The organism is Streptomyces sp. NPDC002018, assembly GCF_042890865.1.
Classification (GTDB): Bacteria; Actinomycetota; Actinomycetes; order Streptomycetales; family Streptomycetaceae; genus Streptomyces.
This window is the reverse complement of the sequence record NZ_JBIASO010000002.1, coordinates 113941-170865: the sequence shown is the minus strand read 5'-3', so window position 1 is coordinate 170865 and position 56925 is coordinate 113941. Positions and strand designations below refer to the sequence as shown.

Annotated in this window: 52 protein-coding genes, 2 tRNA genes and 1 riboswitch (2 of these 55 cut by a window edge); of the genes, 30 read left to right on the top strand and 24 right to left on the bottom strand. The window is 70.4% G+C overall.

Going from position 1 to position 56925, the window contains the following annotated elements:
- On the top strand, positions 1–53 hold the end of the coding sequence (locus ACFYYH_RS04260) for a hypothetical protein (protein ID WP_388545675.1). Its footprint begins 271 nt before the window's first position; only the last 53 of its 324 coding nucleotides appear in the window; the start codon falls outside the window, past its left edge; it ends in the stop codon at positions 51–53.
- 136 nt (positions 54–189) lie between these two features.
- Here the strand turns inward: ACFYYH_RS04260 and ACFYYH_RS04255 are convergent, their stop codons facing one another.
- Both ACFYYH_RS04255 and ACFYYH_RS04250 read right to left on the bottom strand, forming a co-directional pair.
- Positions 190–1626: an ABC1 kinase family protein gene (locus tag ACFYYH_RS04255; protein WP_388545673.1), complete on the bottom strand. Its 1437-nt coding sequence runs from the start codon at positions 1624–1626 to the stop codon at positions 190–192.
- Positions 1619–2818: a TOMM precursor leader peptide-binding protein gene (locus ACFYYH_RS04250; protein ID WP_388545671.1), complete on the bottom strand. Its 1200-nt coding sequence runs from the start codon at positions 2816–2818 to the stop codon at positions 1619–1621. The genes ACFYYH_RS04255 and ACFYYH_RS04250 overlap by 8 nt, the downstream gene beginning before the upstream one ends.
- Positions 2819–3025: 207 nt before the next feature.
- Here ACFYYH_RS04250 and ACFYYH_RS04245 point away from each other — a divergent pair, with 207 nt between their 5' ends.
- From ACFYYH_RS04245 to ACFYYH_RS04230, 4 genes are all read left to right on the top strand, one after another.
- Entirely contained in the window at positions 3026–3613 is a 588-nt protein-coding gene (locus tag ACFYYH_RS04245) for a M48 family metallopeptidase (RefSeq protein ID WP_388545668.1), read from the top strand.
- Between the two features lie 194 nt (positions 3614–3807).
- Positions 3808–5505, top strand: coding sequence for a TerD family protein (locus ACFYYH_RS04240; RefSeq protein WP_388545665.1), 1698 nt, complete (start codon positions 3808–3810; stop codon positions 5503–5505).
- A 13-nt stretch (positions 5506–5518) separates the two neighbouring features.
- The gene (locus tag ACFYYH_RS04235; RefSeq protein ID WP_388545662.1) at positions 5519–6199 is read left to right on the top strand and encodes an AIM24 family protein; all 681 of its coding nucleotides are present in this window, start codon (positions 5519–5521) and stop codon (positions 6197–6199) included.
- Between the two features lie 18 nt (positions 6200–6217).
- On the top strand, positions 6218–6973 hold the full coding sequence (locus tag ACFYYH_RS04230) for an AIM24 family protein (RefSeq protein ID WP_388545659.1): 756 nt from the start codon (positions 6218–6220) through the stop codon (positions 6971–6973).
- A gap of 189 nt (positions 6974–7162) precedes the next feature.
- Here ACFYYH_RS04230 and ACFYYH_RS04225 read toward each other — a convergent pair whose 3' ends face one another.
- Positions 7163–7690: an NUDIX hydrolase gene (locus ACFYYH_RS04225; protein WP_388545657.1), complete on the bottom strand. Its 528-nt coding sequence runs from the start codon at positions 7688–7690 to the stop codon at positions 7163–7165.
- Positions 7687–9171: a zinc-dependent metalloprotease gene (locus ACFYYH_RS04220; protein WP_388545654.1), complete on the bottom strand. Its 1485-nt coding sequence runs from the start codon at positions 9169–9171 to the stop codon at positions 7687–7689. The genes ACFYYH_RS04225 and ACFYYH_RS04220 overlap by 4 nt, the downstream gene beginning before the upstream one ends.
- Positions 9172–9476: 305 nt before the next feature.
- Between ACFYYH_RS04220 and ACFYYH_RS04215 the strand changes: the two genes are divergently transcribed.
- The 4 genes from ACFYYH_RS04215 to ACFYYH_RS04200 all read left to right on the top strand — a co-directional run bounded on the left by ACFYYH_RS04215 (position 9477) and on the right by ACFYYH_RS04200 (position 12847).
- Entirely contained in the window at positions 9477–10589 is a 1113-nt protein-coding gene (locus ACFYYH_RS04215; protein WP_388545651.1) for an SDR family oxidoreductase, read from the top strand.
- 238 nt (positions 10590–10827) lie between these two features.
- Entirely contained in the window at positions 10828–11286 is a 459-nt protein-coding gene (locus tag ACFYYH_RS04210; protein WP_388545649.1) for a molybdenum cofactor biosynthesis protein MoaE, read from the top strand.
- Positions 11287–11418: 132 nt separating this feature from the next.
- Positions 11419–11646 (top strand): hypothetical protein, encoded by a 228-nt coding sequence (locus ACFYYH_RS04205; RefSeq protein WP_388546370.1) that lies wholly within the window; start codon positions 11419–11421, stop codon positions 11644–11646.
- Between the two features lie 112 nt (positions 11647–11758).
- The gene (locus ACFYYH_RS04200) at positions 11759–12847 is read left to right on the top strand and encodes a PDZ domain-containing protein (RefSeq protein ID WP_388545646.1); all 1089 of its coding nucleotides are present in this window, start codon (positions 11759–11761) and stop codon (positions 12845–12847) included.
- A 208-nt stretch (positions 12848–13055) separates the two neighbouring features.
- Here ACFYYH_RS04200 and ACFYYH_RS04195 read toward each other — a convergent pair whose 3' ends face one another.
- Entirely contained in the window at positions 13056–13613 is a 558-nt protein-coding gene (locus ACFYYH_RS04195) for a PPA1309 family protein (protein WP_388545645.1), read from the bottom strand.
- A 147-nt stretch (positions 13614–13760) separates the two neighbouring features.
- Between ACFYYH_RS04195 and ACFYYH_RS04190 the strand changes: the two genes are divergently transcribed.
- The 4 genes from ACFYYH_RS04190 to ACFYYH_RS04175 all read left to right on the top strand — a co-directional run bounded on the left by ACFYYH_RS04190 (position 13761) and on the right by ACFYYH_RS04175 (position 19263).
- A complete protein-coding gene (locus ACFYYH_RS04190) occupies positions 13761–16667 on the top strand; it encodes a UPF0182 family protein (protein WP_388546327.1) in 2907 nt (968 codons plus the stop codon).
- 42 nt (positions 16668–16709) lie between these two features.
- Positions 16710–16783 (top strand) — tRNA-Met (locus tag ACFYYH_RS04185).
- Positions 16784–16975: 192 nt separating this feature from the next.
- Positions 16976–19057, top strand: coding sequence for a tetratricopeptide repeat protein (locus ACFYYH_RS04180; RefSeq protein ID WP_388545642.1), 2082 nt, complete (start codon positions 16976–16978; stop codon positions 19055–19057).
- A 132-nt stretch (positions 19058–19189) separates the two neighbouring features.
- Positions 19190–19263 (top strand) — tRNA-Met (locus ACFYYH_RS04175).
- A gap of 130 nt (positions 19264–19393) precedes the next feature.
- Here ACFYYH_RS04175 and ACFYYH_RS04170 read toward each other — a convergent pair.
- Entirely contained in the window at positions 19394–19810 is a 417-nt protein-coding gene (locus ACFYYH_RS04170; RefSeq protein WP_388545639.1) for a Fur family transcriptional regulator, read from the bottom strand.
- A 144-nt stretch (positions 19811–19954) separates the two neighbouring features.
- Here ACFYYH_RS04170 and ACFYYH_RS04165 point away from each other — a divergent pair, with 144 nt between their 5' ends.
- Positions 19955–21406, top strand: a complete 1452-nt coding sequence (locus tag ACFYYH_RS04165; protein ID WP_388545637.1) for a catalase — start codon at positions 19955–19957, stop codon at positions 21404–21406.
- A gap of 102 nt (positions 21407–21508) precedes the next feature.
- Here ACFYYH_RS04165 and ACFYYH_RS04160 read toward each other — a convergent pair whose 3' ends face one another.
- On the bottom strand, positions 21509–21910 hold the full coding sequence (locus ACFYYH_RS04160) for a cyclic nucleotide-binding/CBS domain-containing protein (RefSeq protein ID WP_388545634.1): 402 nt from the start codon (positions 21908–21910) through the stop codon (positions 21509–21511).
- 731 nt (positions 21911–22641) lie between these two features.
- The gene (gene hisN, locus ACFYYH_RS04155; protein ID WP_388545631.1) at positions 22642–23442 is read right to left on the bottom strand and encodes a histidinol-phosphatase; all 801 of its coding nucleotides are present in this window, start codon (positions 23440–23442) and stop codon (positions 22642–22644) included.
- Positions 23443–23595: 153 nt separating this feature from the next.
- On the opposite strand from hisN, the gene ACFYYH_RS04150 reads away from it, so the two are divergent.
- Complete coding sequence (locus ACFYYH_RS04150) at positions 23596–24351, top strand: TetR family transcriptional regulator (RefSeq protein ID WP_388545628.1); 756 nt, start codon at positions 23596–23598, stop codon at positions 24349–24351.
- Here the strand turns inward: ACFYYH_RS04150 and ACFYYH_RS04145 are convergent.
- The 4 genes from ACFYYH_RS04145 to ACFYYH_RS04130 all read right to left on the bottom strand — a co-directional run bounded on the left by ACFYYH_RS04145 (position 24317) and on the right by ACFYYH_RS04130 (position 27933).
- Positions 24317–24640 (bottom strand): multidrug efflux SMR transporter, encoded by a 324-nt coding sequence (locus tag ACFYYH_RS04145; RefSeq protein WP_066945825.1) that lies wholly within the window; start codon positions 24638–24640, stop codon positions 24317–24319. The two genes, ACFYYH_RS04150 and ACFYYH_RS04145, sit on opposite strands and share 35 nt — an antisense overlap.
- Positions 24641–24731: 91 nt before the next feature.
- The gene (gene rsgA, locus ACFYYH_RS04140; RefSeq protein ID WP_388545625.1) at positions 24732–25742 is read right to left on the bottom strand and encodes a ribosome small subunit-dependent GTPase A; all 1011 of its coding nucleotides are present in this window, start codon (positions 25740–25742) and stop codon (positions 24732–24734) included.
- Positions 25743–25746: 4 nt separating this feature from the next.
- Complete coding sequence (gene aroA / locus ACFYYH_RS04135) at positions 25747–27108, bottom strand: 3-phosphoshikimate 1-carboxyvinyltransferase (protein WP_388545622.1); 1362 nt, start codon at positions 27106–27108, stop codon at positions 25747–25749.
- A gap of 96 nt (positions 27109–27204) precedes the next feature.
- A complete protein-coding gene (locus ACFYYH_RS04130; RefSeq protein ID WP_388545621.1) occupies positions 27205–27933 on the bottom strand; it encodes a M50 family metallopeptidase in 729 nt (242 codons plus the stop codon).
- 49 nt (positions 27934–27982) lie between these two features.
- Between ACFYYH_RS04130 and ACFYYH_RS04125 the strand changes: the two genes are divergently transcribed.
- The 10 genes from ACFYYH_RS04125 (at position 27983) to ACFYYH_RS04080 (ending at position 38917) form a co-directional block, all read left to right on the top strand.
- Entirely contained in the window at positions 27983–28798 is an 816-nt protein-coding gene (locus ACFYYH_RS04125; protein ID WP_388545618.1) for an SOS response-associated peptidase, read from the top strand.
- Positions 28799–29061: 263 nt separating this feature from the next.
- Positions 29062–29682, top strand: coding sequence for an alpha/beta family hydrolase (locus ACFYYH_RS04120; RefSeq protein WP_388546324.1), 621 nt, complete (start codon positions 29062–29064; stop codon positions 29680–29682).
- 421 nt (positions 29683–30103) lie between these two features.
- Positions 30104–30763 carry a sigma-70 family RNA polymerase sigma factor gene (locus tag ACFYYH_RS04115; RefSeq protein ID WP_388545615.1) on the top strand — a complete coding sequence of 220 codons (660 nt, stop codon included), beginning with the start codon at positions 30104–30106 and terminating at the stop codon, positions 30761–30763.
- Entirely contained in the window at positions 30760–31086 is a 327-nt protein-coding gene (rsrA, locus tag ACFYYH_RS04110; RefSeq protein ID WP_388545613.1) for a mycothiol system anti-sigma-R factor, read from the top strand. Before ACFYYH_RS04115 ends, rsrA begins: the two co-directional genes overlap by 4 nt.
- A 326-nt stretch (positions 31087–31412) precedes the next feature.
- Positions 31413–32900: an HD-GYP domain-containing protein gene (locus tag ACFYYH_RS04105; protein WP_388545611.1), complete on the top strand. Its 1488-nt coding sequence runs from the start codon at positions 31413–31415 to the stop codon at positions 32898–32900.
- A 20-nt stretch (positions 32901–32920) separates the two neighbouring features.
- A complete protein-coding gene (locus ACFYYH_RS04100) occupies positions 32921–34186 on the top strand; it encodes an HD-GYP domain-containing protein (RefSeq protein WP_388546321.1) in 1266 nt (421 codons plus the stop codon).
- A gap of 95 nt (positions 34187–34281) precedes the next feature.
- Positions 34282–35286, top strand: a complete 1005-nt coding sequence (locus ACFYYH_RS04095) for a tetratricopeptide repeat domain-containing protein (RefSeq protein WP_046499352.1) — start codon at positions 34282–34284, stop codon at positions 35284–35286.
- A 213-nt stretch (positions 35287–35499) separates the two neighbouring features.
- Positions 35500–36165, top strand: a complete 666-nt coding sequence (gene def, locus ACFYYH_RS04090; protein ID WP_388545608.1) for a peptide deformylase — start codon at positions 35500–35502, stop codon at positions 36163–36165.
- Positions 36166–36547: 382 nt separating this feature from the next.
- Entirely contained in the window at positions 36548–37285 is a 738-nt protein-coding gene (locus ACFYYH_RS04085; RefSeq protein WP_388545605.1) for a D-Ala-D-Ala carboxypeptidase family metallohydrolase, read from the top strand.
- A 420-nt stretch (positions 37286–37705) separates the two neighbouring features.
- Entirely contained in the window at positions 37706–38917 is a 1212-nt protein-coding gene (locus ACFYYH_RS04080; protein ID WP_388545602.1) for an FAD-dependent monooxygenase, read from the top strand.
- Here ACFYYH_RS04080 and ACFYYH_RS04075 read toward each other — a convergent pair.
- From ACFYYH_RS04075 to ACFYYH_RS04025, 11 genes are all read right to left on the bottom strand, one after another.
- Positions 38850–39974 carry a radical SAM protein gene (locus ACFYYH_RS04075; protein ID WP_388545600.1) on the bottom strand — a complete coding sequence of 375 codons (1125 nt, stop codon included), beginning with the start codon at positions 39972–39974 and terminating at the stop codon, positions 38850–38852. The two genes, ACFYYH_RS04080 and ACFYYH_RS04075, sit on opposite strands and share 68 nt — an antisense overlap.
- A gap of 56 nt (positions 39975–40030) precedes the next feature.
- On the bottom strand, positions 40031–40564 hold the full coding sequence (locus tag ACFYYH_RS04070) for a class IV adenylate cyclase (RefSeq protein WP_388545597.1): 534 nt from the start codon (positions 40562–40564) through the stop codon (positions 40031–40033).
- Positions 40565–40659: 95 nt separating this feature from the next.
- Positions 40660–41508, bottom strand: coding sequence for a helix-turn-helix domain-containing protein (locus tag ACFYYH_RS04065; RefSeq protein WP_388545596.1), 849 nt, complete (start codon positions 41506–41508; stop codon positions 40660–40662).
- A gap of 26 nt (positions 41509–41534) precedes the next feature.
- Positions 41535–42056 (bottom strand): DUF6879 family protein, encoded by a 522-nt coding sequence (locus ACFYYH_RS04060; RefSeq protein WP_388545594.1) that lies wholly within the window; start codon positions 42054–42056, stop codon positions 41535–41537.
- Positions 42028–42288 (bottom strand): hypothetical protein, encoded by a 261-nt coding sequence (locus ACFYYH_RS04055; protein WP_388545592.1) that lies wholly within the window; start codon positions 42286–42288, stop codon positions 42028–42030. The genes ACFYYH_RS04060 and ACFYYH_RS04055 overlap by 29 nt, the downstream gene beginning before the upstream one ends.
- A gap of 126 nt (positions 42289–42414) precedes the next feature.
- The gene (locus ACFYYH_RS04050; protein WP_388545589.1) at positions 42415–42939 is read right to left on the bottom strand and encodes a GNAT family N-acetyltransferase; all 525 of its coding nucleotides are present in this window, start codon (positions 42937–42939) and stop codon (positions 42415–42417) included.
- Between the two features lie 162 nt (positions 42940–43101).
- On the bottom strand, positions 43102–44151 hold the full coding sequence (locus ACFYYH_RS04045; RefSeq protein WP_388545586.1) for a ribonucleotide-diphosphate reductase subunit beta: 1050 nt from the start codon (positions 44149–44151) through the stop codon (positions 43102–43104).
- Positions 44151–46580 (bottom strand): ribonucleoside-diphosphate reductase subunit alpha, encoded by a 2430-nt coding sequence (locus ACFYYH_RS04040; RefSeq protein ID WP_388545583.1) that lies wholly within the window; start codon positions 46578–46580, stop codon positions 44151–44153. Before ACFYYH_RS04040 ends, ACFYYH_RS04045 begins: the two co-directional genes overlap by 1 nt.
- A gap of 143 nt (positions 46581–46723) precedes the next feature.
- Positions 46724–46866, bottom strand: a riboswitch (cobalamin riboswitch).
- Between the two features lie 214 nt (positions 46867–47080).
- Positions 47081–48712: a monocarboxylate uptake permease MctP gene (mctP, locus tag ACFYYH_RS04035; RefSeq protein ID WP_388545580.1), complete on the bottom strand. Its 1632-nt coding sequence runs from the start codon at positions 48710–48712 to the stop codon at positions 47081–47083.
- Complete coding sequence (locus tag ACFYYH_RS04030) at positions 48709–48978, bottom strand: DUF3311 domain-containing protein (protein WP_388545578.1); 270 nt, start codon at positions 48976–48978, stop codon at positions 48709–48711. Before ACFYYH_RS04030 ends, mctP begins: the two co-directional genes overlap by 4 nt.
- Before the next feature lie 264 nt (positions 48979–49242).
- Positions 49243–50013: a GntR family transcriptional regulator gene (locus tag ACFYYH_RS04025; RefSeq protein WP_388546318.1), complete on the bottom strand. Its 771-nt coding sequence runs from the start codon at positions 50011–50013 to the stop codon at positions 49243–49245.
- 289 nt (positions 50014–50302) lie between these two features.
- Between ACFYYH_RS04025 and ACFYYH_RS04020 the strand changes: the two genes are divergently transcribed.
- The 4 genes from ACFYYH_RS04020 (at position 50303) to ACFYYH_RS04005 (ending at position 55220) form a co-directional block, all read left to right on the top strand.
- Positions 50303–51601 carry a sugar ABC transporter substrate-binding protein gene (locus ACFYYH_RS04020; protein ID WP_388545576.1) on the top strand — a complete coding sequence of 433 codons (1299 nt, stop codon included), beginning with the start codon at positions 50303–50305 and terminating at the stop codon, positions 51599–51601.
- 196 nt (positions 51602–51797) lie between these two features.
- On the top strand, positions 51798–52793 hold the full coding sequence (locus ACFYYH_RS04015; RefSeq protein ID WP_388545574.1) for a carbohydrate ABC transporter permease: 996 nt from the start codon (positions 51798–51800) through the stop codon (positions 52791–52793).
- A complete protein-coding gene (locus ACFYYH_RS04010) occupies positions 52790–53671 on the top strand; it encodes a carbohydrate ABC transporter permease (RefSeq protein ID WP_388545572.1) in 882 nt (293 codons plus the stop codon). The genes ACFYYH_RS04015 and ACFYYH_RS04010 overlap by 4 nt, the downstream gene beginning before the upstream one ends.
- 7 nt (positions 53672–53678) lie before the next feature.
- Positions 53679–55220 carry a glycoside hydrolase family 3 protein gene (locus tag ACFYYH_RS04005; RefSeq protein ID WP_388545569.1) on the top strand — a complete coding sequence of 514 codons (1542 nt, stop codon included), beginning with the start codon at positions 53679–53681 and terminating at the stop codon, positions 55218–55220.
- Positions 55221–55339: 119 nt separating this feature from the next.
- Here ACFYYH_RS04005 and nagB read toward each other — a convergent pair whose 3' ends face one another.
- Positions 55340–56122, bottom strand: a complete 783-nt coding sequence (nagB, locus tag ACFYYH_RS04000; protein ID WP_388545567.1) for a glucosamine-6-phosphate deaminase — start codon at positions 56120–56122, stop codon at positions 55340–55342.
- Between the two features lie 687 nt (positions 56123–56809).
- Between nagB and ACFYYH_RS03995 the strand changes: the two genes are divergently transcribed.
- On the top strand, positions 56810–56925 hold the 5' end (the start) of the coding sequence (locus ACFYYH_RS03995; RefSeq protein WP_388546315.1) for a PAS domain-containing sensor histidine kinase. 1378 nt of this gene lie beyond the right edge of the window; only the first 116 of its 1494 coding nucleotides appear in the window; the start codon lies at positions 56810–56812; its stop codon lies off the right edge, out of view.

Here is a 56925-nt window from a genome sequence, read left to right as displayed (position 1 = left end):
AGCGCGTATCGATGCGCGCCCGCCGCGCGCTGGCCATGGCCGTCATGCAGTAGGCGACCAGCCGTCGGCGCACATCACCGTCACGGTGCGGGGGCCGGTCCCGAGGGACCGGCCCCCGCACCGCTTTCCCCGGCCGGGGCCAAGGGTTCGCCGGGGCACGCGAGCCCGGCAAGATCCAAACGAGAGGCCCTAGCTCTCGGCCCCTTCCGTCTCCTCCAGCGCGTCCTGCTGTTCCGGTATGAACGGATCCGCCACGAACCCGGGCAGCCAGGCCTCCAGTTCGTCCCTGAGCCGTACGGTCGCGTTGAGCTGGCAGAGCACTCCGATGGTGCTCAGCGTGACGCGGTGTATCAGCAGATACGACGGCGGGAGGTTCAACTGCTTGCCCAACTGGTGGGCCGGTGACCGCGGATCCGCGATCCGCGTGGCCTGATCGCGCATCCAGCTCCGGGTGAAGGTGAACTCGTCCACCGCGGCCGGCTCGATGATCGGCAGCAGATAGTCCAGCACCGCGTCCGGGTCGAGATCGATGGACTCCTTGACGAACCCCTCCTCGCGCAGCAGGTCGTACACCGCCTCGGCGTCGTCCTCCAGCGTCAGCCGCAGCGTCTCCCCGACGATCCCGGGAAGGCCGCCGGGCAGGCGGTCCACCGTGCCGAAGTCCAGCACCCCGAGCCGGAGTTCACCGCCTTCGGCGCTGTCCGCGTCCGCGGTGTCCTCCCCGTCCGTGCCGTCCTCGGCGGGGTTCGCCGGCGGGAGCAGCCGGAAGTTGCCCGGATGCGGATCGGCGTGCAGCAGACCGGTGCGTGCCGGGCCTGAGAAGAGGAACCTGGCCAGGAGCTGTCCCGCCCGGTCGCGCTGCTCCGGTGTGCCGTCGGAGATCACCTCCGACAGCGGAATCCCGTCGATCCACTCCGTCACCAGCACCTGCTCGCCCTGGTGCACCACTTCCGGCACCACCACATCCGGGTCGCCCGCGAACTCCGCCGCGTGCTCGCGCTGGGCCTCGGCCTCCAGTGCGTAGTCCAGCTCCTCGGAGACCCGGTCGCGCAACTCGGTGATCAGCGGCTTGATGTCCATCCCCGGGATCAGCGGCCCCAGCAGCCGGGCGAACCGGCTGAGCTGCGCCAGATCGGAGAGCAGCGCCTCACCGGCCCCCGGATACTGCACCTTGACCGCGACCTGGCGTCCGTCGTGCCACACCGCCCGGTGCACCTGGCCGATCGACGCCGCGGCCGAGGGCTTGTCCTCGAACTCCAGGAAGAGCTCGCGCCACTCCTCGCCGAGGCGCTCCGCCAGCACCGCGTGCACCGCGCGGACCGGCATGGGCGGCGCCGCCTCCTGGAGCTTGGTGAGCGCCGCCCGGTAGGGCCCGGCGATCTCCTCGGGCAGCGCCGACTCGAAGACGGACAGCGCCTGCCCGAACTTCATCGCGCCGCCCTTCAGCTCTCCGAGCACCTTGAAGAGCTGGTCCGCCGTGCGCTGCTGAAGCTCCCGGGCGACGATCTCCGCGGACTTCCCTCCGATCCGCTTGCCGAGGCCCCAGGTGGCCCGTCCGGCGAAGCCCAGTGGCAGCGTGGCCAGCTTGGCGGTCCGGGTGACCGCCTTCCGGGGAAGATCAGACATGAAGCCCCTCCAAGTCCCAGACAGCCGTGCCGCCTGTGGCGGATACTCCGCCATTGTGTCCTGCGGCGCCCCCGTCCCGGCCAGGCGCACCCTCGTCCGTCCGTCCGGCCGCACCACAGGAGCAGTCCGGATGCGGGACGAGCCGCTCCGATCGCCAGTCCAGCAGGGGAAGCGACGCCTCCCATCGTGCACCCGTACTGGCGGGCAGCTCACCGTCCAGGAAGGACAGCGCGTGCGCCGCCGTCAGCCCCGCCACCGTGGTGGCCAGCCCCAGATCACAGGCCGGGGCGCCGGCCGGCCGGCGCCCCGAGCGCCACTGCGCCACCATCCTGGGCCACCCGGGATCGCGGTCCGCCCGTGCCCGCGCCACACAGCCCGCGCAGGCCGTCCCGCCGGGCAGCACCAGCGGTCCGACCACTCCTGTGGCCTCGATCACGCCCGCGTAGAGATGGGGAGTGCCTGTGGCGATCCAGGGCTCGGCCGCCGCCTGGTCGGGGGCATAGGCCGCGAGCCCGTCCCGTGGGGCGACGATCACCAGGGAGAGGCCCGGCTCCCCCTCGCCCCGGGGCTCCCCCCGCTCCCGCGCATCCGGCCCCCGGCCGGGCGCGGACCGCCGGACCAGCTGCCGCGCCGCCGTGTCCCGGCGCTCCCCCACACAGTGGGCGGGCAGGCCGCCGGGCGACACGTCCTCCTCCCGTGCGAACCCGCCGTCCAGCACATCGACCCGCCCCACCCCGGAGGCCGCGAGCACCGCGGCGACAGCCGCTCCCACCCGCCCCGCGCCCCGCACCTGGACCCGCGCCGCCCGCCGCGCCGCCAGCCGCCGCATCCCCGCCCCGGGCTCCCGGTGGACGACGGAGAGGGCCGCGAGATCGGGCCGCATCCGCTCGAAGGCGCCCGTCCGCCGCCGTGAGCCGTCGGCCCCCCGTCCGCCCGCCTCCGCGTCGTCGAGCACGCCCGCCGTGGCCAGCCGCTCCACCAGCGAATCGGCCAGGCCCTCCGGCAGTCCCATCGCGCGTGCCTCCTCCCGCAGCAGCGGCAGCCCGCGTGTGCCGTCGAGCAACTCCAGAAAACTGCCCGTGGCCGTATCGACGGGACCCACCAGCACCGCATGCGCGGGTGTGACCCCGAACTGCACCGTCTGCCGCTCCCGCCACGCACGCCGCAGCGCGGGTTTCACCATCGGATGCATATCGGCCTCCCTCGATTTCCGCCCGCTGATCTTCCGGATTCCTTCAGGAGATCCGGCATCCAGAATGCAAGGCGGCGCGCGGAAGTGCCGAAAGTTATCCACAGGCGGGGGCATTAATCGTTCAAATTCTTCGGGGCAGGGAGTGGATCAAGATCGAACTGTCCCGGAGGCGGGACTTCCCCCACATACAGCGGGTAACGTCGGGGCGTGCCCGCCGATTCTTCCCCTCGCCTCGCGGGGGAGTCCGCAAGCCGCCCGCCACGCGGCTCGGGGACGAGTGCTGTCGAGGTCCGCAGGAGCGCCCGCCGCCGAAGAACCGTCTCGGCGTACCGCGAGGGCGACCGGACCATCGTGCTCATCCCCGCCCGGATGTCGGAGGCGGAGGAGCGGCGCTGGGTCACCGTGATGCTCGACAAACTCGCCGCGCAGGAGAGCAAGCGCGTCCTCGGCGACAGCGAGCTGACGGAGCGGGCCGAGCGGCTCTCCGCCCAGTATTTCAACGGCCGTGCCAGACCGGCGTCCGTGCGCTGGGTGACCAACCAGAACACCCGCTGGGGTTCCTGCACCCCGGCGGAAGGCAGTATCCGGCTGTCGCACCGCTTGCAGGGCATGCCGGAGTACGTCGTCGACTACGTCCTCGTGCACGAGCTGGCCCATCTGCTCGTACCGGGCCACGGGCCACGGTTCTGGCGGCTGCTGGAGGCCTATCCGCGCACCGAGCGGGCCCGCGGCTATCTCGAAGGGGTCGTCGCCGCCGACCGGCTGCCGCATCTGCCCGTCACCCGCGGGGAATGACGGAGCGGTGGCGAAAACAGCGCGCCGGAAGAAACCTTTCAGGGACGCGGAACCCCGCCCCGGGGCCCGCGTCCCGCGCCGGACACAACCTCGTTGATCCTGTACCGAGTCTGTACCGACCCGGCTCAATGTCGGACACAGCCGTTAGCCTGGCGCGACGCATTGACATCCGGGATGGGGGACGGTCGTTACGCATGGCCAGGGAATTCCAGCGCGGCCACAAGGCCAAGATCAGTGATCTCACGCCGGGGACGGATCTGTACGTAGGTGTGCAGATCGCCGCTCCCGGGCTGACCTTCGACATCAGCTGCTTCGGTCTCGACGCCCACGAACAGCTTTCGGACGACCGTTACTTCATCTTCTTCAACCAGCCCAAGTCGCCTGAGGAATCAATCCAGTTGCTGGGCGCCCAGGCCGGCGACACCGAGTCCTTCCGGGTGACGCTGGAGCGAATCCCGGCGCATATCCACAAGCTCTCGTTCACGGCCACCGTCGACGGCGCGGGCCAGATGTCCCAGATCGGTCCCGGATACATCCGGGTGGTCGCGGGCGGTGAGGAAGTCGTCCGATACGCCTTCGACGGCTCGGAGTTCACCACCGAGCGTGCCGTCATGCTCGGCGACTTCTATCTCAAGGACGTGTGGCGGTTCGCCGCCGTCGGCCAGGGCTTCGACGGCGGGCTCGACGCGCTCCTGAAGAACTTCGGCGGCGAGGTCGCCGAGGAGGAGCCGGCCGCGCCCCCGCCGGGGACCGGCGGGCAGGTACCGGGCTTCGCCCCGCCCACGCAGAGTGCCGCCGCGCCCGCCCCGGCGTTCGGTGCCCCGGCCGCCCCGCAGGCGCCCCAGGCCCCGCCCGCTCCCCAGCCCGTGCCGTCGTTCGGCGCTCCGGCCGGGCCCCCGGCCCCCGCTCCCCAGCCGACGCACTCCGCGCCGACCCTCGCCGCGCCCATGACCCCGACCGGCGGCACCGTCGCGCCGCCGCCCGCGCCCGCGCCCGCGCCGTACGGACAGCCGCCCCAGCCGCCTCAGTTCGGCCACGCGCCGGGCCAGGCCCCCGGGCAGATCCCGGGCCACGGTCCCGGGCAGACGGCGCCACCGGCCGCGCCGTCGCCGTACGGGCAGCCCGCACCCGCACCGTACGGCCAGCCGGCGCCCGCGCCGTACGGTCAGCAGCCGCCCGGTCCGCCCCTGGGCGTCCCCCCGGGTGTTCCCCAGGGCGTACCGCCGGGCGGCGCCGGTCTCCAGGCGGCCCTTCAGCCGTACAAGGAACTGCCCACCGGCCAGCGCTGGACCTCGCAGAACGGCCAGCTCATGCGGGTCGACCTCGGTACGGGCGGCACACCGGTCCTCGCCCGCCAGGGCAGCATGGTGATGTATCAGGGAAAGGTCGACTTCGGCTACAAGGGCGCCGGGTTCGCCGGCCGGATCGTCGGCAACGCCACCGGCCAGGAGATGCAGCTCATGCGCTGCACCGGCCGCGGCCAGGTGTTCCTCGCCGAAGAGGGCGCGCATCTGCACCCCGTCGAGCTCCAGGGCGACGGCATCTGCGTCTCCGCGGAGAACGTCCTCGCCTTCGACGAGTCCCTCCAGTACGAGATCCGCCGTATCGAGGGCCACGGCATCCCCGGCGGCGCCCTGTTCACCATGCTCTTCCAGGGCACGGGCACCGTCGTCGTGAAGACCCACGGCATCCCGGTGGTCCTTCCCGTCACACCCACGACCTTCGCCGACTGCAACGCGGTCGTCGCCTGGTCGGCCGCGTCCCAGGTGATCATCTCCAGCCAGGTCAGGCTGCGCCGCAACGCGTATCCCGGGCACAGCGGGGAGACCGTGAACCTCCAGTTCCGGGGAGCCCCCGGCAACTTCATCGTCGTCCAGCCGTACGAGGTCTGAGGGAGCCCGGACCATGAACCAGCAGCTCGCGGGCTATGCCCCCACCCCCATCGCGGCCCGGATGGAGAACCACGGCCGTGCCATGCTCAAGGTCGCGATGGCCTCGGGACACGACCTCTTCGCACGCACCGGCTCGATGGTCGCCTACGAAGGCTTCATCCAGTACGAGCCGAACCCGCCCGCCGTCCGTCAGGTCGCCTCCCAGTGGGTCACCGGTGAGGGCACGCCCCTCATGAAGTGCTCGGGAGACGGTCTGCTCTATCTGGCCGACTACGGCGCGGATGTGGTGGTCATCAATCTGAACGACGACGCCCTGTCGGTCAACGGCACCAATCTGCTCGCCTTCGACGCCCATCTCCAGTGGGGCGTCGAGCGGGTGAAGGGCCTGGCCAAGTTCGCCGGCCAGGGGCTGTGGAACGTGCGGATCGCCGGCACCGGCTGGGTCGCCCTGACCTCCCGTGGCACACCGATCGTCGTCGACTGCGGCCGGGGCGAGGACGAGACCTATGTCGACCCGGACGCCCTGGTCGCCTGGTCACCCGCCCTCAAGGTGAAGGGCAAGCGCAGCATGAAGGCCTCGGCGCTGATCGGGCGGGGCAGCGGGGAGGCCTACCAGATGGCCTTCTCCGGCCAGGGCATCGTCGTCGTACAGCCCAGCGAGGACAGCACCGACCGCCTTCGGATCCGGGGCTGAGGGGAGCGAGAGAACACCATGCAGAGTCCGCTTTTCGCCTACACGGAACAGCAGTCCCAGGAGCGGTACGCGGTGCAGAACCCGCAGCTCCTGCGGGTCGCGCTCACGGGCCAGGACGATGTCCTCGCCCGCAAGGGCGCCATGGTCGCCTACCAGGGCCTGATCGACTTCGACGGCGAGTACCAGTCGCAGAGCCGGCGGCGGGCCCGCGCCCGCACCGGTGAGGGTCTCGATCTGATGCGCTGCTCCGGGCAGGGCACGGTCTATCTGGCCAATCTCGCCCAGTACATCCATGTGGTGGAGGTCGAGCAGGAGGGGCTGACGGTCGACAGCGCCTATGTGCTGGCCCTCGACTCCACGCTGCACACCGAGGTCATCGCGGTGGACAGCCAGTACGGCATCTCGGGGTCCGGCAAGTACCAGCTCAATATCTCCGGCCGGGGCAAGGTCGCGCTGATGACCTCGGGCCAGCCGCTGATGATCCAGGTCACGCCGGAGAAGTATGTCAACGCCGACGCCGACGCGATCGTCGCCTGGTCCTCCTCGCTGCGGGTGCAGATGCAGGCGCAGACGCACTCCTCGGGGGTACGCAGGCGGCGCGGCAACACCGGCGAGGGCTGGGAGCTGAGCTTCCTCGGACAGGGCTTCGCGCTCGTCCAGCCCAGCGAGGTCATGCCACCGCAGAACGCGGAGATCGGGCAGGGGCTCGCCGCGCAGTTCGGCGTGGGCCAGCAGGGAGCACACGGCCAGAACCAGAACAACGCCTGGAGCTGATGACCGAGCCCGGAGCGGAGGACCACGCCCGCACTCCGGCGCGGACCTGAAGGGGCCGCCTCCACCGGGGGCCACCCCTTCAGGCCTGTCCGCCGCCTCCGACGGGCAGTCGGCCCCGACGGTCATTCGGACGGTCCGAGGGTCCGACGGACGGTCCGACGGTCCCACGGACGGTCCGAGGGTCCGGGCCTACGCGTTCAGCGCGGCGCGCGTGCGCTCCACCAGCCGTACGACCGAGCCGTCGGCCACCCTCGCCGCCTCCTCGTAGGTGAACCAGCGCAGGTCCAGCGACTCCTCGCTGATCCGCTCGACCGCCCCGGCCGGAGCCAGCGCCGCGTACTGCACATCGAGATGCCAGTGGCACGGGGCCGGAATGGCGTGCCGGTCGAGCTGTACGGGCCCGCCCTCCAGCGGACGCAGACCGAGGATCCCGGACTCCTCCATGGCCTCCCGCAGCGCGGCCCGTTCCAGGGTGCTGTCACCGGGCTCGCAGTGGCCACCCATCTGGAGCCACATGCCGAGCTTCTTGTGGAGGGTCAGCAGCACACGGCCGTGCGCCGGGTCGATCACCAGCGCGCTGGCCGTGAGATGCCCGGCCCCGCAGGACTTCCACATCGCGTCGGGGTGGGCGGACAGATGATCCAGATAGAGGCCGCGCAGCACCTCCTGGTCCCCGTAGCCCTTCAGTACGAGGACCGCGTCGTCGTGCAGGCTCACTTGTCGGTGTCGTCCTTGTCGTCCTTGCCGTCCTTCTCGCCCTCGTCGTCCTTCTTGAGGCTGGGCTTGTCGCCGGTCCGGCCCGGGGCGCCCGAGCCGCCCGCGGCCTCGCCGAGCATCCTGTCCAGCTCGGAGAAGTCCAACTGCTCGTGGTGGACGAAGCCGTCCGGGTCGTCGAGGTCGGAGGCGGTGGGCAGCATGTCCGGGTGCTCCCACAGCCGGTCACGGCCGTCCACCCCGCGCGCGTCCGTCAGCGACGCCCACAGCCGCGCGGCGTCCCGCAGCCGGCGCGGACGGAGCTGAAGGCCGATGAGCGTGGCGAACGTCTGCTCGGCGGGGCCACCGGAGGCACGGCGCCTGCGCAGCGTCTCGCGCAGCGCGTCCGCTCCCGTGAGTCTCGTCTTCGCCGCCTCGTGCACCACCGCGTCGACCCAGCCCTCGACCAGCGCCAGCGCCGTTTCGAGACGGGCCAGCGCGGCCTTCTGCTCGGGGGTGTCCTCCGGCTGGAACATGCCCTGCTGGAGCGCTTCCTGAAGCTCCTCGGGATGGGTCGGGTCGAACTGCCCGACCACGTCCTCCAGCTTGGTGGTGTCCACCTTGATCCCCCGGGCATAGCCCTCGACCGCGCCGAACATGTGCGACCGCAGCCAGGGCACATGGGCGAAGAGCCGCTGATGAGCGGCCTCACGCAGCGCGAGATACAGCCGGATCTCGTCCTTGGGGACGCCGAGATCCTTGCTGAACGCCTCGATGTTCAGCGGCAGGAGCGCGGCCTTGCCTGCCGGGCCCAGGGGCAGCCCGATATCGGTGGAACCGACCACCTCACCCGCCAGCACGCCCACGGCCTGCCCGATCTGCTGGCCGAACATGGCGCCGCCCATGGAGCGCATCATGCCGATCAGCGGACCCGCCACGGACTGCATCTCCTCGGGCAGCACCTCGCTCATGGCCGTGCCCACCCGCTCGGCCACCGGGTCGACGAGCTGCTGCCACGCGGGCAGGGTCGCCTCGACCCACTCGGCGCGGCTCCACGCCACCGCCGTGTTCGCACCCGACGGCAGGGAGGTCACGCCGTCCAGCCACAGGTCGGCGAGGCGTACCGCCTCGTTGACCGAGGCGCGCTCCGCGGGACCGACACTGGTGTCCTTGGTGCCGTCGGGCGTGCCCTGCGCGACCGTCTGGCGCGCGATCTGCTTGGCCATGTCCCAGTTGACGGGACCGCCCTCGTAGCTGAGCATCTGGCCGAGCTGCTGGAAGGCCGCGCCCAGGTCGCTGGGGTTCAGCGAGCCGAACATCGCGGCGAACGGATTGTCCGCGCCGCCCGCGCCGCCCGGCAGCCCGAACCCGAAGTTTCCGAAGGGATTGCCGGGACCGCCCTGACCACCGGCACCCTGACCACCTCCGGCAGGGTCCTTCTTCTTGCCGTCGCCGTCCTCCGGCTCCTCCGGCGGAAGGCCGAATCCGAATGGGGTGTCACTCACGGGGTTCCTCGGCTCGTAGGGCCGCCGGCTTCTGCCGGCGGCGGCTGCCCGACTACACCACCCAGCCTAAGCGGCACCGGGTCGGCGACGGTGGTGCCGCGTGCCGTCGGCCGGGCCGGCCGTACGACCGGACTCCGCCTTCGGCCTGCTCGGTCCGCCGCTTCCGCGGGCCTCGCACGGATCCGACACCCGGTCGGCTTCCGGGCTCAGTGCTTCGTCGGCCTGTGGCCTGCGGCAGGATGGACGTCACCTGGTACGTACGCGTCATTCACGTACGTATTGAAGACAACCGCTGGAGACGCCCGGTGAGTTCCCCAGATCCGCAGGTTCGCGCAGCGCGAAACCGCTCAACCACCCACCCGTCCCGGGGCCCCGTCGTCGCGGTCACCGGCGCCGCCTCCGGCGTCGGTGACCTGCTCACCCGGCGCCTCGCCGCCTCCGACGAGATCAAGCAGGTCATCGCGATCGACGAGCGCCGGGGTGAGGTCTCCGAGGCGCAGTGGCACATCCTCGACGTCCGTGACCCGGCCATCGCGGAGAAGCTGCGCGGGGCGGACGTCGTGGTGCACCTGGCGCTCGATCTCGATCTGGAGACCGATCCCGCCGCCCGAACGGCCTACAACGTGCGCGGCACTCAGACCGTGCTCACCGCGGCGGCCGCGGCGGGCGTCCACCGGGTGGTGCTGTGCACCTCGGCCATGGTCTACGGCGCCCTGCCCGACAACGACATCCCCCTCTCCGAGGACGCCGAGCTGCGGGCGACCGCCGAGGCCACGGGCGTCGGCGATCTGCTGGAGATCGAGCGGCTGGGCCGCCGCGCGCCCCGCGCGCACCCCGGCCTCCATGTGACCGTCGTACGGCCCGCCGTCCTGGTCGGCGGTACGGACACGGCCCTGACCCGTTACTTCGAGTCGCCACGGCTGCTCGTGGTCGCCGGATCCCGCCCCACCTGGCAGTTCTGCCATGTCGAGGACCTGGTGAGCGCCCTGGAGTACGCGGCGCTCGAAAAGGCCGACGGCGAGTTCGCGGTGGGCTGCGACGGCTGGCTGGAGCAGGAGGAGGTCGAGGAGCTGAGCGGCATCCGCCGGATGGAGCTGCCGTCCGCGGTCGCCCTGGGGGCGGCGGCCAGGCTGCACAGGATCGGTCTCACGCCGTCACCGGCGGGGGATCTCGCGTACACGATGCATCCCTGGGTGGTCAGTGTCAGCAGGCTGCACGACGCGGGCTGGCGGCCACGGTGGACGAACGAGGAGGTGCTCGCCGCGCTGCTGGAGGAGGTGGAGGGCCGCCACACCGTCGTGGGGCGGCGGCTCGGCCGCAAGGACGCCACCGCGGCGGGCGCGGCGGGCGCGACGGTGGCCCTGCTCGGTACGGCCGCGCTGGTACGGCGGGCCCGCAAGGCTCGCCGCGGCCGGTGACCGGAGCGGGGCTGCCGCCCGGGGGCGGGGCCCACGTCCCGAGACCCCCGGTGCCCCCGCACCCATGGCACCCCCCCACACCCCGGCACCCCAGGGAGGCCACGGGGGCGCTCACAGGCCCCGGAAGGGCCCACAGCGGTAGGCCGGCGGCGGTAGGCCGGGCCAGGGCCGCGTCCAGGGCCGGGGCCGCCGTACGTACTGTTCCGGGATGTCGGTGCGGTACGGCACGATGGTGACCATGGCGAGCACGCATTCCCATCCGGGCGAGCAGGCGGGGCAGGACCCCATCCGGCTGCTGGCGATCCGCGACACCCCCCTCACCGTCGACGAGGTCTTCCGCGCGGTCGGGGACGACGCCGCGGGCGGCACGGCCCTCTTCGTCGGCACGGTGCGCAACCACGACGGGGGCGCCGATGTGGACACCCTCGGTTACTCCTGCCATCCCTCCGCGGAGGCAGAGCTGCGCCGGGTGGCGGAGAAGATCGTCGCGGACCATCCCGTGCGCGCGCTGGCGGCCGTCCACCGAGTGGGCGATCTGGCGGTGGGAGATCTGGCGGTCGTCGTGGCGGTCTCCTGTCCGCACCGGGCCGAGGCGTTCGAGGCCTGCCGGAAGCTGATCGACGACCTCAAGCACGAGGTCCCGATCTGGAAACACCAGAAGTTCTCGGACGGCACGGAGGAATGGGTGGGCGCGTAGCCCTTCCGTTCGGCACCGTCCGCACCCGGCCGGCGGCTTCCCGTCCCGCGGCCGGAACGGCCTGAAACCTGGTCGGTCCGGGACGGCCCGATTTGCGTAACCGCACCCCTGCCAGCAGCGTTGACTCAGCAGATGGTTAATCTGCTGATCGGTCAGTTCACGGGCGCTCACGCACGTCTGGAGGTCGGTATGGCCGCACTCGCCTGGTTGTTGATTCCGCTTTTCGCCGCCATAGGCGCGGCGATATGGGGAAGCTGGGTCTCAAGAGATCGCACGGTAGGGGATATCGCCGAACTGAACGGCTATGCCCGCTTCCGTGATGCCATGGAAAAGGCGCATTCAGGTCCGGATCGGTTCTGACGTCGGACGCCGTGGCAGCCGCCCGTACGCACACGCTACGCGGTCCCCCGCGTCGGCCCCGTACGGACGGCCCCAGCGGTGCACACAGGAACCCTTCCCGTACTGTCGTTCCATGCCACGCCGCACCGCGACGATGCTCGCCTCCACCCTCGTCCTTATCGCGCTGCTCTGCGCGGGTGTGCTCATCACAGTGCCGTATTCGGAGATGAGCCCGGGACCGACGGTGAACACGCTCGGTAACGCCGGTGGAGAACCGGTACTGCAGATCTCCGGGCACAAGACCTATCCGACGTCGGGGCATCTCAATATGACGACGGTCAGGGTCACGGGCGCGGATTACAAGATGAACATCGTCGAGGCGGTCTACGGCTGGCTGGCCCACGACAACGTGGTGGTACCGCACGACACGCTCTACCCGGACGGCAAGACGGAGGAGCAGTCCACCCAGGAGAACGCCGAGGAGTTCAGTCAGTCCCAGGAGAGCGCCAAGGTCGCCGCCCTGAAGGAACTGGACATCCCGGTCTCCTCGCGCACCGTCGTCTCCTCGGTGATCAAGGACGGCGCCGCGGAGGGCACGCTGCACGCCGGGGATGTGATCAAGCAGGTGGACGGCGTGGCGGTACGGGAGCCGGCCGATGTCGCCGAGCTCGTCACCAAGCACAAGCCGGGCGAGGACGTCATCTTCGGCATCATCCCCGTCGCGGACGCGAAGGCGGCGGAGAAGCTCGGCAAGGAGCCCGAGGGCATCGAGCGGGTCACCCTGACCACGCAGAGGTCAGAGGAGGGCGACCGGGCCATCGTCGGGATCCAGGCCGGGACCGACCACACCTTCCCGTTCACCGTCGACATCAAGCTCGCCGATGTCGGCGGCCCGAGCGCCGGTCTGATGTTCGCCCTCGGCATCGTCGACAAACTCACACCCGGCGCGCTCACCGGTGGCAAGTTCGTCGCCGGTACGGGCACGATCGACGACCAGGGACAGGTCGGCCCGATCGGCGGTATCGAGATGAAGCTCGTCGGGGCACGCGGCGCGGGCGCCGAGTACTTCCTCACCCCCGAGCAGAACTGCGCGGCGGCCGCCTCGGACATCCCCGACGGTCTCACCCTCGTCAAGGTGAAGACCATCGACGACGCCAGGAAGTCGCTGGACAGGATCCGCGACGGGGAGACGGGCGGTCTGCCGACCTGCTCGGTGGGCTGACCGTACACACCGACCGTTCGCGGCCCGCGCCGCCCGGATCCGTACAGGGACCGGGCGGCGCGGGCCGCGGCTCGTCGCGCTCCGTTCGGGAGGCCGGAGGCCTGAGGCCTGAGGCCTCAGGAGACCACAGGAGAAGCCCGGGGACAGGCCGCGGGCGAGGCCGCGGGAGGCCCGAGGAGAGGCCGCGGGAGAGGCCCGGCGAGAGGTCCTACGCCTCGAAGGTGGCCGCGAGGGCCTCGGCCAGGCCCGGGACGAGCCCCGAGCCGGTGAGCACCTCGTTCGGCGAGTCCTTCTCGCGCAGCCGCAGGGCCGACTCACGGGCGCCGTCACGCAGCACGGCGACCGTCATCCTGACCTCCTGGCGCTCCGGGTGGGCGGAGACCCACCGGGCGAGCCCCGCGTCGTCGAGACCGTCCGGCACGGACGCCTCCGCCGACGGCGGCAGCATCAGCCGCTCCACCGTCATCGCGCAGCCCGCCACCGCCCCGGGCCACGCGATGGTGCCGAGGAACTCGTCCAGCGGGGTGCCGGACGGGATCTCGTCCTGCTCGATGGGGGTGAGCGGAGCGACCGCCCCGCCGTCGTCGAGACCGAGCTGGGCGGCCAGCTCCGGTTCGTCGGTGCGCAGCCGGGCGGTGTCGACGAGGGCGAAGAGCCGGGCCGGCTGATCCCAGCCCATCCCGGACGCGTATTCGTCGATTTCGAGCACCGCGCGCGTCAGCGGGCTCGCGGCCATGGGTGTACCTGAGGGAGAGACGTTGGACATGGTCGATATCCTGCCTCCTCCGCACCCCGGTGCGGGAACTAGGTAAAGCCTCAGTAAGTTGCATGAGTGGGCCCTTACGATCGCGGGGCCCGCTTCACACGCCGAAACACGACCGCGAACTTCGAGGTGCGCACGTTGGCTTTCCAGATGCCGGACCGCGGCGGAGGCCCGACCGGGCCACGGATCAGAGTGGGCCGGCCGTCCCGTCGGGCCCGGACCCTGCTCATGACACTGGGCGTGCTGGCCGTGCTGGCCATGCTCTTCGTCATGTTCGCCGGGTTCTGGACCGACTGGCTCTGGTACCGCTCGGTGAAGTACTCATCGGTTTTCACGACCACGCTCTGGACCAAGATCGGTCTGTTCGCCGTCTTCGGTCTGCTGATGGCGATCGCCGTCGGGACGAACATCTGGCTGGCGCACCGGCTGCGGCCGCCGCTGAGCGCGATGTCGATGGAGCAGCAGAACCTCGACCGGTACCGGATGGGGATCGCCCCGTACAAGAAGTGGGTGCTCCTGGCGATCACCGCGCTGGTCGGGCTGATCGCCGGCGCCTCCGCCTCCGGCCAGTGGCGCACCTGGCTGATGTGGGTCAACGGAGTGCCCTTCGGCCAGAAGGACCCCCAGTTCAAGATGGACGTGTCGTTCTACGCGTTCGATCTTCCCTGGTACCGCTTCCTGCTGGCCTTCGGCTTCGCCGCCGCCGTGCTCTCGCTGATCGCCGCCGCGGTGACCCACTATCTGTACGGCGGGCTGCGGATCACCAGCCCGGGTGCGCGTGCCACGGCCGCCGCCACCGGCCATCTCTCGGTGCTGATCGGAGTCTTCGTCTCGCTGAAGGCCGTGGCGTACTGGCTGGACCGGTACGGGCTGGCCGTGAAGTCCAGTGACTTCAAGGCGGCGGGCAACTGGACCGGACTGCGGTACGTGGACGCCAACGCCTATCTGCCGGCGAAGACGATCCTCTTCTGCATCGCCGTGATCTGCGCCGTGCTGTTCTTCGCGACGCTCTGGCGCCGCACCTGGCAGCTCCCGGTGATCGGCTTCGGCCTGATGGTGCTCTCGGCGATCCTCATCGGCGGGCTCTACCCGGCGATCGTGCAGAAGTTCCAGGTCCAGCCGAACGAGCAGGCCAAGGAAGCGCCGTACATCAAGAAGAACATCGACGCCACGCGCGCCGCGTACGGCATCGACGACGCCGATGTGCAGGACTACCAGGGCAAGGGCGACCCGGCGAGGAAGGCCGAGCAGCGCAAGGCGGCCGACTCCGCCGCCAGTTACCGGCTGGTCGACCCCAATGTGGTCTCGCCCGCGTTCCAGCAGCTCCAGCAGGACCGTAAGTACTACCAGTTCCCGGCAACGCTGGACGTCGACCGGTACAAGGGCACCGACGGCAAGCTCCAGGACACGGTCGTCGGTCTGCGCGAGCTGAACATCACGGGTATCCCCAAGCGCAACTGGATCAACGACCACTTCACGTACACGCACGGGTACGGAGCGATCGCGTCCAAGGGCACGAACACCGTGACGGACGAGAACAAGGGCACGGTCGGCGCTCCCGAGTTCACCGAGTCCGGTCTGCCGACGACGGGCCGGCTCGGCGAGTACGAGCAGCGCGTCTACTACGGCGAGAAGACCGAGCAGTATTCGATCGTGGGCGGCCCGCAGAAGGAGCTGGACTACGAGAAGAACGGCGAGCAGACCACGAGCTACACGGGCAGGAGCGGAGTCGATCTCTCCAACCCGCTGAACCGCGCGGCATACGCCGTGGCCTTCAGCGAACCGCAGATGGTCTACTCCGGCGCCATCGGCGACGGCTCGCGCATTCTCTACAACCGCACGCCGAAGGAGCGCGTCGAGGCGGTCGCGCCCTGGCTGACGATCGACGGCGACGCCTATCCCGCCGTGGTCGACGGCCGTATCAAGTGGATCATCGACGCGTACACCACGACCAACGGCTATCCCTACGCGTCCCGCACGACCCTGGGCGACACCACGGCCGACTCGCTGACCGACAACCAGCGCGCGGTCGTCGCCCAGCAGAACCAGGTCAACTACATCCGGAACTCGGTGAAGGCCACCGTCGACGCCTATGACGGCACGGTCAACCTGTACCAGTGGGACACCGAGGACCCGGTGCTCAAGACCTGGATGAAGGCCTTCCCCGGCACGGTGAAGGCACGGGACGAGATCAAGCCGGATTTGCTGGCCCATTTCCGGTACCCGCAGGACATGTTCAAGGTGCAGCGTGAGCTGCTCACCCGCTACCACGTCACCAATCCCGCGCAGTTCTACAGCGGCAGTGACGCGTGGCAGGTGCCGAACGACCCGACCAACAAGAACAGCAGCGCGGTCCCGCCGTACTACCTGAGCCTCAAGATGCCCGGTCAGGACGATCAGAGGTTCTCGCTGACGACGACCTTCACGCCCAACGGACGCCCCAATCTGGGTGCGTTCATGGCGGTGGACGCGGACGCGACCAGCACGGACTACGGCAAGATCAGAGTGCTGAGGGTGACCTCCACCGTGCCGGGGCCGCAGCAGGTGCAGAGCGAGCTGAACGGTGTCCCCGAAGTCGCCACGTTCGTGCGTGACCTGAGAGGCACCGACTCGGACATCGAGTACGGCAATCTGCTGACCGTGCCGCTCGAAGGGGGCTTCCTCTATATCGAGCCGGTGTACGCGCGCGGTGGCACCGCCAACTACCCGCTGCTGAAGAAGGTGGCCGTCTCCTACGGAGGCAAGCCCGTCTTCGAGGACGGGCTGACCCAGGCGCTCAACGCCGTCTTCGGCGAGGAGGGTTCCGAGCCGCCGACGACGACCCCGCCACCGCCGGACGACACCACCAAGCCGCCGGCGACCGGTGACACGGCGCTCCAACAGGCCATCGCGGACGCGCAGAAGGCGTACGCCGACGGTGAGGCGGCGCTGGCGAAGCAGGACTGGGCGGCGTACGGCAAGGCGCAGGAGGCGCTCCAGGACGCCCTGCGGCGGGCCGCCGAGGCGGACAGCGGATCGGGCGGCGCACCGGGGGACGGCGGCTCCGACAGCGGCTGAACAGGCATCACTCCGCGTCGTGGTACGGTTGGGACACAACGACGCGGGGTGGAGCAGCTCGGTAGCTCGCTGGGCTCATAACCCAGAGGTCGCAGGTTCAAATCCTGTCCCCGCTACGCGAAGTCAAGGGCCCGGATCCAACAGGATCCGGGCCTTTGACGTGTGCGGCCCACGAACGGCGTTTCACAGCGCGGGACTTGAGCAGGAGCGTGTTTGACTTGTCTCTCTGTGGGCATGTCGACAAAACGCTGTAGTGACCTTGTGGGTCGCGGTATACCTGCTGTACGCGGGTGGCAGGTGGTGCGACGATGGAAATTATGGGGGATAGGACAACTCTGTTGGAGACAGGGCGGTTTGTGCAGCGCCATGCGGCAGGCGCGGCCGACGCCGCGCACGCCGCGGATTCTCTTGGTGCCACGAGCGCCCCGCACACGGCTGGCGCGCAGGAGACCGCCGACGCGGAGACCGAGGCCCGCCACCGCCGCGCCGCCGACGCCGGGGACGTCGAGTCGATGAGCGTCCTGGGCGCCCTGCTGCTGCGCCGCGGTGATCTCGACGGAGCCGAGCCGTATCTGCGGGCCGCGACCGGCGAGGGCGACCGCGCCGCCGCGAACAACCTGGGTGTCCTGCTGCACCAGCGCGGCTATCCGGACGAGGCGGCCGGCTGGTGGCGCATCGCCGCCGTGGCCGGATCCGCCGCCGCGGCCCACGCGCTGGGCCGTCACCACCGTGAGCTGGGCGACGAGCCCGCCGCGGAGTACTGGCTGCGCCAGTCCGCCGAGCAGGGCCACGCCCTCGGCGCCTACGCCCTCGCCGATCTGCTGGAGCACCGCAGCGATGTCGGGGCGGAGCGCTGGCTGCGCGCCGCCGCCGAGCAGGGCCACCGCGAGGCGGCGTACCGCCTGGCCCGGACGCTGGAGCGCCGCGCCCGCGAGACGGCGCGCTCCGGAGCCGACTCCGTGTACCGCAGGGGTACGGGCCCGGCGGTCCAGGGCGGCGGCGCCACGGGGAGCCACCGGATCGCGCGCACGGGTACGCACCGCGCCGGAGGTGCCAACCGCACGGTCGCGGGGACCGGCACCGCCGCGGTGGGCACCGGTACGCGGATGAACACGGGTACGCGGACGAACACCGGTGCGGGCAGGGGCCCGGACGTCACCGGCGCCGTCGACGCGCCCACGCTCCTCGCCGAGGCCGCCCAGTGGTACCGGCAGGCCGCCGCCCGCGGCCACCGCCGGGCCGCACGGCACCTCGGCGCCATCCTGGAGAAGCGCGGCGAACTGAAGGAAGCCGGCCGCTGGTACCTGACCTCCGCCAGGGACGGCGACGCACGGGCGGCCTGTGCCCTCGGCTTTCTGCTGCGCGACGCGGGCGACGAGGAGAGCGCCGCCATCTGGTGGCTGCGCGCCGCGCAGGAGGGCGACGGCAACGCCGCCAACGCCCTCGGCGCGCTGCACGCGGCCCGGGGCGAGCCGCAGACCGCCGAGCGGTGGTACCGGGCCGCGATGGACGCGGGCGATGTCAACGGCGCGTACAACCTCGGACTGCTCTGCGCGGCCCAGGACCGTACCGTCCAGGCCGAGCAGTGGTACCGCCGCGCCGCCTACGCGGGCCATCGCGAGGCCGCCAACGCGCTCGCCGTGCTGCTGTTGCAGGCCGACGACCCGACGGGGGCCGAGCCCTGGTTCTCCAAGGCGGCCGAGTCGGGCAGCGTGGACGCCGCGTTCAATCTGGGCATTCTGTACGCGGGGCGGGACGACGACCGCGCTGCTCTGCGCTGGTACGAGCGCGCCGCCGCCGCGGGGCACACGGAGGCGGCCCTCCAGGTCGGTATCGCCTGCCTCAGGGAAGGCGACGACCGGTCGGCGGAGCGCCATCTGCGCTGCGCCGCGGGCGGCGGCAGCGCGGAGGCCGCGTTCCGGCTGGCCACCCTGCTCGACGCGCGCCAGCCGCCGCCCGGCCCGCCCGCGCTCGGTGAGTCGTACGGCGTGAAGACCGAGTGCGAGCAGTGGTACGAGCGCGCCGCGGAGCAGGGACACCGCCGCGCCCAGGTGCGCGTCGGCATGCTCGCCGCCGCCCGCGGGGACATCACCGACGCCGCGCGCTGGTACCGCGAGGCCGCCGAGGCGGGCAGCCGCAGCGGCGCCTTCAACCTCGGACTGCTGCTCGCGCGCGAGGGCGGCGAGCGCGAGGCCGCCCTGTGGTGGACCAGGGCCGCGCAGGCCGGTCACGGCCGGGCCGCGCTGCGTCTGGCGCTGCTCGCCGCGCGCCGGGGCGAGCTGACCGAGGGCCAGCGCTGGTGCGCGCGCGCCGTGGAGCTGGGGCCCGCCGAGGTGACGGAGCGCGCGGCCCGTCTGCGCGAGGCACTCCACCAGGAACTGACGGCCTGACCGGGTCGCCGCGTTCCCCCGTTCCCGCGTTCCCGCGTTCCCCCGTTCCGGCGCCGCCCGGAGCGGGCGGAGGGGCCCGCGGGAAGGGATTTGCACCGCTCGGCAGCCGTGACGTAGTGTTGCGTTCATCGACGCGGGGTGGAGCAGCTCGGTAGCTCGCTGGGCTCATAACCCAGAGGTCGCAGGTTCAAATCCTGTCCCCGCTACTGAACAGCGAAGGCCCGGAACTCGAAAGAGTTCCGGGCCTTCGCTGTTTCCATCGGCATTTCCGTCAGCCGAGGCTTTCGGCGAGCCGTGTTCGGCAGGGTGCTTCCGGCGGGTGAGCCGGGCGCGAGGTCAGGCGGACGCGCAGTTCGGACAGGTGCCCCGGTAGGTCACCTCGACGTCCGAGATCGTGAAGCCGAAGCGCTCCCCGTCCGGGAGATCGGCCAGCGGATCGCCCGTGGGATGGACATCGCGGATGGCGCCGCAGCGCGCGCAGACCAGGTGGTGGTGGGGCCGGTGCGCGTTCGGGTCGTACCGCTTGGCCCGGCGGTCCGTGGAGACCTCGATCACCTCACCGAGCGTGACCATCTCGCCGAGCGTGTTGTAGACCGTCGCCCGGGAGATCTCCGGCAGGCGGGCGACAGCACGCGCGTGGACCTCGTCGGCGGTCAGATGTACATGGTCCCCGTCGAGGACCTCGGCCACGACACGCCGCTGGGCCGTCATGCGCCAGCCGCGTCCGCGAAGTCGTTCCAACAGGTCACTCATGACGACCAGCCTAACAGTGAGGGGAGCCAGGTCCCGGACGTGTATGACTTTGGATGTTTGCTTGACTTAGACAAAGTCCATCGTAGGATCGGTCACGGTACTCGCCAAGGGACAGGACTCGCAGGAATGACGCAGGAGGCGCACGTGACGCAGGGACCGCTCACCACGGAGGCCGGGGCGCCGGTCGCCGACAACCAGAACAGCGAGAGCGCGGGCGTCGGTGGTCCCGTGCTGGTCCAGGACCAGGCGCTGCTGGAGAAGCTGGCGCACTTCAACCGTGAGCGCATTCCGGAGCGCATCGTGCACGCGCGGGGCGCCGGGGCGTACGGCACCTTCACCCTGACCCGCGATGTCACCCAGTGGACACGGGCGAAGTTCCTCTCCGAGGTCGGCAAGCAGACGGAGACGTTCCTCCGCTTCTCCACCGTCGCGGGCAACCTCGGCTCGGCCGACGCGGTGCGCGACCCGCGCGGTTTCGCGCTGAAGTTCTACACCGAGGAGGGCAACTACGACCTCGTCGGCAACAACACCCCGGTGTTCTTCATCAAGGACGCCATCAAGTTCCCCGACTTCATCCACACCCAGAAGCGCGACCCGTACACCGGCTCGCAGGAGGCCGACAACGTCTGGGACTTCTGGGGTCTGTCGCCCGAGTCCACCCACCAGGTGACCTGGCTCTTCGGTGACCGCGGCATCCCCGCGACGCTGCGTCACATGAACGGGTACGGCTCGCACACGTACCAGTGGAACAACGAGGCCGGCGAGGTCTTCTGGGTCAAGTACCACTTCAAGACCGACCAGGGCATCAAGAACCTCACCACCGACGAGGCCGTGCGGCTCTCCGGCGTGGACCCGGACTCGCACCAGCGCGACCTGCGGGAGTCCATCGAGCGCGGTGACTTCCCGTCCTGGACGGTGCAGGTGCAGATCATGCCGGCGGCCGACGCGGCGACCTACCGCTTCAACCCGTTCGACCTGACCAAGGTCTGGCCGCACGAGGACTACCCGCCGATCGAGATCGGCAAGCTGGAGCTGAACCGCAACCCGGAGAACATCTTCGCCGAGGTCGAGCAGTCCATCTTCTCGCCGGCCCACTTCGTGCCGGGCATCGGTCCCTCCCCGGACAAGATGCTCCAGGGCCGTCTGTTCGCGTACGGCGACGCCCACCGCTACCGCGTCGGCATCAACGCCGACCATCTGCCGGTGAACCGCCCGCGCGCCACCGAGGCGCGCACCAACAGCCGGGACGGCTATCTCTACGACGGCCGTCACAAGGGCACCAAGAACTACGAGCCGAACAGCTTCGGCGGCCCGGTCCAGACGAGCCGTCCGCTCTGGCAGCCGGTTCCGGTCAGCGGTGCCACGGGCAACCACGAGGCCCCGAGCCACGCCGAGGACAACGACTTCGTCCAGGCGGGCAACCTCTACCGCCTGCTGTCCGAGGACGAGAAGGACCGGCTGATCGAGAACCTCGCCGGGTTCATCTCCAAGGTGTCGCGCGACGACATCGCCGTCCGCGCGGTGAACAACTTCCGCCAGGCGGACGCGGACTTCGGCAAGCGGCTGGAGGCCGCGGTCCAGGCCCTGCGCGGCTGACAGCCCCGCCGAGACGGGAGGGGCCGGGTCCTTGCGGATCCGGCCCCTTTCGCCGTGATGACGGGCGGGGGAGTGCGGGGAGGGCCGGGGCCGTCCCGGGCGTCAGCCCGTCAGGACCGCCGCCTCGCGCCGGTCCGGTGCCCAGCAGCGGATGATGTCGCGTACGGAGACGATGCCGACCGGCTCCCGGTCGTTGAGCACGATGAGATGGCGGAACCCGCCGCTCGACATGGCCGCCGCGGCTTCCTCCAGCGTCCAGGAGGGCGCGGCGAAGACCACATCGGTGGTGGTATGGGTGCAGGCGGTCTCGGCGTCGGGGCTCTGGCCGTCGCCGAGCGAGTTCAGGATGTCGCGTTCGGTGAGGATTCCGATACCGCAGTCATCGGGGTCGAGAACGACGGCGGCACCGACGCGGCGTGCCGACATCAGCCGGGCCGCCTGGCGGAGCGTATGCGTGGGCCCGATGGTCAGAACCACCGAACTCATGGCGTCACGGACAAGCATGGGGTGAAGACACCTCCTTGGTAAACCGTTCCGTGGAGACCTCTGAGGGATCCGGGGCACCCCGGACCCCCTGAGAAACGATTCACAAGTTCACAAGTGGGGGGACTTTCAGAGTGACACTCTTGGGCCGGGTCAACAAGGGGGCGCAGGAGGCTCGCCCAGGGGCGCGAAAATATCCCACAAACGCCCCGGCTTTCTTTCTCTTTTGAGGGCTCGGTTCGCCTCCGGGCGCTTGGTGCCACTGTCGACGGTCGACCGTGCTCGGTTCGCTCGTTCCTCACGAACCTCCGCGCGCTCTCCCTTTCGACAGTGGCGCGCCCTTCGGCTCACTCGCCTTCTTTTTTGGGGCTCGGTTCGCCTCCGGGCGCCTTATGCCACTGTCGACGGTCGACCGTGCTCGGGTCCCTCGTTCCTCGGGACCCTCCGCGCGCTCTCCCTTTCGACAGCGGCGCGCCCTTCGGCTCACTCGCCGGCGGGCGACAGCGGCCGGAAACAGGTCCGCACTCCGGGCGGCCAGGGTGACCGGACCCTAGTGGGCTGACGCTGTCTGGCCTGGGGTGCGGATACGTGCCGGTTCCGCACGGCCGTCGGCGAGTGAGCCGAAGGGGCGCGTCGGTGCCGAGAAGGAGAGCGCGCGGAGGCCGTGAGGTACGAGCGGTCGAGCACGGTCGACTGTCGGCACCGACATGAAGCGCCCCGGAGGCGAACCGAGCCCCAAAAAAGAGGGGAACCTAGTAGCGCTGGTTGAGGTAGCCGAGGAGCTCCTCGTGCAGGGTTCCGTTCGAGGCCGCCGCGTTGCCGCTGTGCGGACCCGGGCGTCCGTCGAGGCCCGTGAAGCTGCCGCCCGCCTCCTGTACGACGATCGTGGTCGCCGCCATGTCCCACAGGGACAGTTCCGGCTCCGCGCACATGTCCACCGAGCCCTCGGCGACCATCATGTACGGCCAGAAGTCCCCGTAGCCGCGGGTGCGCCAGCAGGCGCGGGTCAGATCGAGGAACCCGTCCAGCCGCCCCTGCTCCTCCCAGCCCGTCAGTGAGGAGTACGCGAACGAGGCGTCCCGGATGCGTGAGACGTTCGAGACCCGCAGCCGGGTCGCGGAGGAGAGGCTGCGGCCCGTGTAGGCGCCCCCGCCCTTCGCCGCCCACCACCGGCGGGCCAGCGCGGGCGCCGAGACCACCCCGACGACCGGTTCGTATCCGCCTTCCGCGGCCACCATCAGCGAGATCAGCGTCGCCCAGACCGGCACGCCGCGGACATAGTTCTTCGTACCGTCGATGGGGTCGATGACCCAGCGGCGCGGGCCCGTGCCCTCGATGCCGTACTCCTCGCCGAGGATCGCGTCGCGCGGCCGTGCCCGCTGGAGGTGGCCCCGGATCAGTTCCTCGGCCGCCTTGTCGGCCTCGCTCACCGGGGTCATGTCCGGTTTCGTCTCGACCTTGAGGTCCAGGGCCTTGAAGCGGTCCATCGTCGCGGCGTCGGCGGCGTCCGCGAGGACATGGGCGAGACGCAGATCATCGTGGTAGTCGGGCATGGTCGTCACAGTATCCACCAGGGGGAAGAACCGGCCACGGGGTCCGTACCGGCAAGAAGTCGCCAATGGCCCGGCGGCGGTCGCGAGCGGTCTTGACAGCCGAGGGCGGCCCGTCAACTCTGAGCGCAGAGCCGCACGGCCCCGGAGGCGACGATGCCTACTGCGCGTGAAGCCCTACTGAACGCCGGTCTGTCGGCACTGGCCGGACTGCCCTGGTCGGCGGTCCGGATGGTCGATGTGGCCTCGGCCGCCGGGGTGTCCCGGCAGACCCTCTACAACGAGTTCGGCAGCAAGGACGGGCTGGCCCGCGCCCTGGTGCGACGCGAGGTGGATCTCTATCTGCGCGGTGTGGAACGGCTGTTGGGGGAGCGGGCGGAGACCGTGGACCGGCTGGTGGCCGTCGCCGAATGGACCGTCACCGAGGCGCGGGCGAGACCCCTGCTGCGGGCGCTGCTGACGGGCTGCTGGGGGGAGTGGCTGCCCTCGCCGGGTCCCGCGCGGATCGCCGGCCCGCCGCCCGGCGCGATGGCGCGGCACCGCGCCGGCACCGGGCCGCCCGCGACGGGCGATCTGGTCGCGCTGGTACGGGACAGATCCGTGGCCGCGCTGGAGAGACACCGCCCGGAACCGGGCCGCGCGGACCATCGCCCCGACCACGGCCGCCCGGAACCGGGCCGCCCGGACCACGGCCGCCCGGACCACGGACAGGGGGAGCCGCTTCGGCCCGGTGCCCACCGGGCCGATCTGCTCTACCGCTCCGAGCTGGCCGTACGGCTGGCGCTCGCCCATCTCGTCGCGCCCGGCGGGGACTCCGTCGGACCGCTGGTCCGCACGGCTGTCACCCTGCCGCTGTCCCCGCCCCCGTCCGCACCGGTCAGTGCGCCGAGCCCGAGAGCTGGAGCCCGATGACTCCGATGATGACCAGGGAGATCGAGACGAGCTTCAGTACGGAGACCACATCGCCCAGGAAGATCATGCCGTAGATCGCGGTGCCCGCCGCGCCGATGCCCGTCCAGACCGCGTAGGCGGGACCGACGTCCAGCTTCTTCAGCGAGAGCGTCAGCAGACCGAAGCTGCCGAGTGCGAAGGCGGCGAACGCGATCGTCGGCCAGAGCCGGGTGAAGCCGTGGGAGAGCTTGAGACAGACGGCGAATCCCGTCTCCAGGATTCCGGCGACCACGACCAGCAGCCACGCCATCGTCAAAGACCTCCCCGTATCCGTGACTGCCCGGTCCCGCCTGGTTGGATTATGCCCTTACCAGCACCGTGGGATCGCAAACGTGTGCGCGTCAGTCGCCGTCGCGCCGCTCACGCGTGGCGAGAAGCCTCCGCAGGGAGTAGAGCCGGGCGGGATCGGCGTGGCCCTCGGCCACCCACGCGTCGAGCGCGCACTCCGCTTCGTCATGGCTGCACGCCCGGGGGCAGGCCTCCGTACCCGGCACCAGATCGGGGAAGGCGAGGATGACCCGGGACGGATCGACATGGTGCAGTCCGAAGGAGCGGATGCCCGGGGTGTCGATCACCCAGCCGTCGCTCTTCTCCAGCGGCAGGGCCAGCGCCGAGGTCGTGGTGTGCCGGCCGCGGCCCGTGACCGCGTTGACCAGACCGGTGGTGCGCCGGCGCTCCTCCGGTACCAGGGCGTTGACCAGTGTCGTCTTGCCCACGCCCGAGTGGCCGACGAAGGCGGTGACCCGGCCGTCGAGGTACTCCCGTACGAGGTCGGCCGCACGGCCGCTCGCCAACTCGTCGCGCCGGGTGACCACATGGCGTATACCGAGCGCGCGGTAGGTCTCCAACAGCTCGTCGGGCGAGGCCAGATCGGACTTCGTCAGGACGAGCAGCGGTTCGAGTCCCCCGTCGTACGCGGCGACCAGACAGCGGTCGATCAGCCGGGGGCGCGGCTCGGGATCGGCGAGGGCGGTCACGACGGCCAACTGGTCGGCGTTGGCGACGACCACCCGCTCGTAGGGATCGTCGTCGTCGGCCGTGCGCCGCAGCACGGAGTGGCGCTTCTCGATCCGCACGATCCGCGCCAGCGTGTCCTTCTTGCCCGACAGATCACCGACCAGACCGACCTGGTCCCCCACCACGGCCGCCTTGCGGCCCAGTTCGCGCGCCTTCATCGCGAGGACCACGCGGTCGTCGACGAGACAGGTGATCCGGCCCCGGTCCACGGTCAGGACCATGCCCTCCGAGGCGTCCTCGTGCTTGGGCCTGATGTGCGTACGCGGCCGGTTGCCCTTGGGGTTGGGGCGGGAGCGGATGTCGTCCTCGTCGGGGTTCTTGCCGTAGCGCCGCATCGCGTCAGGCTCCCGCTCCCGCCAGCATCTCGGTCCACATCCGCGGGAAGTCGGGCAGGGTCTTGGCGGTCGTCGCCACGTTCTCGATCCGCACGCCGTCGACGGCGAGGCCGAGGATCGAACCGGCCGTGGCCATCCGGTGGTCGTCGTACGTGTGGAACACACCGCCGTGCAGCGGGCGCGGGCGGATGTGCAGACCGTCCGCGGTCTCGGTGACATCGCCGCCCAGCTCGTTGATCTCCTTGGTGAGGGCGGCCAGCCGGTCCGTCTCATGGAGCCGCAGATGGGCGACGCCGCGCAGGGTGGAGGGCGAGTCGGCCAGCGCGGCGACGGCCGCGATACCGGGAGTCAGCTCGCCGACCTCGCTCAGATCGACGTCGATGCCATGGATGGCGCCCGCGCCCCTGAAGGTGAGGCTGGAGCCCTCCGACGTCATGGTGAACTCGCAGGAGCCGCCCATTTCGGTGAAGATCTCGCGCAGCGCGTCACCCGGCTGAGTGGTCCGCTCCGGCCAGTCCGGGACGGTGACCCGGCCACCGGTCACCAGCGCGGCGGCCAGGAACGGCTGGGCGTTGGAGAGATCCGGTTCGACGGTCAGATCGCGGCCGAGCAGGGCGCTGGGGGAGACGCGCCAGACATTGGGCTCACCGCCGGTCTCGGGCTCGTCGACCTGGGCGCCGACCGCGCGGAGCATGTCGACGGTCATCCGGATGTGCGGCAGGGAGGGCAGGACGGCGCCCACATGCCGTACCTCCACGCCCTGGTTGAAGCGCGCTCCCGAGAGCAGCAGCGCGGAGACGAACTGGGAGGACGCGGAGGCGTCGATCTCCACCGCGCCGCCGTCCAGCGCGCCGCCGCCGTGCACGGTCAGCGGGAGCGAGCCGCGGTTGTCGTCGTCGATACGGGCGCCGAGGGCGCGCAGGGCGTGGATGACACTGTTCAGCGGACGTTCGTAGGAGCGGCGGTCGCCGTCGAAGCGGATGGGACCGTCGGCGAGCGTCGCCACGGGCGGCAGGAAGCGCATCACCGTGCCGGCGTTGCCGACATCGACCGTCGCCGGGCCGTGCAGCCCGGAGGGGATCACCCGCCATGCCTCACCGCTCGGCGCGGGGACGCCCGCGGCGGTGGAGCTGGACGACAGGCCCTCCTCGATACCGACCCCCATGGCGCGCAGGGCGTCGGCCATCAGCAGCGTGTCACGGGAGCGCAGCGGGCGGCGCAGCCAGCCGGGCTCGGCGGCCAGCGCGGCGAGGACCAGCCCGCGGTTGGTGACCGACTTGGATCCGGGCACGGTGACCGTCGCTTCGACGGCGCCGTGTGCGGTGGGGGCGGGCCAGAGGGCGGGCTGCACGGAGCTTTCGGTCATGGCCATCACTTTAGTGGTTCGTGACCGAAGCGGATCCCGAACAAAAGTGGCGAAATCAGGGCGTAACGAGAAGGTGATACGTGGGCTACAGGGCGCTTACAGGCCCAGTAGCCACCGTCCGCCACCGATCAGTGAGCAGAGCGAGACGGCGTGGAAGAGAAACAGCCAGAGCGCCGGTGGTACATGCGCCAGCCGTCCGAGCTGGTCCGCGTCGGAATCCCCCGCTCCGCCGCGACGGCGCTTGGACTGGAGCTCGAACGCCGGGCGTACGCCCCCGAGGAGCAGAAACCAGACAGCCGTGTACGCGAACGCCGACTGGACGGCGGGCTCGGTCAGCCAGGAGATCAGCAGGAACGCCGCACCGGTGAGGATCACGGTGAGCGCCCCGTACGCGTTGCGGATCATCACCAGCATCGCGATCAGCAGGGCCGTCGCCAGCCAGAGCAGCAGGGTGATGTGGTGCGCCGAGAGCAGCCAGGCGCCGCCCAGACCGAGCAGCGGCGGGGCGGTGTATCCCGCGGCGGCGGTGAGGATCATGCCCAGGCCCGTGGGCCTGCCACGGCTGACCGTCAGCCCCGAGGTGTCCGAGTGCAGCCGTATGCCGTCGAGCCGGCGCCCGGTGACCAGGGCCATCAGCCCGTGGCCGCCCTCGTGCGCGATGGTGATCGTGTTGCGGGAGAGCCGCCAGAGCGGACGCGGTACGACGGCTATGAGCGCGAGGGCCCCGGCCGCGATCACCAGCCAGTCGTCCGGTGCGGGCTGGGTGCCGAAGACCCGGTCCCAGAGATCGGTGATCGAGTTCGCGGTCGCGTCGATGCTGGCCATTTCTCGGGCGGCTCCTCAACTGGGTTTGCTTCGTGGCAGTGTTGCATTTATGTGCGGACGGTATGCGGCGAGCCGGAGCCCGGAAGATCTTCAGGGGCTCTTCGGCGTGGAGAAGTGGGAGCCCGAGGAGACCCTCGCTCCCGACTGGAACGTGGCTCCGACGAAGGAGGTCTACGCGGTTCTGGAGCGTCCGGTGAAAGACGCGGACGAGCCCCGCCCGGTTCGTCAGCTCCGCAGGCTGAAGTGGGGACTCGTGCCGTCCTGGGCGAAGACACCCGAGGGCGGGGCACGGATGATCAACGCACGGGCCGAGACCGTGCACGAGAAGCCGTCGTTCCGCAGGCCCTTCCTCGCGCGCCGCTGCATCCTGCCGGCCGACGGCTATTACGAGTGGGTCACCGGCTCCGACGAGCGTCAGCTCGAGGAGCAGGGCAGGAAGAAGCGTCCGCGCAAGCAGCCGTACTTCGTGACCCCCGCCGACGGCTCGGTCATGGCCCTGGCCGGACTGTACGAGTTCTGGCGTGACCGCACCCTGCCGGACGACCATCCGGGGGCCTGGTGGGTGACCTGCTCGGTGATCACCACCGAGGCGGAGAAGACACCCCTGGCGGTCGCTCCCGCCGAGGGGCCGGGCTCCCTGGCGGAGATCCATCCCCGGATGCCGCTGATGCTGACCCCGGACCGCTGGGACGCCTGGCTGGACCCGGCCCGTGCGGATCCCGAGGAGCTGCGGGACCTGCTCGCCCCGCCGCCGGCCGGGCTGATGCGGGCCTATCCCGTCGCGATGGCCGTCAGCAATGTCCGTAACAACGGGCCCGAACTGCTGGAGGAGCTGGCGGCGCCGGAGGAGAGCACGCTCTTCTGACCGGGGTCTGCTCCGGCCGGGGCGCGGTTGAGCCGAGGTGCGGTTGAGCCGGGGCCTGGCTGAGCCGGGACGCGGCTGACCGGGGGTGCGGGCGCGGTGCCGTGCGCACGCGGCAGGCCCGGTGCGCACGGCAGGATGGCCGTGTGACGAGCGAGCCGAGCGAGCCGAGAGACATCACCGGGAGCGGGCCGGGGCCGGAGCGGGCATCCGGCGGGAACGGGCCCGAGCGCGAGGGCGCCGACGGCGCACCGGCGCGCGAGAGTGTGCGCGAGAGTGTCGGGACCCCCCTCGGGGACGCCCGCATCACCTGGTACGCGGCGGAACGGCCCCGGCTCGTCCTCGCCGTCGGCCATGGCGCCGGTGGCGGGATCGAGGCGCGCGACCTCCAGGCCCTCGCCGCCGCGCTGCCCCCGCTCGGTGTCACCGTCGCCCTGGTGGAACAGCCGTGGCGGGTGGCCGGCCGGAAGCTGGCACCCGCGCCCAAGACCCTGGACACCGGCTGGCGGGCACTCTGGCCCGCGCTGGAGAAGACGGGGCTGCCCGTCGTCGCGGGCGGGCGCAGCGCCGGCGCGCGGGTGGCCTGCCGCACGGCGCGTGAGCTGGGCGCACACTCCGTACTCGCGCTGAGCTTTCCGCTGCACCCGCCGGGCAGGCCGGAGAAGTCGCGGGCCGCCGAGCTGCTGGAGGCGGGCGTGCCCACCCTGGTCGTCCAGGGTGGCAGCGACACCTTCGGGAAGCACGCGGAGTTCCCCGACGGCGCGTACGCGTTCGTGGAGGTGCCGTACGGCGATCATGGATTCGCCGTGCCCAAGCGGGCACCGCTGTCCCAGGAGCAGGCCCTGACGATCCTCACCGAGGGCGTCGCGGAGTGGCTCTCCGCCTAGCCGGAGCGGCCCGTACGCAAACAGCACCGGTACGGAGACGGCGCGATGCGGACGCGGCGCCGGTGCGGGAGCCGTGCCGGTGCGGGAGCCGTGCCGGTACGGACTCGGCAAAAGGTCGGCAAAGGGCCGGTACGGAACAGACAGTCGTGACCGTGCACCACAGGGGAATGTCCGGGACGGGGGCGCTGTTGTGAGGTGTGTCGGAACGCAAGAGCATGGAAAGGGAGTCCGTCGTATGGGTTCGACCATCTGCCCGCGTCGCTCAGACGCCGCTGACCTGGAGTGGACGGTGCTGTCGGCGCCCAAGAACGCTCCCGTTCGTACGGCGGGCGGAGCGGACCGACAGGCCCCGTCGCAGCAAGGTCGACTATTCTCCGATTCGAGTGGGTCCGCATTCGGTCCCGCCACAGCGTTGGAGGAGGTGGGTCCGGTCACTGGGACCGACGCAGGGACCGACGACGGCAACATCGAAGAGACCACTGCCGAGCGCAATGCCCGCTTCGAGCGGGATGCCCTGGGCTTCCTGGACCAGATGTATTCGGCCGCGCTGCGGATGACGCGCAACCCGGCCGACGCCGAGGACCTCGTACAGGAGACCTACGCCAAGGCGTACGCCTCCTTCCACCAGTTCCGTGAGGGGACCAACCTCAAGGCGTGGATGTACCGCATCCTCACCAACACCTTCATCAACTCGTACCGCAAGAAGCAGCGCGAACCCCAGCGCAGTGCGGCGGAGGAGATCGAGGACTGGCAGCTCGCGCGCGCCGAGTCGCACATGTCGACCGGACTGCGCTCGGCCGAGTCCCAGGCGCTCGACCACCTTCCCGACTCCGATGTGAAGTCCGCGCTCCAGGCGATCCCCGAGGAATTCCGCATCGCGGTGTATCTCGCCGATGTCGAGGGCTTTGCCTACAAGGAGATCGCGGACATCATGGGAACCCCCATCGGCACGGTGATGTCAAGACTGCACCGTGGCCGCCGTCAGCTGCGCGGCATGCTGGAGGACTACGCCCGTGACCGCGGGCTTGTCCCGGCGGGTGCCGGGGAGTCGTCGGACGATCGGAAAGGTTCGGACTCATGAGCTGCGGAGAGCCGCATGAGACGGATTGCGCCGAGGTTCTCGACCACCTCTACGAGTTCCTCGACCACGAGATGCCGGACAGCGACTGCACCAAGTTCGAGGTGCACTTCGAGGAGTGCTCTCCGTGCCTGGAGAAGTACGGTCTCGAACAGGCCGTGAAGAAGCTGGTCAAACGGTGCTGCGGACAGGACGACGTGCCGAGTGATCTGCGGGCCAAGGTCATGGGCCGGATCGACCTGATCAGGTCGGGACAGACCGCGCCGGACCGCGACGTGCCCTCACGCGCGGGCGCGGACCTGCCGGGCGCCGCCGCCACCGAATAGCCCGCCCGCCTCCTCGGGTGCCCCGGCTTCCCCGGGGGGCATGGGGCCGGCCGGGGACGCGACATCGAGGCCCAGGGCCGAAGACACGGGGTCCGGCCGAAGGCACAGGACCCGTACGGGATCGCACAGGGACGCGCCGGATGGACATCCCTGTGCGTACGGAACGAACTGGTGTGTCCGTATGGAGCATATGAACGTGGCTATGTCTCCCGTATAGCCGCTGTTGTCACCCAAAGGTGCTAATCGGCTTCGCCGGGCCGTCCTTCGCCATCCCTCTCGCTAGCCTGACCGTCTGTTCGGGCCGGGACGAGGAGGGGCGAGGACGCGTGAGGGCCATACCGGGTGCGGCGCGCGCGTACATTCTGGGCACCGTGCTCTGCGCCGCCGCCTGTGTCCGGCCCGCGCTGCGCTCCGAGACCACCCCCTGGCGGGCCGTCGCCCTGCTCGCTCTGCTCTACATCGTCTGCGAGCTGCCCGCCCGCTGCCGTGTGCTGGGGCGCTCGCTCAAAGGCGCCCTGCCGGTGGTGGCCGGGTCGTTCTTCCCCGTCCTGCTCGCCGCGGCCTTTCTGCTGCCGCCCTCCGCCGCCGCGCTGGTCGCGGTGCCCGGCGCCCTGTGCGCCCGGGTCGAGCGACGCCCGAAGGGCGCCCGGCGGATCTGGCGGGCCGCGCAGCTCACCCTCGCCACCTGGGTGGCGGCGCGGGCCCAGATGATGTTCGGCGGGCCCGTGGCGCTCGGTGGCGGCGGGTACGGGCTCACCCGGCCCGACTTCCCGTACGTCCTGCTGCCCGCGGCGGCGGCGACGCTCGCCTTCTGTCTGGTGCTGGCCGCGCTGGACGGCGGCATCCTCGCCACCGCCGAGCGGCTTCCGCTGCGCACGGCATGGCGCGGTCTGGTGCCGCGCTCGCTCGCCCCGCACGCCTCCCACGGGCTCGCCGGGCTGATGATGGCGGTCCTGTGGCGCAGCCCCTACGGCCCGCTCTCCGCGCTCTTCGTCCTGCTGCCGATGTACATCTCGTGCTGGGTCTTCGCCCAGTACCACCGGGAGCGCGCCGCCCACCAGGCCACCATCAGGGCGCTCGTCCAGGCCGTCGACATCAAGGACACCTACACCCGGGGCCACAGCGAGCGGGTGGGGCACGCCTCCGTGCTGATCGGCCATGAGCTGGGCATGGAGCCGGACCGGATCGAGATGCTCCGCTTCGCCGGGATCCTGCACGACGTGGGCAAACTCGGCGTACCGACCCGGGTGCTGCGCAAGGACGGTCCGCTGACACCGGAGGAGCGCCGGATGATCGAGCTGCATCCCGAGTACGGGCATGAGATGGTGCGCGGCATCGGCTTCCTCGGGGAGGCGCGGACGGCGATCCTGCACCACCATGAACGGCTCGACGGCACCGGCTATCCGTACGGTCTCGCCGGGCCCCAGATCCCCGAGTTCGCCCGGGTGGTGGCCGTGGCCGACGCCTTCGACGCGATGACCTCGACCCGCTCGTACCGGCGGGGGAGGCCGGTGCCTCTCGCGCTGGCGGAGCTGGAGCGGTGCGCGGGGACCCAGTTCGACCCGGAGATGGTGCGGGCGCTGGTGAAGGCGCTGGACCGGCACGGCTGGCGTACCGCGGTCACCGCGGACGAGGAGGACGTCCTGCCGCCGCCCCCCTCGGACACGGCGCGGAGCGGGAAGCCCGCGCCCCGGTCCACGCCCGGTCAGGGGCCCGGTCCGGCCCCCGAGCCACGCGGAAACGTCCCTCCCAGCCGTAGGCCCTCCTCCGGCCGTACGCCCACCGGCCGCACGTCCCCCAGAGGCCGGAGATGACCACGACCGCTCGCCGGGCGATGCCCGGCTCCGGGCACGGCCCCTCCCTCACCCTCGCCGGGTTCTACGGCGCCGCCGGCCTGCTCACCGCCGCCGCGCTCGGCGAGACGCTCTGGCACGGCCTCGCCGAACCCCGTATCGCCCTGGCCTTCGGCGTGCTCGTCGCCGTCGGGGAACTGGCCCGCTGGGGCGCGCTGCCCGGTGAGCGGGAGCCCGCGCCGCTGGGCGCCGCCGGAGCCCTCGCGTACGCCCTGCTCGGCGAGCACGCCGGGCGGCCGGTCACCCACGGGGTGCTCCAGACCGTCGGGGTGGTCGTCGCGGCGGGGCTCACCGGCGCCGTGCCGCATGTCGCCAGGGGCCGCGGACCCGAACTCGACCACCTGGCCCGACGGGTGCTCACCGTCGGCTTCGCCGCGGTGTGCTTCCAGCCCCTCTACGCCGCGAGCGAGCTGCGTGAGTGGTTCGGGCCGGGACCCGCCTACGCGATGATGCTCCTTCTGCTGCTCGGACTGACCGCGCTCTGCGACGCCGTACTGGCCGCCCTGGTGGTGCGTGCCCGTACCCGCCATCCCTTCGGCCCCCTGCTCCGCGACGAGTTGCGGGCGCTGCTCCACATCGGCTCCGCCGTGTGCGCCACCGGAGCGGTCATCGCGCTCGGGGTCGCCGTCGCGGGCCTCTGGGCACTGCCGGTGTTCTGTGTGCCGCTGCTGCTGACCCAGCTCTCCCTGCGGAGGTACGCCGCCGTGCGGACCACCTACCGGCAGACGATCGCCTCGCTCGCACGCGCCACCGAGATCGCCGGTTACACCCCCCACGGCCATGCCCGCAGGGTGGCCGAGCTGAGCCGGGCCGTCGGACGTGAGCTGGGCCTCTCCGGACCCGAGCTGACCGTCCTGGAGTACGCGGCCCTCATGCACGACATCGGACAGCTCTCCCTCGTCGATCCCGTGCCCGAGGGCGCCACCGCCCTGCTGCCGGTCGCCGAGCAGCGGCGTATCGCCCTGCTGGGCGGCGCGGTGGTCCGCCAGACCGGGGTGCCCGCCGCCGTCGCCGTGGTGGTGGAGCGGCAGGCCGATCCCTACCGGGAACAGCCGCTTCCCGCCCGGATTGTCCGCGCCGTCAATGCGTACGACGACCTGACCGGGGAATGTGCCAGTGCGAGCGACCCGCTCAGCGCACTGGAACGGCTCCGTCTCGGGACGGCGCACGACTACCAGCCCGAGGTGGTGGAATCCCTGGCGCGCGTGCTGTCCCGGGGCGGTCCGGCCCCTGGTGGGGCCGGGTAACCCATGGGTAATGAGCGGGCGTCCGACCGGGCATGGTTGGATGCGAGAAGAGGGTGTCCGGGGGCACTGACCCGAGCGACCGGCAGGCGGGAATCGTGAGGATCTTCGGGAAGGTACGGCATCGGCCCTCCGCTTCGTGGCGGCAGGCCACCGACCGCGCGTTCACGCTGATCGGTGACGGCCGGTACGAGGACGCGGGCGCGCTGCTCACGCGCGCCGCGGACCTGGAGCCCTGGCTCTCGGAGTCCTGGTTCAATCTCGCGCTGCTGCACAAGTTCCGGCACGACTGGGAGCAGGCGCGCGCCGCCGGGCTGCGGGCCGTCGCGCTGCTGGACAAGGAGACCGGCGCTCCCGACTGGTGGAACGTGGGAATCGCCGCGACCGCGCTCCAGGACTGGCCGCTGGCCCGCCGGGCCTGGCAGGCGTACGGGCTGAAGGTGCCCGGCAACCCGCACAGCGTCGAGGCCAACGGCGAACCGGAGGGCATGGAGCTGGGCAGCGCGGCGGTCCGGCTCTCGCCCGAGGGCGAGGCCGAGGTCGTCTGGGGCCGCAGACTCGACCCGGCCAGGATCGAGGTGCTGTCGATCCCGCTGCCGTCGTCCGGCCGCCGCTGGGGCGAGGTCGTCCTGCACGACGGTGTCCCGAACGGCGAGCGTACGACGGCCGCCGGTCCGGACGGCGCCACCCGCGCGTACCCCGTCTTCGACGAGATCGAGCTGTGGGCGCCCTCGCCCGTCCCCACCTGGGTGGTGCTGCTGGAGGCGGCGACCGAGGACGACAGGGACGCCCTGGAGCGGCTGGCCGCCGACGCCGGGTTCGCGGCCGAGGACTGGTCGTCCTCGGTACGGCTGCTCTGCCGGGCCTGTTCGGAGAGCAGGATGCCGAGCGCCGAGGGCGACGGCGAGCATCTCGACCCGCACGACCACAGCGAACCGGGCCATCCGGGACCGCTGGGACACCGTACGGCGGGGGAGTTGTGGGCACCGGAGCGCGAGTGCGGGATCGCGGCGCCGCCGGGACTGGTCCGCGGCCTGCTCGACGGCTGGGTCGCCGACAGCCCGGACACCCGTGAGTGGCGCGACCTCGAAGAGGTCTGCTGAACCGGCGGCCCCAGCGGCCGGCAGCCGTGTGCGTCCCCAGCAGACAGGTGCGGTCGAGCGGCGGATGTCCACAGGCTTCGCTGTCCGTGGACGGCGGATGTCCACAGAGCGCTGCTGTCCGGGGAACGCTGCCCTTAGGCTGTACTGGCACATCGCGCACAGCGCGCGGAGCGTGCGGGCAGCATCGGGTACCGAGGAAGGCGTACTGCGGACATGGCGCAGCAGGAGACGGACCAGCGGATCGACAGTGGGGCCTCCGCGACGGACGCGACGGAGTCGGAGGACGGGTTCGTCGTGGACACGGAGGACGCCGAGGCGCGTGAGCTGGCGCACCGCGAGCGCGGCACGTCCCGTCCGATCACCGTCGTCGGGAACCCCGTGCTGCACCGGGAGTGCCGGGACGTCACGGAGTTCGACGACTCGCTCGCCGCGCTGATCGACGACATGTTCGCCAGCCAGCGCACCGCCGAGGGGGTGGGCCTGGCGGCCAACCAGATCGGTGTGGACCTCAAGGTCTTCGTCTACGACTGCCCGGACGACGACGGCGTGCGGCATGTCGGTGCCGTCTGCAACCCCGTGCTGGAGGAGCTGCCGCCGGAGGAGCGGCATCTCGACGACTCCAACGAGGGCTGCCTGTCCGTGCCCACGGCGTACGCGTCGCTCGCGCGCCCCGACTACGCGGTGGTCCGGGGCCAGGACGCCCAGGGCAAGCCGATCAAGGTGCGCGGCACGGGCTACTTCGCGCGCTGCCTCCAGCACGAGACCGACCATCTCTACGGACGTCTGTACATCGACCGTCTCTCGAAGCGCGACCGCAAGGACGCGCTGCGGCAGATGGAGGAGAACACCCCGCGCTACGAGACCGTGCCGAACGACTGAGCCATGGCCCCCGCCGCGTCGCCTTCCCCAGCGACCCGGGCGCCACGGCGAGTTGACGGCCGCTCCGGCCGGGGCGGAAAGCACCGCCCCCCGGAGGCGTTCCTCCGGCGGGGGCCGGCCTTCCGGCCGCTCCGATGACGCGCGTACGGAGCGGCCTCACGGGATACGGCCCCCCTCGCTCATGAGCCACCCGGCCGCTCGGTGCGCCCGTGGAGCGGGTGGCGGGGGCGTGGAGGGAGCGCGACGAGGCGGTCGCGGCTGTTCCGTTCGCGGAATCTTCACCTCCTCCGGGGCGCCAACGGGCAGGCGTGGAAGCCTGGTTGACGCGCGTCGACCCGTACGCCAGTCTCTCCGTACACCACCGCCCTCATGAGGAGGACCGATGCTCCGACGCACCGCGAGACTTCTGCTCAGTGTTGTCATGACCATGACTTTTGCCTGGGCCGGGACGCTCGTCACCGCCGGTACGGCGCAGGCCGACGGCTGTTACACCTGGTCCCGCACGCTCTCCCAGGGAGCCTCGGGCGCCGATGTGACCCAGCTCCAGATCCGGGTCGCCGGCTACCCGGGCAGTGGCGGCGTACTCGCCATCGACGGCGCCTACGGACCGGCGACCGCCGCGGCGGTCACGCGCTTCCAGTCCGCGTACGGGCTGGCGGCCGACGGGGTCGCGGGCCCCGCCACCTTCAGCAAGCTCTACGCCCTCCAGGACGACGACTGCACCCCGATCCACTTCAGTTACGCCGAGCTGAACACCTGCAACACCACCTGGGCGGGCGGCGCGGTGGACGCGGCCACCGCACGGTCGAACGCCCTGCGCACGATGTGGAAGCTGGAGGCGCTGCGGCACGCGCTCGGGGACCAGCCCATCCGTGTCACCAGTGGCTTCCGTTCGCAGGCCTGCAACAGCTCGGTGGGCGGTGCGTCGAGCAGCCGCCATCTCTACGGTGACGCCGCCGACCTCGGCTCGGGGCCGCACTCCCTGTGCACCATGGCCCAGGCCGCGCGCAACCACGGCTTCAACGGGATCCTCGGCCCGGGTTACCCGGACCACAACGACCACACCCATGTCGACCACCGGCCGAGCCGCTTCTGGTCGGCGCCGAACTGCGGCATCTGATCCCCGCTCCGGACATCTGATCCCCGCTCCGGACGGTACGACGACAGCCGGCCGTCCAGGAGCGGAAGCGGTACGAGACCGTCGGACCGGGGCCCCACGCGCCATGCGAGGGGCCCCGGACCCGTACACCGGTACGGGTCCGGGGCCGCCCCCGGCGTCCGCCGGGGAAGCGAGGGCGCGGCCGCCCCGCCCCGCCGCGTGCGTGCCGTATGCCCACCGTGTGCCCTGCCCTGCCCTGCCCTGCGTCTGCGGTGAGCTGCGCACCGGCGGCCCGGCAGGCGGCCCGGCGGGCGGCCCGGCGGGCGGCCCGGCGGGCGGCCCGGCGGGCGGCCCGGCGGGCGGACAACGCGCTCGCTCCCACGCCCCTGCTGCTACCCTTCGTCGCGAATCGATCACTTTGCGTCATAAAAGGGAGCGCGTGTGAAGGTCGCCTGCGTCGGTGGCGGGCCCGCCGGTCTGTACTTCTCGATCCTGATGAAGCGGCAGGACCCGTCCCATGACATCACCGTCTACGAGCGGAACCCGGCCGGGTCGACATACGGCTGGGGCGTGACCTACTGGGGCGGCCTCATCGAGAAGCTCCGCCGCAACGACCCCGAGTCCGCGCGGGCCATCAGCGAGAACTCGGTCCGCTGGAGCGACGGGACCGCCCATGTCCGAGGCCTCACGACGGTGCACCGCGGCGACGAGGGATTCGGCATCGGCCGCCGCACGCTGCTCGACCTCCTCGCCGACCGGGCCCAGTCCCTCGGCGTACGCGTCGAGTTCGAGCACCCGATCGACAGCGCGGACGGAACGCCCGAGGCCGATCTCGTCGTCGCCTGCGACGGTGTGGGCAGCGGGCTGCGCGAGCGCCACGCCGACCACTTCGGCACCGAGTCCTCGGCCGGCCGGAACATGTACATCTGGCTCGGCACCACCAAGGTCTTCGACTCCTTCACCTTCGCCTTCGTGGAGACCGAGCACGGCTGGATCTGGTGCTACGGCTACGGGTTCAGCGCGCAGCACAGCACTTGCATCGTCGAGTGCTCCCCGGCCACCTGGCAGGGGCTCGGCCTCGACCGGGGGAACGAGGCCGACAGTCTCGCCCTGCTGGAGAAGCTGTTCGCCGGCCCGCTGGACGGGCACCGGCTGATCGGCCGCGACCCCGTCGGCCCCGCACAGTGGCTCACCTTCCGTACCCTCACCAACCGGACCTGGTACCGGGGCAATCTCGTCCTGCTCGGCGACGCCGCCCACACCACGCACTACTCCATCGGCGCGGGCTCCACCCTCGCGCTGGAGGACTCCGTCGCCCTCGCCGACGCGCTGCGCGGCCGGACGGACCTCCGCCCCGCCCTCGCCCGCTACGAGCGCGAACGGATGGCCGCACTGCTCCCGGTCCAGAGCGCGGCCCGCTACAGCGCCCAGTGGTACGAGAACCTCCCCCGCTACATCAACCTCGCCCCGGCCCATATGTTCGCCCTCCTGGGCCAGCGCCACTCCCCGCTGCTGCCGCACATCCCGCCGCAGCTCTACTACCGGATCGACAGGGCGGCCGAACAACTGGAGACCCTGCGCAAATTCAAGCGCTGGCTGGGCCCGAGGGTCGCCAAGTCCCTCCACACCCGCTCCCGGACCCCACGCGGCTAGGACGGTGGTACAGCCTTGTGAGACGAGCTGCCTCATCCTCCCGGAAGGCTGCGACCTCGTGGCACATCCGGCTCATGACGAAGTCGCCGAGGGGAACACACAGGTCCATGCGCTGGATGCACACGCCGATCATGAACGGGCCGTCCTGGGCGCGGTACAGCCGTACGCCGTAGTACCCCTCCTGACAGTCTCGTCCGTTGTTCAGGCGACAGCCCTCGCAGGTGCTCGGCAGACGCACCGGACGGATGCTTTTCGCGTACAGGACGCGGCCGTCCGGCAGACGGTAGCGGGTGCGCTGGTCGGAGGCGCCGGCGGTAACGATGCGCTGAACGGGAACCGCGCCCAGGTGGTTGACGACCTCCCGCATGGCGGCGAGCGACGCCCCGTCGTCTTCGAGGGAGACCAACATGCGAACCACGACGGTCCGTCCGTGCTCCTCGATGACGCGCAGCACCCGTTCCACATGGGAGCTATCAGGTATCACGATGTTCGCCGAGACCTTCACCCCGTGCTTCGACGCGGCTTCGACGGTCGCGCCGAGCGCGGCGAGTTTCCGCTCGGCCAGTCCGGGCGAGGAGAAGCGCGGTGCTTGGACCTCGGCCAGTTCTTCCGGGGTGGTGCCGAAGACGCTCAGGTTGATGCGGTCCAGGCCGGCCGCCGCGCACTCCGGCAGAACCGCGGCCCCGTTCTCGCCGTTGGACGTGAGTGCGACGGTGAGGCCGAGGCGGCGTGCGATTCCGATCAGACCGGGGAGATCGGGGTGCAGCGTGGGCTCGCCCCCGGTGAAGTGGACTTCGTCGGTGGGCAGACTCCCTCGTACAGCGGCCAGTGCCAGCGCGAAATCGGAGTCCGGTTTGATCCTTTCCGGGAGGAATCCGGCACCGTTGGTGCGCAGATAGATCGATACTCGGCCGGTACGGCCGCGTGTACCTGTGAACTCCTCGGTCGGGCGGCCGCGATTGTCCGCCACGACGGGAGTCCCCTCGTTGTGGCAGAAGGTGCATGCCAGCCCGCAGTCATCGATGATCTTGACGCGGAGGGTGCGGTCGGGCACCACCGCGACGGGGGTCGGACCCGCTTCGTGCGTCACTGTGTCACCTCCAGGTCAGAACCTCAGAACCGCAGATCAGCGATCGATTCGAGGTCGATTCCGTACCGGGTGAACACCTTGATGGTGTTCTCGCTCGTCAGCTCCTCCTTCGGGATGGACAGGCGCTTCGCGGCGGCCCACACCTGTTCCGCGTCGTCACCCTCGACCTCCAGGTACGGAGGGATCAGCGGCCAGGAGTCGATCTCCAGCCGTACGCCGTCCAGGAGCCAGGAGTCCCGGCGGTTCTCCTGGTAGGACCTCGGCGAGATGCCCATACGCCCCAGAAGGATGTGTGCGGTTTCGAAATCCCCGACGGGCGTCTCGGTTTCCTGCGTCCCGTCAATGGCGTCGGAGACGATTTCCTTGACGCACAGGGTTACGTCACCACCGGTGTCGCGAAGCCGAATCCATCGTCCGGCCACCGCGGGAACCGTGTCGTAGACGTAGCGGCGCATAAGTTGCTCGCCCACATGCTCGCCACCCGCGTCCGAGATCCGTGAGGCCATCGCGGTAGGGTCCACGTTCAGGCATTTCGCTTCATACTCGACAGTCGGCATGACTCCCCGTTTCCTGGTGACACATTCCACCTGCAATGACGTGCGGCGAGCGACGACTGCCTTCTCCGACGGACGTGCAACACCTTGCGGATCGATCAGGCGAACGCGCTCATGGAGTCGGCGATGAGCGTCTGTGCCGGGGCGCCGAAGACGGCGGACTTGCTCAGCTCGGCGAACGCTCTGATGTAGTCGTGTGCCTCGCTCGGGGCGGTCACGTTGACCTCGGCCGACAGTGTCTCGACGCTCACCAGTCGGTCGTCGAAGAGATAGAACGCCTCCAGCGGCCACATCGTACGTTCGGCGGCGGCCGGAATGACCCCGAGGGAGAGCGAAGGCAGTGACAAGACCGACAGCAGGTGGCCGAGCTGCCCAGCCATCACCTCGGCGCTCCCCAGGCGGTGGCGCAGGACCGCTTCTTCAAGAAGGATCGCGAAGGTGTGCTGTCCCTGGTGCAGCACCCGTGCCCGTTCCATACGTGTGGAGACGGCCTCCGCGAGATCGTCGGGCGTGCCCTGGAATTCCGTGATCATTCTCATGAGGGCAGACGCATACGGTGGGGTCTGCAAGAGGCCCGGAACGACATTCGAGCAGTAGATCCGAAAGGCCCGAGTGCGCTCGTACAACGGCAGAAGCTCGGCCTGGGCCCGGCGCATCCCCGCGCGGTGCCGGCGCTTCCACTGGATGTACATCGACTCGGCGGTCCGCTTGGCCGCCACCAGGTCCGCGGCCTGCTCGGCGGCACCGCAAGCGGCGCACCAGGCCCGGATATCGGCGTCGGACGGAGCGGTTCTGGCGCTCTCGATCCGCGAGGACTTGGACTCGCTCCAGCCACACCGCACGCCGAGTTCACGCCCGGTGAGCTCGGCGTCCCGACGTAACTCGCTCAGACGCTCGGCCAGGGCTTTGCGTGCGGCTTGGGCCGTGGAGAGGGGAGAGACGGACATGAAGGCGCTACCAGGTCTCCTCCGGGTCAGACCGTGAATTCGGCGTGGGCAAGACCGCGTTCCCACACCGACTCGAATGAGGAGACACAGAACGTGACCACATTCGGGTCTTCGGTGAAGTCCGTACGGATCCACTGTCCCGGACCGTCGAAGATATTGAACTGGACCAGCCGCTCGTCAAAGACCCAGAAGTCATTGCCGGGGAGAGCGAGGTCCGAGGCTTGGTCTCTTGGCAGCCAGCGCACGCGTTCTCCGGCGTCGATGTTCATCTGCGTGCCCGCGTGCTCGTAGCGGATGTACTCGGACGCCTTCACCGACACGACCCGGGCGCGGCGGATGGCGACGCCCCGGGAGGTGGCCTTGTTCACGAGGTCGAGCCAGGATCGCCGGTCGGCGCGCTCGCGCCGCTCGCTCCACTCTCCGCGTCGGAACGCCGCGAAGTTGTCCGCCTCGTTGTCCACGCCGTACGAGTCCCGCAACTCCAGGTGGAGAGCGGAGCGTTGTACTCCCGCCATGATTTCAGCGAAGCTCTCCACGCTCTGCGACATCACATGCCTCCCTCAGTACTGGCACCATGCGAGCCGGAATCCGGATCACCGTCTCGTGCGTCGGAATCCCCGTCGCATGACCGGGGATCTCGAACTCGGCGCATTCCCGCTCGGTTCCCTCGTCGGCCCGCCAGCCCTGGATGACCAGGTCGGCGGTGTCCGGGTCGACCCAGGCGGTCGGCGAACCGTTGCCCCCGGTGTTGGGGTCGATCCCGATGAACCGTAATGCCATGGCGACCTCACTTCGCATGGGCGGAAGGCCACTGACGGTAGGAGATCTGGGAGGCTGCTCTCAACAGGCTTGCAGATGCTTGCAGATCCGAGGGATCGCCGCCGGGCCGGGGCCGGGCCGGTGGGGTCAGGTGTTTGTGAGGGGGGCGTCTTCGAGGTGCAGTGTGTAGGTGAGCAGGGGCAGCCCCGGGTACGGTTCCCAGTCCCGTTCGGGAGTTCGGACGAAGCCCAGGCGCTCGTAGATCCGATGGGCCTGGAGCATGACCGACTGGGTCGACAGGACGAGCCGTACGCAGCCCTCGGTGTGCTGGGCGCGTGTCACACAGGCGCGTACGAGCGCCTCGCCGACGCCCCTGCCCCGGGCCGCGGGGTCGACGGCGAGCATGCGGAACTCGGTCTCGCCCTCCCGCGCGATATCCGCCCACGGACCGCCGGCCGGGACGTAGGTGACCCCGCCCAGCACCGTCCCGTCGGGGTCCACGGCGGCCAGCACCACCGCCTCGGCCGCCCGGCGGGCCACATCGCGCAGTGTGGTCAGATACGGGTCGTCCGCACCGAAGTCCAGCAGGCCGTCACCCAGATACGCCTGCGCGGTGATCTCCCCGAGCCGCGCGTACTCCCCGGGCTCGGCCTCCCTGATCGTGAAGTCCATGCACCGATTGTGCGGTACGGGAGTCAGACGCCTTTGTGGGGCTGCCCCGTCAGGCCCGGCCGGCCGCGTACGGGACGAAGGCGGCCCCTCGCCCGCCGGGGACTCGGAGGAGGGGGCCCTGGACGTTCTTCGCGTCGCATGCCCGGCCGGACCTCATCGTGGTCAGAAGTCGTCGTCGAAGCCGACCGTGCCCTCCACCGCGACCTGGTACGCCGACGGGCGGCGTTCGAAGAAGTTCGTCAGCTCCTGGACGCCCTGGAGCTCCATGAAGGAGAAGGGGTTCTCCGCCCCGTACACCGGGGCGAAGCCCAGGCGCTGGAGGCGCTGGTCGGCGACGCACCGGAGGTACTCGCGCATGGACTCGGTGTTCATACCCGGCAGGCCCTCGCCGCACAGGTCGCGGCCGAACTGGAGCTCCGCCTCGACGGCCTCCTTCAGCATGTCCGTGACCTGCCGTTCCAGGTCCTCGTCGAACAGCTCGGGCTCCTCCTTGCGTACCGTGTCCACGACCTCGAAGGCGAAGTTCATATGCATCGTCTCGTCCCGGAACACCCAGTTGGTGCCGGTGGCCAGACCGTGCAGCAGGCCCCGGGAGCGGAACCAGTAGACATAGGCGAATGCCCCGTAGAAGAACAGCCCCTCGATACAGGCCGCGAAGCAGATCAGGTTGAGCAGGAAGCGCCGGCGGTCCGAGCGTGACTCCAGCCGGTCGATCGTCTCGACCGAGTCCATCCACCGGAAGCAGAACTGCGCCTTCTCGCGGATCGACGGGATGTTCTCCACCGCCGCGAAGGCCGCCGTGCGGTCCTCCGGGTCGGGGAGATAGGTGTCGAGCAGCGTCAGATAGAACTGGACGTGCACGGCCTCCTCGAAGAGCTGGCGGGAGAGATACAGCCGCGCCTCGGGGGAGTTGATGTGCCGGTAGAGCGTCAGCACCAGGTTGTTCGCCACGATCGAGTCGCCCGTCGCGAAGAACGCGACCAGCCGGCCGATCATGTGCTGTTCGGCGGGGGAGAGCTTGGCGAGGTCGGCGACGTCGGAGTGCAGATCGACCTCCTCCACCGTCCAGGTGTTCTTGATCGCGTCCCGGTAGCGCTCGTAGAAGTCCGGGTAGCGCATCGGGCGCAGCGTCAGCTCGAAGCCCGGGTCCAGCAGGTTCTTCGTCGTCGCACTGGTCCGGTCGTCGGTACGGCCGGTGGTGTGAGTGGTCATTACTGGCATGCCTCGCAGGACTCGGGGTTCTCCAGGGAGCAGGCCACGGCTTCCTCCGCCGTGGGGGCCATGGCCGCGGTGGCCGCCGAAGTGGCCGTGGCGGCCGTCGGCGCGGTCGCCTGAGCGGGTACGACCGCGCGGGCCGCCCCCGCCGCCCGCGCGATCCGTGTCGCCGGGCGCGAGCGCAGGTAGTACGTGGTTTTGAGGCCCTTCTTCCAGGCGTACGCGTACATCGAGCTGAGCTTCCCGATGGTCGGCGTCTCCAGGAACAGGTTCAGCGACTGGCTCTGGTCCAGGAACGGCGTACGGGCCGCCGCCATGTCGATCAGTCCGCGCTGCGGGATCTCCCACGCCGTGCGGTACAGATCGCGCAGCTCCGCCGGGATCCAGGTGAAGCCCGCCACCGAGCCGTTGGACTCGCGCAGCGCCTCGCGCGAGTGCGCGTCCCAGACGCCCAGCCGCTTCAGGTCCGCCACCAGATACGAGTTGACCTGGAGGAACTCGCCCGAGAGCGTCTCGCGCTTGAAGAGGTTGGAGACCTGCGGCTCGATGCACTCGTACACACCGGCGATCGAGGCGATGGTCGCCGTCGGGGCGATCGCCAGGAGCAGTGAGTTGCGCATCCCGGTCGAGGCGACCCGGGCGCGCAGTGCCGCCCAGCGCTCCGGCCAGGTCAGGTCCACGTCGTAGTGGTCCGGGTGCAGTACCCCCCGGGCCGCGCGGGTCCGGGACCAGGCGGGCAGGGGGCCGTCGCGCTCGGCCAGGTCGCAGGACGCCTCGTACGCGGCGAGCATGATCCGCTCGGCGATCCGGGTGGAGAGCGCGGCGGCCTCGGGGGAGTCGAAGGGCAGCCGCTTCTTGAAGAAGACGTCCTGGAGACCCATCGCGCCCAGGCCCACCGGGCGCCACTTCGCGTTGGAGTTCCCGGCCTGCTCGGTCGGGTAGAAGTTGATGTCCACGACCCGGTCGAGGAAGGTCACGGCCGTACGGACGGTCTCGTCGAGCCGCTCCCAGTCGATCTCGCCCGACTCCAGCACGAACGCGCCGAGGTTGACCGAGCCGAGGTTGCAGACGGCCGTCTCGCCGTCGTCGGTGACCTCCAGGATCTCCGTGCAGAGATTGGAGGAGTGGACGACGCTGCCGGGCTCGGCGGTCTGGTTGGCCGTACGGTTCGAGGCGTCCTTGAAGGTCATCCAGCCGTTGCCGGTCTGCGCGAGGGTGCGCATCATCCTGCTGTACAGCTCCCGGGCCGGGAGGGTTCTGCGGGCCAGGCCCGCCGCCTCCGCCGCGCGGTACGCCGCGTCGAACTCGTCACCCCACAGATCGACCAGCTCCGGCACGTCGACGGGGGAGAAGAGCGACCACCCGCCGTCGGACTCGACGCGGCGCATGAACTCGTCGGGGATCCAGTGCGCGAGATTCAGGTTGTGGGTGCGCCGCGCGTCCTCGCCGGTGTTGTCCCGCAGCTCCAGGAACTCCTCCAGGTCCGCGTGCCAGGTCTCCAGATAGACACAGGCGGCGCCCTTGCGCCGGCCGCCCTGGTTGACGGCGGCGACCGAGGAGTCGAGGGTGCGCAGGAAGGGGACGATGCCGTTGGAGTGCCCGTTGGTGCCGCGGATCAGTGAACCGCGCGAGCGGATGCGGGAGTACGAGAGGCCGATGCCGCCCGCGTGCTTGGAGAGCCTGGCCACCTGGTGGTACCGGTCGTAGATGGAGTCCAGCTCGTCGAGCGGGGAGTCAAGCAGATAGCAGGAGGACATCTGGGGGTGGCGCGTACCGGAGTTGAAGAGCGTCGGCGAGGACGGCAGATAGTCCAGCCGGCTCATCAGCCGGTACAGCGCGGCGACCTCCTCCAGCGCGCGCACGCTCTCGTCCTCGGCGAGGCCGGACGCCACGCGCAGCAGGAAGTGCTGCGGGGTCTCGGTCACCTGACGGGTCAGCGGGTGACGGAGCAGATAGCGGCTGTGGAGCGTACGCAGTCCGAAGTAGCCGAAGCGGTCGTCGGCGGCCGGGTCGACCAGTTGGTCGAGGCGCGCGGCGTGCCGGGTGACGAAGGCGGCCGTACGGTCGGCGATCAGGCCCTCGCGGTGGCCGGTCGCGACCGACGCGGAGAACGACACCGCGCCCTGGCCCGCGGCCTCGTCGGCGATGGCGCGGGTGAGCAGCCGGGCGGCGAGCCGGGAGTAGGCGGGGTCCTCAGCGATCAGCCCGGCCGCCGCCTCGGTGGCGAGCCCGCGCAGTTCGGCCTCGTCCGACGCGGCGTTACGGCCCCGCAGCGCGGCGGCGGCGACCCTGCCGGGGTCGGTGTCGGGCAGATCGGCGGTCAGCTCCGTCAGGGTCCGCAGCAGCGCGGTCCCGGGGCCGTCCACCGCCGCTGCCGGGGCCTGCTTCAGGTCCGCGGAGGCCGGATCGGCTGGCGCGATGGTCACGTGGTGCTCTCCCTCGCTCGGCTCCGGACCGTCGCGAGGGGCAGGGCGGCGCGCACAGCCGTACGGCCCCTCCCGGGGCAGCGCGGAGTGCGGCGTCCACCGGCCCAACCGCGAGGCCCGGACGTCTCGGCGCCCGGATCGGTCGAACCGGACGCACCGTCGGCAGGTGTTCGGACTCGCGGGCATGACAAAGCACACCACAGCACACCGTTGCGGGACAGTTCCGGATTCCCACCGGATTCCCCTGCGTCGACAGCGAGGTCGAGCATACATCTGGGGTGCGGGCCCCGTGCCACCCCCCAGATGTTGTGTCGTGTGCGGTCTGCCCCGGGGTGCCGGACTCATCCGCCACGGGCCCGGGGACAACGCGGAACGGGTCCGCCATGGGCGCGGGGGCAACGCGGAACGGGTCCGTCACGGGCGCGGGGGCAACGGGGAACGGGCCGCCGCGGCCCCCTCATGCGGGGTCGCGGCGGCCCGTTCACGGCCGTACGGGAGGTTCAGCGCACGGGCTCGCCCGAGGTGGCCGCGGGAAGCTCGGTCCGGACGCCCGGGTCGCCCGCGTCCGCCGTGTAGTCGGACGGCGAGGTCTCGTCGATGCCCTCGGGGGCCTTGAGCGCCCGCATGACGAAGGTCAGCACCACCGTCACCACCACGTTCAGCACGAACGCGGTGAGGCCGATGTAGCCGATCTCCCCGATCCCCGGGATCTCCGCCGAGGAGCCGCCGAAGTGCTTCTGGGTGGGGCTCGCGACACCGTACGCCGCGGCCGTGCCGTACAGCATGCCGACGCCCCAGCCGACGAGCAGCGCCCAGCGGTGGAACCAGCGGGTGAACAGACCGCCGACCAGGGCCGGCATCGTCTGGAGGATCCAGATCCCGCCCAGGAGCTGGAAGTTGATCGCCACCGTCTTGTCCATGGAGAGGACGAAGACCAGCGCGCCGACCTTCACCAGCAGCGAGACGATCTTCGAGACCTTGGTCTCCTGGGCCGGTGTCGCGTCCGGCTTGATGAAGTCCTTGTAGATATTGCGGGTGAAGAGATTGGCGGCGGCGATCGACATGATCGCGGCCGGCACCAGCGCGCCGATACCGATGGCCGCGAAGGCCACTCCGGCGAACCAGTCGGGGAACATGGTCTCGAAGAGCTGCGGGATCGCGAGCTGTCCGTTCTCCACCTTGATCCCGGCGGCGATGGCCATGAAGCCGAGCAGCGCCAGCAGACCCAGCATCAGTGAGTACAGCGGCAGGATCGTGGTGTTGCGGCGGATCACGTCGCGGCTCCTGCTGGAGAGCGTCGCCGTGATGGAGTGCGGATACATGAAGAGCGCGAGCGCGGAGCCGAGCGCCAGCGTGGCATAGCCCCACTGCCCGGCGTCGCCCGGCACGAGCGCCCCGCGCGGCTGGCCGGTCGCCGGGTTGGGCTCCGCGAACGCCTCGCCCGCCTTGGCGAAGATGTCGTCGAAGCCGCCCAGTTTGATCGGGATGTAGATGATCGCCACGGCGATCACCAGATAGATCAGGGTGTCCTTGACGAAGGCGATCAGCGCGGGCGCGCGCAGTCCGGAGGAGTAGGTGTACGCGGCGAGCACACCGAAGGCGATGAGCAGCGGAAGGTCCTTGATGAACCAGTTGGTGTTCTCACCGCCGCCGAGGCCCATCACATCCAGCACCGCCTGGATGCCGACGAGCTGGAGCGCGATGTACGGCATCGTGGCGAGGATGCCGGTGAGGGCGACCGCCAGCGAGAGCCCCTTCGAGCCGAACCGCCCCCGGACGAAGTCCGAGGTGGTGACGTACCCGTGCTTGTGCGACACCGACCACAGCCGCGGCAGGAAGGTGAAGATCAGCGGGTAGACGAGAATGGTGTACGGCACGGCGAAGAAGCCGGCCGCGCCGGCCGCGTAGATCGCCGCCGGGACGGCCACGAAGGTGTACGCCGTGTAGAGGTCGCCGCCGAGCAGGAACCAGGTGACCCAGGTGCCGAACGACCGGCCCCCCAGCCCCCATTCGTCGAGGCTGTTCTCGTTCTCGGCCTTGCGCCAGCGCGTGGCCAGGAACCCCATGACCGTGACGGCCAGGAAGAAGAAGATGAAGACGGTGAGCGCGACACCGTTCACGCCGTCGTTCATCGCGACGCACCTGCCCTGCGGGCGCGCTGGTCACGCTGCCAGAGCTGGTAGGCGACCATGGTCAGCGCGGTCGAGACCATCACCCAGGCCATCTGGTACCAGTAGAAGAACGGGATGCCGATGAAGGTGGGATCGGTCTTCGCGTAGGAGCTGACCCAGAGCAGCGCCACGAAGGGCGCGAGGAGACAGAGCGCGATCACCACGCGCGCGGGCGTGACCGTCGGGGGTCGCGTCGTGGGTGGTTTCTCTTCCGGAACTTCTGACACAGCGGATCTGTCCCCTCACTGATCGCCATTGATTAACGCGCAGGAAATCTAGTGCAAGGGCGTCGGCAGGGGGTAGGTCCGGATGTGAAGGACTGGGAGGCGAACGCGAAGGAACCGGGCCCCGGGGCCCGGTTCCTGACCGTACGTCCGATCTTTCCGTACGCTCGCTCCCGCGCCGCCCGCGGCGGTCCGGGGTCGGCGGCCCGAGGCCGGCGGGCCGAGCGAGCAGGCCGGCGTCAGCACGCCGGGGCCGGCGGTTCGGCGTCAGCGCGCCGGGCGCTTGAGCCGGGCCACGAACTTGTAGCGGTCGCCCCGGTAGACCGAGCGCACCCACTCCACCGGCTCGCCCGCGGCGTCCAGCGAGTGCCGCGAGAGCATCAGCATCGGCAGCCCGACGTCCGTGCCGAGCAGCCCGGCCTCACGCGGGGTGGCCAGGGAGGTCTCGATGGTCTCCTCGGCCTCGGCGAGATGGACGTCGTACACCTCGGCCAACGCCGTGTAGAGGGAGGTGTACTTGACGAGCGAGCGGCGCAGGGCGGGAAAGCGCTTCGCCGAGAGATGCGTGGTCTCGATGGCCATCGGCTCCCCGCTCGCCAGCCGCAGCCGCTCGATGCGCAGGACGCGCCCGCCCGCGGTGATGTCGAGCAGCCCGGCCAGCGTGTCATCGGCGGTGACATAGCCGATGTCCAGGAGCTGGGACGTCGGTTCCAGCCCCTGGGCCCGCATGTCCTCGGTGTACGAGGTGAGCTGGAGTGCCTGGGAGACCTTGGGCTTGGCGACGAAGGTGCCCTTGCCCTGGATCCGTTCGAGCCGGCCCTCGACGACCAGTTCCTGGAGCGCCTGGCGCACGGTGGTCCGTGAGGTGTCGAACTCGGCCGCGAGTGTACGCTCCGGAGGAACCGGGGTACCGGGCGGAAGAGTTTCCGTCATATCGAGCAAGTGCCGCTTCAGACGGTAATACTTAGGCACGCGTGCCGTGCGGATGGGAGCTCCGGTCTCGGTCTCTGTGGTGCTCCCGCCCCCGTCCGTGGCCATGGCCTGCCTTCCCGACTCCTGCGCTGCTGCCGTCACCGGCTCCTCCGTCTGTCGCGGCTCACATGGTGGCACGGGCCGGCCACGGGTCGTCGCCCTCCCTCAGGTGTCGGTCCGATAACGGACACGACTGCCCTTCTTATACACCCTTGACACCCCTAAAGGTCTAGGCCAAGCTCCCCGTACTGGTCTAAACCATTAAAGACCAGGTCCCAGCCCCAGCAGTACTCGTCGTAAGTCTTCGCGGTCTTCGCGGTGGGCAGGGGTTGCAGGCATCCCTGAGGAGGGTGGCGTGAAGCGCAAGCTCATCGCGACGGTCGGCGTCGCGGGCATGATGGTCGGTATTGCCGCGTGTGGCTCGGACGACAGCACGGCGTCGAAGGATCCCAAGGACCGTAAGGAGACGCTGACCGTCTGGCTCATGTCGGACGCGCAGAGCACCTGGCCGGAACTGGTCAAGGACGTCAACGACCAGTTCAAGGCCAAGTACCCGAATGTCACGGTCAAGGTCCAGTACCAGCAGTGGGCGGACAAGGCCAAGAAGCTCGACGCGGCGCTCGCCGGCGACAAGTTCCCCGATGTCGTCGAGCTGGGCAACACCGAGACGATGACGTACATCCTCAACGGCGCTCTCGGTGAGATCGACCCCAAGAAGTACGAGAACTCGGACACCTGGATCAAGGGTCTGAAGGACACCTGCTCGTTCGAGGGCAAGCAGTACTGCGTGCCCTACTACGCGGGTGCCCGTGTGGCGATCTACAACAAGGACATGTTCAAGGCCGCCACCGGCTCGGACGTGCTGCCCGCCACCGAGGACGAGCTGACCGCGGCCCTCGGCAAGGTCGGCGCCAAGTACGGCAAGGACAAGGCGTTCTCGCCGCTCTACCTGCCGGGCCGCTACTGGTACGCGGCGATGTCCTACGTCGCGGCGTACGGCGGCAAGATAGCCACCTACGACGAGGGCGCGAAGGAGTGGAAGTCCAGCCTCTCCTCCCCCGAGGCGCAGAAGGGCATCCAGCACTTCGTCGACCTGGTGAACAAGTACAACCACGGCGACAAGACCAAGGACGAGGCGGACCACGCCAACGTCATGGCCAACGAGAAGACCGCGCTCCTCTACGGCAACGGCTGGGAGGCCGGCAGCGTCGTCGACTCGGCCGCCAACGGCAACCCGAAGCTGAAGGACAAGATCGGTACGGCCGGTATGCCCGGCCCCGAGGGCAAGACCCTGCCGTCCTTCATCGGCGGTTCCGACCTCGCCACCATCTCCAAGTCCGGGGTCCAGGACCTCGGTGAGGAGTGGATCGCCGCCTTCACCAGCGCCAAGTCGCAGGACGTCCTCGTCTCCAAGAACATCCTGCCGAACAACACCAAGCAGCTCGAGCCGCTGAAGGCGAAGCCGGAGACCGCGCCGATCGCCAACGCCGTCCCCGACGCGTGGTTCACCCCGATCGCCCCGGGCTGGACGGCCATCGAGAAGAAGGAAACGCTCGAGGTCATGCTGCTCGACATCATCAAGGGCAAGTCGGTAGCGGAGGCCACCAAGGCGGCCGACGCGGAGATCGACCAGTTGATCAACGAAGAGTCCTGATCCCGGACTCCCCGAGTCCGAACTCCCCGGGATCCCGGCTCTGTTGAGACTCAGTTGATCGCCCGGGTGCTGTCCGGCCGGTCCGCGTGGACCAGCCCGCGAAGACCGAAGGACAGTACCCGCGGGGGGTGGGGGGCCCGAAAGGGTCCGCCACCCCCCGCCCTCCGGTACCAGGTCCGAACGGAAGGCAAGCACAGTGAGTGCCGCCGACATGAAAGCAGCCGATCCGCCGGTATCCGTAGCGCGGGTCCCCGAAGGCCCCGGCCCTCAGCCGCCTCAGCGCGCACCGCGCAGACCGCGCAAGGCGGGCGCGCTGCTGCCGTACCTTCTGATAGCACCCGCGTTCGTCGCGATCGCCGCCGTCTTCGCCTGGCCGCTGGTGAAGACGGTCATCATGTCCTTCCAGGATGTCGGCCGGCGTGAACTGTGGACCGGGGACGCCGCTCCCTGGGTGGGCTTCGACCAGTTCACCAATATCCTCGGCGAGGGTGAGTTCTGGGCCGTCGTCTGGCGGACCATCATCTTCATGGTCGTCTGTGTGGTGGCGACCATGGTCGTCGGACTCGGCATCGCCATGGTGATGCAGCGCATGGACACCTGGGTACGGCTGCTGCTCACCGCCGCGCTGATCGCCGCCTGGTCGATGCCCCTGCTGGTGGCGACCTCCATCTTCCGCTGGTTCGCCGACTCCGACTACGGCGTGCTGAACATGGTGCTCACCAAGTACCTCGGAGTGGACGCCCAGGGCCACAACTGGTTCCTCGACCCCGTTCAGGGCTTCACCATCATCGGCGCGGTCGTCGTCTGGGGCGCCATCCCCTTCGTCGCCGTCACGCTCTACGCGGCACTCACCCAGGTCCCCCGGGAACTGGAGGAGGCGGCGTCCCTCGACGGAGCGGGTGTGGCGGGAGTCTTCCGCTATGTCACCTGGCCGGTGATCAAGCCCGTCTTCCAGATGGTGGCCACCCTGTCCGTCCTGTGGGACTTCAATGTCTTCGGCCAGATCTTCCTGATCCGCGGCAACAAGCCCGAGCCGGAGTACACGGTCCTCGGCATCTACTCGTTCGAGAAGGCCTTCGAGTCCAACTCGTTCAGCCAGGGCGCGGCCATCTCCCTCATCACGGTCCTGCTGCTCTCCGGTGTCGCCGTGTACTACCTGCGCCAGTTGCTCAAGATCGGAGAGGTCGAATGAGCGCCTCCACCTCCCAGGCCGGCTCCCGGGACCGCCAGCAGGTCCTGCGCCCGGACCGCAAGAAGAACCGCCTCGGCTACAACCTCGTCGGCCTGGTCGTCTTCGTCCTCATGGCCTTCCCGGTCTACTGGCTGATCATCAGCGCGCTGCGGCCCAACCATGAGATCCGCAGCTACGACCAGACCCTCTGGCCCTCCTCGATCACGTTCGACAACTTCCAGCGGGCGGTGAACCAGCCGAACTTCGGCACGGCCATCCAGTCCAGCCTGATCGTCTGCGGGGTCGCGGTCCTCGGCGGCATGCTGCTCGCCACCATCGCCGCCTTCGCCATCGGCCGGTTCCGGTTCCGCGGCCGCAAGTTCTTCATGATCGTGCTGCTGACCGTCCAGCTCCTGCCGCCCACCGCGATGCTGATCCCCATCTACATCCAGCTCAACGACCTGGGCGGGCTGAACGAGTACTGGGGCGTCATCGTCATCTATCTCGTCTCGACGCTGCCCTTCGCGACCTGGATGATCCGCGGCTTCGTCATCAACATCCCGCCGGAGCTGGAGGAGTCCGCGATGGTGGACGGGTGCAGCCGGATGGGTGCCTTCTGGCGGGTGACGTTCCCGCTGCTCGCCCCCGGTCTCGCCGCCGCGTCGATCTTCTCCCTGATCACCGCGTGGAACGAGTACCTGCTCGCCTATGTCGTCCTCCAGGACAACGACAAGTACACGCTCAACGTGTGGCTGATGAACTTCACCACCTCGCGTGGCATCGACTACGGAGCCCTGATGGCCGCCTCGACCCTGATCGCGATCCCGGTCGTGGCCTTCTTCCTCCTGGTCCAGAAGTACATGGCGACCGGGCTCACCTCCGGCGCAGTGAAGGGTTGATCCGCCGATGACCACGCTCGTAACCGGTACGGACACCCTCACCCGCGACGCCCTCGCCGTCCTCCAGCCCGGCTTCCTCGGCACCACGGCCCCGGACTGGCTGCTGCGGCGCATCGGCGAGGGCCTCACCTCCGTCGGTCTCTTCGGCCGCAACATCTCCTCGCCGGACCAGCTCGCCGCGCTCACCGCGCAGCTCCGGGGCGTCCGGGACGACGTCCTCGTCGCGATCGACGAGGAGGGCGGCGATGTCACCCGGCTGGAGGTCAGGCACGGCTCCTCCTTCCCGGGGAACCACGCCCTCGGCGCGGTGGACGACACCGGGCTGACCCGGGCCGTCGCCCAGGAGCTGGGCCGGCGGCTTGCCGAGTGCGGGGTCAACCTCAACTGGGCCCCCTCCGCGGACGTCAACTCCAACCGGGACAACCCGGTGATCGGGGTACGGTCCTTCGGCGCCGATCCGGCGCTGGTGGCCCGGCACACCGCCGCGTATGTCGAGGGACTCCAGAGCGCCGGGGTCGCCGCCTGCACCAAGCACTTCCCCGGCCATGGCGACACCGCCGTCGACTCGCACCACGCGCTGCCCCGTATCGACGTGGATCTCGACACAGTGCACGCCCGTGAGCTGCTGCCTTTCCGGGCGGCGATCGCGGCGGGTTCCAAATGCGTCATGAGCGCGCATATCCTGCTTCCCGCGCTCGACCCGAACCGCCCGGCGACCCTCAGCCCGCAGATCCTCACCGGACTGCTGCGCGAGGAGCTGGGCTTCGAGGGCCTGATCGTCACCGACGGCATGGAGATGCAGGCCATCGCCTCGACGTACGGGATCGAGCGCGGCTCCGTCCTCGCGATCGCCGCGGGCGCCGACGCCATCTGTGTCGGCGGCGGCCTGGCGGACGAGGGCACCGTACTGCGGCTGCGCGACGCCCTGGTCGCGGCGGTACGCAACGGTGATCTGCCCGAGGAGCGACTGGCCGACGCCGCCGCGCGGGTGCGCGGTCTCGCCGACTGGACGCGCCGGGTCAGGGGGGCCGGGGGGTCTTCGGAGCCGGGCGCGGATTCACAGGAGGGGACCGCGCCCGGCACCGCGATCGGTCTGGTGGCGGCCCGGCGCGCGCTGGAGGTGACGGGGACGCTGAAGCCGCTCGACGCCGCCCCGTATGTCGCCGCCTTCACCCCCGTCGCGAACATCGCCGTCGGGGACGAGACCCCGTGGGGTGTCGCGGCGGAGCTGGAGCGGCTGCTCCCCGGTACGGAGACGGGCTCCTACAGCGGGGCCGGTGCCGCGGGCACGGGGACGGACGAACTGCTCGCGCGGGTGCTCACGGAGGCCGGTGACCGTACGGTCGTCGCCGTCGTGCGCGATCTCCACCGGCATGTCTGGATGTCCGACGCCCTGGACGCCCTGCTCGCCGCCCGCCCCGGGACGGTCGTGGTGGAGATGGGTGTGAACGAGGCGGGGCCCAGGGGGACCCTCCATATCGCGACCCACGGCGCCGCCCGGGTCTGCGGCCAGGCCGCCGCAGAGGTGCTCGCCGGTCACAACGGCTGAGTCGCCGCCGGTGAGGACGTCCCGGCCGCGACGGAGGTGACGGTGCCGGGCCACCCCGTGTGGGGGAGGCCCGGCACCGTTGTGTCCGGGGGATCACCGGAGGCGGCCGCCCGGGGTGGTCAGATGCCCTGCCAGCCGGGCTTGGCGGCGAAGGTGTCGCGGAAGTAGTCGGCGAGCTTCAGCTTCGACGCGGCGGCCTCGTCGACGACGACCGTGGCATGCGGGTGGAGCTGGAGCGCGGAGGCCGGCACCACCGCGGCGAGGGGGCCCTCGACGGCCTGTGCCACCGCCTCGGCCTTGCCCTCGCCCGTGGCGAGCAGCACCAGATGGCGGGCCTCCAGAATGGTCCCGATGCCCTGGGTGATGACATGGTGCGGCACCTCCTCGGGGCTGTCGAAGAAGCGCGCGTTGTCCGCTCTCGTCTGGCGCGTGAGCGTCTTGATCCGGGTGCGCGAGGCGAGCGAGGAACAGGGCTCGTTGAAGCCGATGTGCCCGTCCGTGCCGATACCGAGGAGCTGGAGATCCACTCCACCGGCCTCGGCGAGGGCGCGGTCGTACGCCTCGCACGCCGCCTGGACGTCCTCGGCGCTGCCGTCGGGGCCCAGGAAGGCGCTCTCCGGCAGGCCGAGCGGCTCGACGACCTCGCGCAGCACGACCGAGCGGTACGACTCGGGGTGGCCCGCGGGCAGTCCCACGTATTCGTCGAGCTGGGCGATCCGCGCGCCCGAGGCGTCCACGGCACCGGAGCGGACCTTGGCCGTCAGCGCCTGGTAGATGGGGAGGGGGGTCGAACCGGTGGCCACGCCCAGCAGGGCGTCGCGCTTGCGGCGCAGCAGGGCGGCGATGCTCTCCGCGATGAGTTCGCCGCCTGCCGCCGCGTCCTGGACGATGACAACTTCCACGCTGGGCCCGCCGATCTGGTGATGTGTCCGATGTGGTATAGACCAATCTAGCAGAGGCGCCACGGTGAACGGAGGTCTCGGGAGCGGGTCCGGTGGTGCGGCGGCGGAGCCGCGTGGTCGACCGGGCCCGACGGCGGGGGCCGGGAATGTCCGGTCCTCGGGGGGTTCTGGGGAAGCCCGCCGGGGGACGGGAGAACCGCTGTGTGGGCCGGTTCCCCGGCCGGACGGGGCGAGCGGCCGGGCCACCATCGCCGGGAGCCGGGAGCCGGGAGCCAGGGAGAAGCCAGGAGCCAGGGAGAAGCCAGGGGCCAGGAGCCGGGCGCGCCCAGGGCGCCGACGAAGGTCACGGAGACGCACCGGCGGCCCGGACCGGCCGCCGACCCGCGGGCCGCGGCGCCGCGACGGGACCCTCAACCCGTCCGGCACCGCAGCCCGGAGTTGCTCGGCCGACGGGTGTGCGGTCCCGTACGGCCGTGGGAGAGGTTCCGTCGCAGTCAGGGCAGAGAGCGCCGGTACCTCGGTCCACCCTCCTGTGCGGGGAGGGTGGAGGCTCTATGGCATCATTGTGGACTAGACCATTCTTCGCTGTCCATGCGTACACCGAGCCTATTTCCCGGCGGACGTTCGCGACAGACCATGGTTCGTGCCGGTTCCCGCCGCGCGGGTACGCTCGCCTGTGTGCCCTCCATGAACGACCTCGTACGACAGCACACAGCCCTCAGTGAGTCCGACCTGGAGTGGCTGCATCTGCTCGTCTCGGAGTGGCAGCTCCTCTCCGACCTCTCCTTCGCCGATCTCGTCCT

Bases quoted from the DNA above. Each gene is read 5' to 3' on its own strand.
- ACFYYH_RS04045 (WP_388545586.1), bottom strand. From the start codon at position 44,151: ATGACCACTCACACCACCGGCCGTACCGACGACCGGACCAGTGCGACG.
- ACFYYH_RS04005 (WP_388545569.1), top strand. From the start codon at position 53,679: ATGACCACGCTCGTAACCGGTACGGACACCCTCACCCGCGACGCCCTC.
- ACFYYH_RS04205 (WP_388546370.1), top strand. From the start codon at position 11,419: ATGGTTAATCTGCTGATCGGTCAGTTCACGGGCGCTCACGCACGTCTG.
- mctP (WP_388545580.1), bottom strand. From the start codon at position 48,712: ATGAACGACGGCGTGAACGGTGTCGCGCTCACCGTCTTCATCTTCTTC.
- ACFYYH_RS04255 (WP_388545673.1), bottom strand. From the start codon at position 1,626: ATGTCTGATCTTCCCCGGAAGGCGGTCACCCGGACCGCCAAGCTGGCC.
- ACFYYH_RS04200 (WP_388545646.1), top strand. From the start codon at position 11,759: ATGCCACGCCGCACCGCGACGATGCTCGCCTCCACCCTCGTCCTTATC.
- ACFYYH_RS04190 (WP_388546327.1), top strand. From the start codon at position 13,761: ATGCCGGACCGCGGCGGAGGCCCGACCGGGCCACGGATCAGAGTGGGC.
- rsrA (WP_388545613.1), top strand. From the start codon at position 30,760: ATGAGCTGCGGAGAGCCGCATGAGACGGATTGCGCCGAGGTTCTCGAC.
- ACFYYH_RS04125 (WP_388545618.1), top strand. From the start codon at position 27,983: ATGTGCGGACGGTATGCGGCGAGCCGGAGCCCGGAAGATCTTCAGGGG.
- ACFYYH_RS04195 (WP_388545645.1), bottom strand. From the start codon at position 13,613: ATGTCCAACGTCTCTCCCTCAGGTACACCCATGGCCGCGAGCCCGCTG.
- ACFYYH_RS04060 (WP_388545594.1), bottom strand. From the start codon at position 42,056: ATGTCGCAGAGCGTGGAGAGCTTCGCTGAAATCATGGCGGGAGTACAA.
- ACFYYH_RS04145 (WP_066945825.1), bottom strand. From the start codon at position 24,640: ATGGCGTGGCTGCTGGTCGTGGTCGCCGGAATCCTGGAGACGGGATTC.
- ACFYYH_RS04085 (WP_388545605.1), top strand. From the start codon at position 36,548: ATGCTCCGACGCACCGCGAGACTTCTGCTCAGTGTTGTCATGACCATG.
- aroA (WP_388545622.1), bottom strand. From the start codon at position 27,108: ATGACCGAAAGCTCCGTGCAGCCCGCCCTCTGGCCCGCCCCCACCGCA.
- ACFYYH_RS04025 (WP_388546318.1), bottom strand. From the start codon at position 50,013: ATGGCCACGGACGGGGGCGGGAGCACCACAGAGACCGAGACCGGAGCT.
- ACFYYH_RS04235 (WP_388545662.1), top strand. From the start codon at position 5,519: ATGAACCAGCAGCTCGCGGGCTATGCCCCCACCCCCATCGCGGCCCGG.
- ACFYYH_RS04180 (WP_388545642.1), top strand. From the start codon at position 16,976: ATGGAAATTATGGGGGATAGGACAACTCTGTTGGAGACAGGGCGGTTT.
- ACFYYH_RS04100 (WP_388546321.1), top strand. From the start codon at position 32,921: ATGCCCGGCTCCGGGCACGGCCCCTCCCTCACCCTCGCCGGGTTCTAC.
- ACFYYH_RS04160 (WP_388545634.1), bottom strand. From the start codon at position 21,910: ATGCTTGTCCGTGACGCCATGAGTTCGGTGGTTCTGACCATCGGGCCC.
- ACFYYH_RS04170 (WP_388545639.1), bottom strand. From the start codon at position 19,810: ATGAGTGACCTGTTGGAACGACTTCGCGGACGCGGCTGGCGCATGACG.
- ACFYYH_RS04210 (WP_388545649.1), top strand. From the start codon at position 10,828: ATGGCGAGCACGCATTCCCATCCGGGCGAGCAGGCGGGGCAGGACCCC.
- ACFYYH_RS04065 (WP_388545596.1), bottom strand. From the start codon at position 41,508: ATGTCCGTCTCTCCCCTCTCCACGGCCCAAGCCGCACGCAAAGCCCTG.
- ACFYYH_RS04230 (WP_388545659.1), top strand. From the start codon at position 6,218: ATGCAGAGTCCGCTTTTCGCCTACACGGAACAGCAGTCCCAGGAGCGG.
- hisN (WP_388545631.1), bottom strand. From the start codon at position 23,442: ATGCCCGACTACCACGATGATCTGCGTCTCGCCCATGTCCTCGCGGAC.
- ACFYYH_RS04130 (WP_388545621.1), bottom strand. From the start codon at position 27,933: ATGGCCAGCATCGACGCGACCGCGAACTCGATCACCGATCTCTGGGAC.
- ACFYYH_RS04250 (WP_388545671.1), bottom strand. From the start codon at position 2,818: ATGCATCCGATGGTGAAACCCGCGCTGCGGCGTGCGTGGCGGGAGCGG.
- ACFYYH_RS04050 (WP_388545589.1), bottom strand. From the start codon at position 42,939: ATGGACTTCACGATCAGGGAGGCCGAGCCCGGGGAGTACGCGCGGCTC.
- rsgA (WP_388545625.1), bottom strand. From the start codon at position 25,742: ATGCGGCGCTACGGCAAGAACCCCGACGAGGACGACATCCGCTCCCGC.
- ACFYYH_RS04010 (WP_388545572.1), top strand. From the start codon at position 52,790: ATGAGCGCCTCCACCTCCCAGGCCGGCTCCCGGGACCGCCAGCAGGTC.
- ACFYYH_RS04070 (WP_388545597.1), bottom strand. From the start codon at position 40,564: ATGCCGACTGTCGAGTATGAAGCGAAATGCCTGAACGTGGACCCTACC.
- ACFYYH_RS04150 (WP_388545628.1), top strand. From the start codon at position 23,596: ATGCCTACTGCGCGTGAAGCCCTACTGAACGCCGGTCTGTCGGCACTG.
- ACFYYH_RS04240 (WP_388545665.1), top strand. From the start codon at position 3,808: ATGGCCAGGGAATTCCAGCGCGGCCACAAGGCCAAGATCAGTGATCTC.
- ACFYYH_RS04055 (WP_388545592.1), bottom strand. From the start codon at position 42,288: ATGGCATTACGGTTCATCGGGATCGACCCCAACACCGGGGGCAACGGT.
- def (WP_388545608.1), top strand. From the start codon at position 35,500: ATGGCGCAGCAGGAGACGGACCAGCGGATCGACAGTGGGGCCTCCGCG.